This is a genomic window from Glycomyces luteolus (assembly GCF_027622875.1).
Lineage (GTDB): Bacteria > Actinomycetota > Actinomycetes > Mycobacteriales > Micromonosporaceae > Glycomyces > Glycomyces luteolus.
Genome location: NZ_JAPZVP010000016.1, coordinates 56,731 through 110,839 on the forward strand (window position 1 = coordinate 56,731; position 54,109 = coordinate 110,839).

Below are 54,109 nucleotides of genomic sequence, written 5' to 3' on the forward strand. Positions count from 1 at the left end.
CGTCGAGAGTGGCGATGATGCCGTTCAAGTCGGCCCGCAGGTCCTGGAGGTTCGTCCAGGTCTGGCGGTGGAACTCGCGATAGGCCTCGCGCGCGGTCAGCGCGCTGTCGAGGAGCCCGAACCCGGGTTCGACGCCGAGGTCGTTCCCGTTGCGCAGCTGATCGATGAGGGTTTCCAGGTAGTCCAAGCGGCCCTGCGCGATCTCGCGGAACACCGCGAGGGCTTCGGGGTCGACGGAGCGATCGGACACGGGGTCACACTCCAAGAGGGAAGGTTAGGTCCAAAGCGAACTCAATTCTAACCACCGTGAGCAATACCATGGGTACTCAGAGTTGCGGCTTTTGTCCCGATAGGACCTTTCTCGGACCCCATTAGGAATGGTAAGTTTTCCTTATTCGATCGTATTTTTTTATCGAATTCTCGGGACTGCAATTCACTGGTGCACCAGTTGGCGCATGAGCAACTCTGTCAACTTCGGACACAACGAAATGAGCGGGTCCGCATCGCGGACCCGCTCAGGACTTCACTCGCAAAGTGGGAAGAACCCGTATCAGGCGTCGACCCGTGCGGGGGTCGGCTCCGACTCGCGCAGGTTCTCCGGCGGCGGGGCCACGAACTTGTAGCCGACCTGCCGCACCGTGCCGATCATCGACTCGTACTCGCTGCCGAGCTTGGCGCGCAGGCGCCGCACGTGGACGTCGACCGTGCGGGTGCCGCCGAAGTAGTCGTAGCCCCACACCTCCCGCAGCAGCTGCTCGCGGGTGAAGACGCGGCCCGGGTGCTGGGCGAGGAAGCGCAGCAGCTCGAACTCCTTGTACGTGAGGTCGAGCGGCGTGCCCTTGAGCTTGGCGGCATACGTGTCGGGGTCGACCGTGAGGTCCCCGGCGCGGATCACGGCCGGGCCCGCGGCAGTCGCCGCGTTCGGCTTGCCCGTGGCCAGGCGCAGCCGCGCCTCGACCTCGGCCGGGCCGGAGGAGGCGAGCAGGAAGTCGTCGACACCCCAGTCGGCCTGGAGCGCGGCGAGGCCCGCCTCGGTGACGATGGCGTACAGCGGCACGGTCAGGCCGGTGGCCTGGAGGACGCGGCAGGTGGCTCGGGCGTCAGCAAGATCCGACCTGGCATCGACCATCACCGCATCGGGGCTCGGGCCGCTCAGCAGCGCCCGGACGTCCCGGCCGGCGTAGCGCGCGCGGTGGGGCAGGAGTTCCAGCGAGGGCAGGATCGACTCGGGGGACTCCGGAACAGGGTTGGAAGTGAGGATAAGGATTTCCACAGCAGTCCTCCGCTGGTTGATGAGCACACGCGACTATCGCTCTTCCCGGCGTCGGCGGCGGGCGGGCTTACATGCGGTAGGTGGAGTCCTGGACAAGTGTAAACGGTCACCAGTGAAAAGACCAGCGTCACCGCCGTGAAACCTCACCATGCGGGATGCGCCGGCGGTAGGTCGCCGACAAGTCGCGTTCACCGCGCCGACACGAAGCGGTCACGGCCCCGCCCTACAGTGTTGGCCCGCAGCCGGATCCCGACGGCCACCCGAACGGGCCGCCCGGCGCGGCCGACGACAGCCGCGCCCGGAGTCCACATGTCGGGACGACGCGCCGGGTGCGACGATCCGGCACCGCCCCCGGCCCACCGGACCGGGCGTCACCCGACGTACCGCACGACCGTCCGCAAGGGTGACTCATGGCGAAGGTCGCGAGCCCTGATTTCCTGCTGCCGTAGGCTGTGGACGTGTCGTACAGCCGACCCGACGAGACCTGGGGCCACGAGCCACCCGAGGCGCCCGGCAACACCGAGGGCGCCGCCTGGGGCGACGCCTACGCGGGCGCCGCCGACGCCAGCGCCGCCAGCGAACACGGCCCCGGACCGGACGCCCCGTCCGGCGGCACCGAGCGCCGCCGCGCCGCCGCCCGCTCCGGCGAGACCGGCGCGGGGAACACCGGCGCCTACCGGACCACCGGCGCCGACGGCAAAGAGGACCACACCCTCCCTCCGCCCAGCCCCACCCTCCTGCACCGCCTCCCCGCCATCGCGGTCACCATCGTCATCAGCGCCGGACTCGTCCTCGGCGCCCAGATGGAACGCCCCGTCTACGCCGCCGGGATCGCCGTCCTCCAGCTCGCCACCGTGGGCCTCGTGACCTGGGTGCGCAAGATCGACGGCGCCTGGGTCCCCCTCGCCATCGCCTCGGCCCTGGCCGTCGCCGCCGACGCGGCCGCCGTCGCATGGTCGCCCGTGTCGCTCGTGCCGATCACCGTGCTCCTCGCGCTCGCGTTCGGCGCGGCCGTCGCCGCCCAGCTCGTGCGCCGCACCCACACCGGCGTCACCGAGAACCTCGGATTCACGATGATGCTGGGCGTCGCCGTAAGCGGCTATGCCTGCTACATCGCGCTCTCGCGGCTCGGCTCCGCCCCGCCCGCGATGTACTCGGCCGTGGTCGCCGCCGGGACCGCGATCCTCGCCGCTCGGGCCGTCGACCTCGTCATGCCCGACCCGCGCATCAACCGGCAGGTGACGCGCGGCGCGTTCGGGATCGTCATCGGCACCATGTGCGGCACCGCCTCCGCCGCGTACGCCGGGCTCGTCATCGAAGGGCCCGAGCCCTCCCACGCCGCGGTCGGGGGGCTCCTCATCGCGCTCACCGCCGTCCTCGCGGACCTCGCGTGCGGGTACATGTCCGCCTCGCGGCGCATCGACGGATCGGGCACGGCCCCGAACCCGGTGGTCAGCGCCGCCGGGCCGCTCCTCGCGTTCGCCATCACCGGCCCCGTCGTGTACTTGTTGTCCGCCTATTACATGATCGACTGACACGTACAGTCGACCATCCTCGGCGAACCGCGCCGTCCCCAAAGCAGCACAGGAGCCACCCTGGTGAAGATCCTCCGCCGCCTCCTCATCATCCTCGTCATCCTCGTCGCGGTCGTCGCCCTCGGCGACCGGGTCGCGAACGCGCTGGTCGAACGCCGCATCGCGGACGAGGTGGCGACCACCGCCGCCGACCACGGCGCCTACTCCGACCAGGAGCCCGACGTGAAGGTCCACGGCTGGCCGTTCCTCACCCAGGCCTGGACCGGCGACTTCGAGCAGATCGACATCACGCTCAGGGACGTCGGCTCGAACGGGCTCATCTTCCCGACGCTGGAGCTCGTGGCGCACGACGTCGACGCCGACTGGCGCGAGCTCACGAACGGCGGCGACGCCGTCGCGAGCACCCTCGACGTGAGCGGCTCGGTCTCCGTGGACTCGATCGAGGCGATCATGGCCGAGCAGACCGGATACGACCTGCAGATCAACGAGGACGGCACGGCCTCGCTGATCGGTTCCCAGGAGCTCATGGGCGTCGAAGTCGAGATCGAGGCCACCGGCCAGTTCGAGTTCGGCGAGAACGCGCTCACGTTCAGGCCCGACGCGGTCGAATCCCTCACCGAGGGCCTGCCGCCACAGGTGCAGCCGATGGTCGACCAGGCCGCCTCCGAGTTCGAGACCACGGTGGGGCTGCCCGAACTGCCATATGGGATCCAGCTGACCGAAGTCGCGTTCGACGGGGACCTCGTCACGGTCTCAGGCACCGCCCAGGACGTCGTCCTCACCTGATCCACCTGCGTTTTCGGTGCCCGTCCGCTCACCTTGCGGGCGGGCACCCGGCGCCACCGCCAAGTAGCTCTGGGTCTTCGTCACAGTCCGCATCGCGAGAACGGGTATGGATTCGGCCCGGGAAGTCTGCTAGCGTTCCAGCCATGCGCAAGCCGATGCTCACCAAGCGGCGCGCGATCGACTACTGCATGATCGCGACCACGCTCTGTCGAATGCCCTAGGCGACTCGCCCGGCCCGGAGAGGCCCGACGGCGGTCGCCGCATTGCGGCCCAGCGTGCGCGAACTTCAGAGCAAGGCTTGCGACTCACTCAAACCCAACTCCCGCTTGCGAAAAGCGGACCTCCTCGGGTGTGACGTCACATCGGCTTGAATCCAGGACCATCTGTCCAGGACGAACCCTGCTCAGCTGCGAATCGCAGCGTTCCGCCCCCGCTTCGCGACACGGTCTGGGCACGCTCTCGAACTCGGAAACTCGAAACTCAAGTCTCATTTACGTTCAGGAGAGAACAAGCCATGGCTCGTGAAGACGTGCTGGTCACCGCCGATTGGGCGGAAGAGAACCTCGACACCCCCGGAGTCGTGTTCGTCGAGGTCGACGAAGACGCCTCCGCCTACGACTACGGCCACATCAAGGGCGCGGTGAAGATCGACTGGAAGGACGACCTCCAGGACCCGATCCGCCGCGACTTCGTCAACCAGGAGCAGTTCTCGCAGCTCCTGTCCGAGCGCGGGATCTCGAACGACGACACCGTCGTCCTCTACGGCGGCAACAACAACTGGTTCGCCGCCTACGCGTACTGGTACTTCAAGCTGTACGGCCACGAGGACGTCAAGCTCCTCGACGGCGGCCGCAAGAAGTGGGAGCTCGACGCCCGCGACGTGACCGCCGAGATCGTCAAGCGCGAAGCCACCAACTACGTCGCCAAGCCCCTCAACTGGGACCTGCGCGCCAAGCGCGACGAGGTCGAGGCCGCCATCGGCGTCAAGAACCTCATCGACGTGCGCTCCCCCGACGAGTACGCCGGCCGCCTCCTGGCCCCGGCCCACCTCCCGCAGGAGCAGTCGCAGCGCGCCGGCCACATCCCGACCGCGCTCAGCGTGCCGTGGAGCAAGGCCGCCAACGAGGACGGGACCTTCAAGTCCGAGGCCGAACTGCGCGAGCTCTACGTCGGCGAGGCCGGCTTGGACGAAGGCAAGTCGACGATCGCGTACTGCCGCATCGGCGAGCGCTCCAGCCACACCTGGTTCGCGCTCCGCGAGCTCCTCGGCTACGAGGACGTGAAGAACTACGACGGCTCCTGGACCGAGTACGGCTCGCTGGTCGGCGTGCCGATCGCCCTCGGCGACGAGCCCGGCACCAAGTAACCCACCGGCGACGGTACTGAAAGGAACAACCATGTCTGACAGCTGCGCTGCACCCGACCAGGACGCGGCCCTGCCGGCGTCGGTCGACATCGAGAAGGAGACCGTGCTCACGGGCACCGTCGTGAACGACGAGGGCGAACTCGTGCAGGGCGCGTACGTGCGCCTGCTCGACGGCTCCGGCGAGTTCACGGCCGAGGTCGTGACCGGTGAGGGCGGGCAGTTCCGCTTCTTCGCCGCCCCCGGCAAGTGGACGCTCCGCGCGCTCTCGCGCTACGGCGACGCCACCGGCGAGGTCGAGGCCGACCGCGGTCTCAACGAGACCAAGCTCGCCGTGAGCCGCTAGTCGATCACGAACACCGAGACCGACCGGGGCGATTCAGCTCGTAACCCAGTCTGAAGGGCGGGGCCGCTTTCGCGGCCCCGCCTTTTGCCTTGCCGCCGAACGGCAACGGGCCCGGCCGCCCAGGGGGCCGGGGCCGGGGGGGGGGCGGGGGGGGGGAGCGGACCTGGTAGGAGCTGGCCCGGTTGGCCCAGCCGCCGGCGGCGGTGTTGAGGTTGGCGAGGTTGTCGATCCAGGTGGAGGACGTCCCGGTGGCGTCGGCGCTGTCGAAGAGCTTGACGTCGCACGAGCGATAGGTGTGCGCGGAGCTGGCCTTGTTGACGAAGCTCCCCATTCTGGTGATGGTGAACTCGACCGGTGAGTATCCGGCCGAGCAGGTGTAGGAGCCCGGCGCGGTCAGTGTGTGGGTGCCGTTGGCGGTCCCGTAGTTGGTGTCGTTGTACAGCCGCACCAGGACGCTGTCAGCCTGGAGGCCGTCCGAGTTCGCGGCGAGGGCCGCCTCCGGGGAGTCGGCGCAGGTGAGCTCCTCGCTGACGATGTCGTAGGCGCAGTGGTCGCCGGTGGTATCGGCCTGCGCGGTCGAGGGGGCGAGCGCCAGCGAGCCCGCCGCGAACGCCACCGAGAGTGCCACGGCGGCCTTCACGCGCCTGCCGAGCGGGGTGTCTTGCCATGTGCGATCAGCCATGCCCGGAACCGTAGGCGCCGAAGCGGATACAAGAGCCGGTTCAGGTCGCATACGCGGCGTACACGCGGGTCCGGCCGCGAGCGCGGCCGGACCCTGTCGGAATCGGTCAGCTGACTTGGAAGGAGCCGGCTCGGTTGGCCCAGCCGCCGGCGGCGGTGTTGAGGTTGGCGAGGTTGTCGATCCAGGTGGAGGACGTCCCGGTGGCGTCGGAGTTGTCGAAGAGCTTGACGTCGCACGAGTGGTAGGTGTGCGCGGAGCTGGCGCGGTTGCTCCAGCCGGCGGATCCGAGGTTGACGACGGTGAACTCGATCGGCGAGTACGCGGCCGAGCAGGTGTAGGAGCCGTCGACGGTCAGTGTGAAGGTGCCGTTGGAGGTGCCGTAGTTGGCGTCGTCGTAGAGGCGCACCAGGGTGGTGGTCGCCTGGATGCCGGCGTCGGCCGCGAGGGCCGCTTCCTGGGTGTCGGAGCAGGAGAGTTCGTCGCGGGTGAGGTTGTAGACGCAGTGGTCGCCGGTGGTCTCGGCCTGCGCGGTCGCGGGGGCGAGGAGCAGTGTGCCGGCGGCGGCCGCGAAGGAGAGCGCCACGGCGGCCATGGCGCGCTTGCGGTCAGTGTTGGCGAGGTGTTTCATGTTGCGTTTGGCCATATCCGAACCGTATGTGACACAGTGGATATGAAAGCAACTTCAGATCGCATACGCGGCGTATAGGAGGAAGCGACGCCTCGTCGCAAGCGCTTGCGGGCGTATGCCGCCGGTCGAAGGAGTCCCACATGGAGTTCCGGATGCTCGGACCACTCGAGGTGCTGGTCGAAGGGGTTCCCGTCCATCTGGGCGGCAGCCGCCAGCAGACAGTGCTCGGGGTGCTGCTCGCGAACGCGGGCCGTCCGCTGCCGCGGCAGCGGCTGGGCAGTCTGGTGTGGAACGATCCTCCGCCCTCAGCGGGGCCGAATCTGCGTACGTATCTGCGGCGCTTGCGTTCGGCGTTGACCGATCCGTTGTCACTCGAGTCGCGGGTGGAGGTGGACCGGCGGCAGGTGACGTTGCGGACTGAGCCGGGGGAGCTCGATCTGGAGGTCTTCGACGGCTGGTGCCGCACGGCGGACCGGGCGAGGGAGGCGGGCGATGCGGCGAGGGCGGTCGACCTGTACGAGCGGGCGTTGCGGCTGTGGCGCGGGAGTCCGCTGGAGGGCATCGACGTCGACAACCCGCTGTACGCCACCGCCGTCGAGCTCACGGAGCGGCGCTATGCGGTGGAGTCGCGGCGGTGGGAGCTGCTGGTGGAGTCCGGTGATTTCGCGGCGGCGATCGGCGAGTTGCGCGCGGCGGTGGTCGCGAATCCGTTCCGCGAGCGCCTCGCGGAACTGCTGATGCTCGCGCTGTGCAAGGACCACCGTCGGTGGGAGGCGTTGCAGGTCTTCGCGGAGACGCGTGATCGCATGATCGACTCCCTCGGCTTGGAGCCGGGGCCGGAGCTCCAGCGGGCCCACCGGCGCATCTTGGAGGACGACCTGGCGCCGTAGTTTCAGGAGCTTCGGGACTGGTTCCTGCGCCTGTTGCGCTGTTCGGGAAGGCCTTCGGGGGGCTCCCCCTCCCCCACCCACCCCGCCCCCTTCTGTGTGCCTCGGCTCGGCGCGGCCGCGCTCGCCTCGCGGTTCTGGCCTCGCGGCCGCGTTGCAGCGCAGTCAAGTTGTGCCCCAGCCTGGCCATCGCGCACCTCGGCTCGGCACGACCGCGCTCGCCTCGCGGTTCTGGCCTCGCGGCCGCGTTGCATCGCAATCGAGTCGTGCTGCGGCTTGACCATCCCGCGCCGCGGCTCAGTGCGGCCTTGCTCGCCTTGCGGACCGGTTGTTAGTGGCGGACCCGCCGCCGGCTGGGCGGGCCCGCTGTTGCAGCTATTGCTCCAGGTTCTTGTGTCGGGCGGTCTTGGTGACCGGGTCGTAGAAGCCCGCCGGGGAGCGGAGGATGACGTTGATGCGGTTCCAGGCGTTGATCTGGGCGCACATTGCCACCAGGGCCGCGATCTGCTCGTCGTCGTAGTGCTTGCGCACCAGGCTCCAGGTCTCGTCGCTCACCCCGTGCGGGTTGTCCGCGATGCGGGCCGACTCCTCGGCGAGCGCGAGTGCGGCGCGTTCGGGCTCGGTGAAGGCCGGGGCCTCGCGCCAGACGGTGACCAGGTTGAGGCGCTCGGGGTCCTCGCCGGCGTGCACGGCGTCTTTGTAGTGCATGTCGACGCAGTAGCCGCAGCCGTTGATCTGGCTGACGCGCAGTTTGAGCAGTTCCATGGTGGCGTGCGGGACCGGGCCGGTGTGGAAGAGCTTCTCGTTGGCGAGCATGTTCTTGTAGTAGTGCTTGGCGAACTCGGTTTCGGTGAAGGCGAGTCGGGGTTCCATGATGGTTCCTTCCTACTGTTCGGCCTGTGTGATGCGCAGGCCAGCGAACTTCTGCGGATTGCGGAGGTAGTCGACGGTGGTGATGCGGCCGTCTTCGATGCCGAGGGCGATGACGCCGTCGACGATGCCGCCGCCCACGGTGACGAGGGCGGGGCTGCCGTTGATGACGATGGGGCGGTGCGCGCGGTCCTCGTACTTGTGGGAGACGCCGACCAGGAAGCGGGCGACCTTGTCGGCGCCGCGGATCGGGTTGCGGGCGGCCCGGACGAGGCCGCCGCCGTCGGAGGTGAGGACTGCTTCGGGGTGGAGGAGTTCGAGCAGGCCGTCGAGGTCGCCTGAGCGGGTGGCCCGCGAGAAGGCCTCGACGACGGCGCGGTGCGCTTGCGGGTCGACGTCGAAGCGGGGCTTGCGTTCCTCGACGTGTTCGCGGGCGCGGCTGGCGAGTTTGCGGCAGGCGGCGGGGCTGCGGCCGAGGGCGGAGCCGACTTCGTCGAAGGTCAGGCCGAAGACGTCATGGAGGACGAATGCGGCGCGTTCGGCGGGGCTGAGGGTCTCCAGGACCACGAGCATCGCCCAGGACATGGAGTCGGCGAGGCTCACGGAGTCGGCCGGGTCCGGGGCGGTCTCGACCGGTTCGGGGAGCCAGGGTCCGACGTAGGCCTCGCGGCGGGTGCGGGCGGCGCGGAGGACGTCGAGGGCGAGGCGGGAGGTGGTGGTGATGAGCCAGCCGGTGAGGTCCTCGATCGGCTCGGTGTCGGCGCCGTCTTGCTGCTGCTCGGGGGGCGAGAGTTTGCGCTGCAGGCGGATCCACGCGTCTTGGAGGACGTCTTCGGCTTCGGCGACCGAGCCGAGGAGTCCGTAGGCGACGCCGAAGAGGCGCGGGCGGAGTTCCTCGAAGTGCGCGAGCGCGCGGCTCGCGGGAGGCGCCTCGGCGGGTGCCTCGGTGGGGTGCGCTTCCTGTCGGTTCATGCGAGGAGGACGGGACATGGTTCAGAAGTGTGACATCAGCGCGCAGATTGTGACCGTCATCTCGCGGAAGGCGTAGGGCAGACTTGGGTCGTGTTCTCGAACGTCTCGGCGCGGTGGCGCCGTCGCCTGCGTGTCGCCGTCGTCGTGTGGGCGGTGCTGCTGGTCGCGGTCGCTTTCGCCGCGTCGCGCGCGACGGTGCGCGAGCAGGTGGACGCGGCCGGCGCCCGGGAGCTGCTGGACGCGGCGATCGGCGAGGCGGCGGGAGTGTTCACGGGCGCGGCGGTGCTCGCGGTGGGGCCGCTGAGCTGGGAGGCGTGCGACGTGACGCCGGTGCGGGCGGGCCTGTCGCTCGAACGGACGCTCCAGGTCTCGGGTGCGACCGTGGCGAACGTCGAGGCGCTGGCAGAGCGGTTCGCGCTGCGGGTCTTGACGAACGAGCCGGACGGGGCCTCGTGGTCGGGGACGACCGGGGATTTCATCGGCGTGCGGGTCACCGCCCCGGTCGGCGAGCCGCCGGGCGGGCGCTGGTCGGAGCCGGTCGAGGTGCAGGCGGTCAGCGGCTGCAGGCCGTTGGAAGGGCCGATCGGGTCGTTCACGCCCGACCCTCCGGCCGGGGCCACGGCCGACTGGGCGTACGGCTCGGTCGACTGCCCGGGCGGCGAGACCCTGTCGAGCTGGACCGAACCGGTCGAAGCCCAGCCGCTGCGCGTCCACGAGACCACAGGCGGCTGCGCCTGAACACCGTTCCCTCACTGCCGGTAGGGCACGCGATACTGGGACCGTGAACCACCCCCATCGATACGACTTCGCCATCACCTATGCGGACGAAGACCGCGATTTCGCCAAACCCCTGTACGACCGCCTCGATGCCGAGGGCCTCAAGGGCTTCATCGACGTCGACGCCGAGGCGGACCTCCTCGGCAAGCACCGGCCGACCCATCTCGCCGAGTTGTTCGCGAACGACACCGAGTACGTCGTGCTCGCGCTCTCCGGGGCGTACTTCGATCAGGTCTGGCAGCAGGTCGAGCTGCGCGGGGCGATCGCGACCGCGATCAGGACCAAGCGCGACTACATCCTGCCGGTGCGCCTGGACGACGCCGAATGGCCGGTCCTGCTGCAGGACATCGGGTTCGTGGACGCGCGCGAGCGGAGCCCCGAAGCTGTCGCCCGCGTCATCGGCGCGAAGCTCCGCGGCGGCGCCGAGCCCCCGGTGCCGCTCACCGAGGCGCCGCTCGACCCGCCCGTCCTCGGGCTCCACCGCTTCCCGCGCCATGCCAAGCCCGAGTTCGAGGCCGCGGTCGTTCCGTTCAAAGTGGACGAGTCGCTGGTCGACGACCGCTTCCGCGAATGGGCGCGGGGCCGGTGGCGGGCCCGTGAGGACTTCCGCAGACTGGTGAGCGCGGGCGCCCGCCGGGCCGTGTTCGTGCCGTACTGGGTCGGCGAGGCCGACCTGTACGTCGAGTACAAGGGCTCGACGCAGATCCAGCCCTCGGCGGCGGGCACAAGCGCGGTGCAGACCCAGCCGCCCGAACGCGTCTCGGTCAACCGCGAGTTCCTGCACCGGCGCTATCAGTTCGCGCGGCCGGCGTTCATTCCGGACGTCGAGTTCGGTCAGGGCTTCGCGAAGCACCTGGCGGCCGTCCGGCCCGGATGGAGCCTCGACGAGCGGATCGCGGCCACGCCCGAGCGGCTCAGCGGCTTCGATCTGATCGGCAGGTCCGTGTCGGCGCAGGAGGCGGCGAACGACTGGCATCCGTTCTCGGACGACCAGCTCGCGGCCGCGATCAGGGCGGACCTCGGCGGTGCGTATCAGACGATCGGCACGCCCCGCACGCGCGCCGGAGGCGTCGAGGCCGAGATCCGGTTCCTGCCGGTGTGGGTCGTGGACTGGGAGTTCGAGGGCGAGCGCGGCCGGGTCCTGATCAACGGCCAGACCGGTGTCGCGGCGGGCAGCGAGTACCGCAGCGCCTGGAAGACGCTGATGATCGCCGCGGGCTGCGTCGCGGCGGTGATGCTGCTGTTCGCCCTGTTGAACGCCGGGGTCGACGACGCCCAGAGCCCCGGTGAGGGCGCCGGGTCGACCGGAGACGTCACCGAGACCACCCAGGCGGACTGAGACGGCCCGCGGCGGCGCCGCGATACAGTGAGCGGGCCTTCACACCCTCCCTCGAAGGAGCCCTCCCCCATGACGTACCAACCGCCGCAATGGCAACCCGGTCAGCAGCAGTACCAGCAGCAGCCCCCGTACCCGCATCAGCCGCCGCCTCCCTATGCGCCGCAGGCGTACCAGCAGGCCCCGCAGCCTCCGGCCGCGCCGTACGGGCAGCACCCGCACCAGCCGCAGGTCTACACCGGACCGCTGCCCGGCGGCGACCCGAAGGCGCAGGCGTGGAAGAACTACGGCATGCAGTGGCTGCTGGGCCTGGGCTTCCTCGCGGTCATCGGCATCTTCGCGGTGATCTACAACCTCGCCACCGGCGAATGGTGACCCGCGCTCACTTGTCGATGTCGCCGACCACGAAGAACATCGAGCCGAGGATCGCGATCATGTCCGGGATGAGGCAACCGGTCATGAGCGTCGCCAGCGCCTGCACGTTCGCGTAGGACGCGGTGCGCAGCTTCAGCCGCCACGGCGTCTTCTCGCCCCTGCTCACCAGGTAGTAGCCGTTGGCGCCCAGCGGGTTCTCGGTCCACACGTACGTCTCGCCCACGGGCGGTTTGAAGATCTTCGGCTGCTTGACGTTCACCGGCCCGCCGATGAGCGACGCCTGCTCCAGGCACTGCCGTGCGAGGTCGATCGATACCTGCACCTGGTCGAGCAGGCAGATGAATCGCGCGTAGCAGTCGCCTTCGGTGCGCAGCACCACCGGCACGTCCAGCTGGTCGTAGGCGAGGTAGGGCTCGTCGCGGCGCAGGTCGAAGTCGAGGCCGCTGGCGCGGGCGACCGGGCCGGTCACGCCGTACGCGGCGGCCGTCGCGGCGTCGAGCACGCCGACGCCCTTGGTGCGGGCCGCGAAGATCTCGTTGTGCCGCAGGAGCTTGTCGAGGCGGGCCATGCCGTGCTCGACCTCGTCGAGGGCCCGGTGCGAGCGCCCCTCCCAGCCGGAGGGGACGTCCGCTTTGAGGCCGCCGACGCAGTTGTACATGTAGTGGATGCGTCCGCCGCTGGCCTCCTCCATGACCTGCTGCAGCCGTTCGCGTTCGGTGAAGGCGTAGAACATCGGGGTGATCGCCCCGATCTCCAGCGGGTACGAGCCGAGGAACATGAGGTGGTTGAGGACCCGGTTCATCTCGGCGAGCGCCATGCGCAGCCAGACCGCCCGCTCGGGCACCTCGACTCCGGCGAGGCGCTCGGCGGCGAGGGCGACGCCGAGTTCTGAGGAGAACGCGGAGAGCCAGTCGTGCCGGTTGGCGAGGAGCATGATCTGGCGGAAGTCGCGCACCTCGTAGAGCTTTTCGGCGCCGCGGTGCATGTAGCCGATGATCGGCTCGCATTCGGTGACGCGCTCGCCGTCGACGCGCAGCCGCAGGCGCAGCACCCCGTGCGTGGACGGGTGCTGCGGCCCGATGTTGAGCACCATGTCGGTGGCCTCGGTGCCGGCTCCGACGCCGACGATCACTTGCTCCCGCTCGCTCACGGTCCCATCGTCGCAGCTTCGCGGCGTTCGGGGAAGGGTCCGCGGCTCGCGGCCCGCAGGTTTCTCTGGCGTCTGTTGCGGCGTGCTGGCATCCTTGAGGAGCATCCGACTATGGAGGTGTCTCGGAATGGACCGCGATCAGATGCGTGCGTCGGAGTCCGACCGGCAGGTGGTGATGGAGCGGCTGCGGCAGGCGGTCGAGGAGGGCCGCCTCGACGTGCCCGAGTACCAGGATCGGATCGATGCCGCCATGCAGGCGAAGGTCTACTCCGAGCTCGACATCCTGCTGGCGGACCTGCAGCAGCTGCCGCCTCCGGGGTTCACCGAGGCCGGGTTGGAGCCGACTGCGGCCATGCCCGCGACGCCCCTGTCGAAGGTGAATCAGCAGTTGCGCGAGAGTGCGGACGAGGGTTCGCGGAAGTGGAAGATCGCCGGTGTCGCAGTCGCGATCGCGGCGGTGCTGGCGCTGATCCTCTTCGCGATCTCGCCGCAGGTGTTCCTGTACTTCGCGATCGCGGTGCTCGTGATCCTGGTCCTGTTCGTGGTCGCGGCCGTCGCCGGACTCTTCTAGATCCCCCCACTCCCCTGGTAAGGAAGCACTGTGACCGACAGCGACGCGTATCTGAAGGCCTGGGAGCCCGACAACGTCATCCCGTTCCCGCGGGAGGCGTGGATCGGCGAGTTCAAGGCGCCCAAGGCGACCTATCCCGTGGTCGATTTCCTGCCGATCGACATGTCCGTGGTGTACACCGCGTATCTCGAGGACGCGAGGTTCGACCTGTACAGCCGGATCAACCTCGACATGGGGCGGGACGGGACGCTTGAGCTGGCGGTGGTCGGCGCGGTCCCGGACGACAAGGACGACATGCTGTTCTGCCTCGACACCGGCAGCGGCCAGGTCCTGCTCCTGGGCGTGAGCGACGGGACGATGGAGCTGGTGAACTCGACGTTCAAGGCGCTCACCGAGTTCCTGTACCACTTCGCGCTGTTCATCGACGCCGACACGGGCGGCGCGGGCCGCGCCCGGCGGGCCAAGGTCTTGCGCGGCACGTTGAACGGGATCGACCCGCAGGCCCTCGCCGACCGGGAGTCGTGGTGGTCGATCGCCCTCATGCAGCTGGAGGGCGCGAAGGCCTGACCGGCTGGGCTTCCAGGGCCCGTGAACGCGGCCTAGGAAGGCGCCGCTTGCGCGAGGAAGCCGGCGAAGATGTACGAGACCTGGTCCACGAACTCGATCCCGGTCGGCGTGTAGGTGTCGGCGACTTCATCGCCGCAGGCCGCCGCCATGCCGTTCGCGGAACCCGGGAGCTCGGTGGTGGAGATGTTGAGTGCCACCAGGCCGAATACCGCGCAGATCAGTCCGATGCGGGCCCACAGGGGCAGCCGGTGCCGCTTGACCGGCAGCGCCAGGATGAAGGCCGTGGCGGTCAGCAGCGTTCCCGATTGCACTTTGCCGCCGCCGAGCAGTACGACGCCGCACAGTCCGGTGATGACGATGCCCGTCCACATTGCCGTCTTCTTGAAGGTGTCCATCGGGGTGCCGTCCTTTCGCCGCGGCCCGGGGATTCGGCCGTCATGGCCATTCCACTGCACGGCGTGTTGCGCGGGCGTCACCTAGGCGGCAGCGCCGCGGCGGCATCGGCGCGCGGCGCCGATCCCGGCCGGCGGACGGTCCCGGGCTACGCCCCGAGCTGGTCGAAGACCAGGGGCCACCAGGCTCCCGCCGCGAAGGCGTTGGGGTCCAAGCGGATCAGGATCTCGCGGAGGGAGGCGGCGCGCTCGGCGCGGCCCGGTTTGCCGTCGTCGGCGTTGACGAACTGCGCGAAGTGGTACAGGAACTCGATGAAGCAGCGGTAGTTGGAGTTGACGGCCTGGACGTCGCGCGGGTTGGCCTGGTCGAGCTGGAGGATGTCGCCGCTGGCGGGGTCGAGCACGTACAGGAGGTTCTTGTCGTCCTCGACCGCGCCGACCACGATGAGGCGCAGGTCGACCTTGCCGTCCTCGGTGCCGAGGCTGATGGTGTCGTAGAGGCCGGGGCTGCCGGGGAGGTAGGCGGTGTAGACGACCTCGACGTCGAGGGGCACTTCGTCGCCTTCGGGGAGGGCCGCGGCCGGGAAGCCGTCCGCGAGCCAATCCTCGCGCGGGTAGGGGATCAGTTCGTCTTCAGTCCACAGTGCTTGGTACTTCGCTGCCGCGGGCATGCGGGCCTCCTCAGGTCAGGGATGCTTTCGGGTTGCGGGAAGGGGTCAGGCGAAGCCGAGTTCCTCGATGAGGAGGCGCCATTCGTCCTCCTCCTCGTCCTCGGGCGTCGGGTAGCCGCCGACGAGCTCGATGAGCTCCCGGTAGCGCGGGCCGAAGAGGAACGCGTCGGCGAAGGCGACCGGGCTGGGCGCGAGCAGGTTCGTCTCCAGCGATTCGCCCATTTTGACGGCGTCGATGTACAAGTCGCCGTTGAACAGGTGCACCGCCCCCGAGTCGAGGTCGGTGCACAGCGCGTCGCTGTAGCCGATCGTGCCGAACTGCAGCAGGTTCGGGACGGGGTCGTGCAGGTCCCCCGCCCCCTTCTTGGCGAGTTCGGCAAGGGCGCCTTCGGCGTCGAGGAGGTCGATGAACCCCATGCGGGTGCTCAGGCCGTCGAAGATCCGGTAGAGCTCCGCGAGCGCGGGCGGCAGGCCCGCGGGCTCGGCCGGTTCGCCGAGCTCGTAGTCCCATCCGTATCGATCGAGCTCTCCCATGCGGGGTCGGACGAGCGCCACTTTCGCCGCGAGTTCCATCCTGGACGGTCCTTTCAGTATCCGAGGACTCTGATGATGACGGGTGTGCCGTCGGGCACGCCTCTGAGCTGCCCGGCGATCTGGGAGCCGATGGTGCGGTTCGTGTAGGCGTCCATCCAGCGGAGGTTATCAGCGTGGTCGCGCCCGCCGAGCTGCAATTCGTGCACGTGGTCGGGGTCGAGCCCGTCCCCGGCCCGGTTCGCGGACGTGCGGCCGCTGAACTTCTGCGCGATGCGCCGCTGCTCGGCCCGGTTGCCGCGGTGGCGTCCGGCGAGTTTGCGGATGGTCGCGCCGCGGTAGTTGCGGGTGATCTGCGGGTCGCGCTTGACGGGCGTCTTGCGGAGCTTGCCCTCGCGGCTGAGGCGCAGGAGCGAGTCGGCCTTCGTCCGGAAGTCCTTCTTGCTCATCTTGGAGTCGAACCTGATGGTGACGACCTTGGGTTTGACGCCGCGGCCCTTGCCCGCCCGGAAGAAGCGCGGGTTGTCGATGATCGCCGAGATGATCTTGGCGCCCTTGGAGACGGTCGATCGCGCGGCCCGCGTGCGTGCCCTAGCCATTGAGCACCGCCTCGATCGCCATGTTGAGGAGCTGCTCGATGAGCATCGAGGTGATCATCTTGAAGATGGGGATCTCCAGGAGCGAGGCGCCGAAGGTGGCGACGGCGGTGGCGATGGCCTGCGCGATCTGGATGGCGAGCGTGACGAGCTGGACGATCATCTGCAGTTTCAGGGCGAGCACGACGCCCGCGGCGATCATGAGGCCGATGCTGATGATGTTCGAGGGCTCGCCGATGTCGGCGATGTTCCGCACCGCGGACTCGCCGTCCTCCCATTCGGAGCGGAAGGCGTCGATGTCCTTGCTGATGTTGCCGTCGATGACGCCGCGGGCGGCGTCCTCGAGCTGGTCGATCGCTCCGGTGAGCTGATCGGAGAGCTTCGTCCAGTTGTCGCCGAGGTCGAAGAGCTTCGTCTCGTCCGATTCGGGCCAGTCGTAGCCGAGCATGGAGAGCAGGCTCGTGAGTTCTGAGGGCAGTTGCATACCCACTGGGGTCTCCTTCGTAAGGGGAGGAACGCAAAGGGTGATGAAGGAAGGCGCGGTGGCCGGTGCCGGCGGCCGGGGCGGGGTCTACAGGCCGAGTTCGGCGAGGAGCTCGCGGAAGATGCGGGCGGCCTCGCTGTCGGCCGATTCGTGGTTGTCGGCCATCTCGCGGAGGTTGACCGCGTAGTCGAGGAGGTCTTCGACGTTCGACTCGATGCACTCCATGAGGGCCTCCATGCACACCTGGTGCGCGAGGTCGAGGAGCGAGCCGATCATGTCGCCGCCGAAGGAGTCGGCGAGTCCCTCCACGGCGGATTTGAACTCTTCGAACAGGCCTTGGACCACCTCGGTCGCGGCGTCGAGCGCGTCGGCGCCCTCCCGGATCGAGTCGAGGTCGAGCTCCACCACCATGTCAGGACCCTCCCTGGAGTTTCTTCATGACCGCGCTGATCTGGGTGCTCATGGCGCGCATCTGGGCGAGGCCCTGGTCCTGGAGCTTGGCGACGGCCTCGCCGATGGCCTCCAGGTCGGGTGCGGCCGTGTCGGCCGAGAGGGACTCGGCGCGGGCGTCGAGGGCCGCGTTGACGAGGTTGCAGAGCTCCTCCTCGAGGTATTCGGTGCCCTCCTTGAGCACTCGCACCTCCGTGAACTCGAAGCGCTCGACGCGGCCGTTCGCGCCGAGGGTGATCTTGATGCGCCCGTCGGCCGCCTCGGCGGTGACGGGAGGGACCTGGTGGTTCTGCTGGGTTTGCCTGACGACATCCAGTTGCGAGCGGGCTTCCGCCAGTTGCTGGGCGATGGCGTCCTCACCGAACATGCCGCCTCCGGGGGCTCAATGGACTCAATGTGAGTCTCAGCATAGACCGGGAACGCAAATTTCGGGTCCCCCGAAAATGCTTGTCTACCAGGGGTTTTGGCAACCAAGTTTACAGAGTGTCATCATGTCGACTCTGTCCATATTGGTAATGATTCGAGCATGCACTCCGGCCCCACTGAAGCACTCCAGACACAGGGCGGCCGCCCCCGGAAGGTTCGGAGGCGGCCGGTTCGGTCGCGGCGGGGCCTCAGGCGCCGCCGCGGCCGCGGTTCAGGCGCCGCCGCCGCGGAGGGCCGGCGCCTTGGCGGGATCGGGGCGGTAGTCGAACGGCTCGTCGCGCTCGCAGCGCAGCCAGCCGTCGCGCACGTGGAGGCGCGCGACCTGGACGGTCGAGCGGCGCCCGCCGCCAGGATGGGTGAAGTAGTAGAGGAAGCCCTCGTCAGGGCCCTGCGTGAGGGCCATGGCGTGGTGGCCGAGGGCCTCGTCGAAGGCGCGCCTGCCGGGCCCGGCGAGGAGCGGCACGGGCTGGCGGTGCCAGTGCTCGAGGTCGGTCGAGCGGTGCACGAGGAGGCCGGACCAGCCGTCGGTGACCATCCAGTAGACGCCGCCGAGCGGGAAGACGGTGGGGCCCTCCTGGGCCTGGCCGGTGACGGCGGGACCAGTCGGCGTCCAACTGAACAGGTCCGGGGAGTCCGCGGTGTGGATGCGGCTCTCGCGGGACTCGTCCTTGAACCACATGCGCCACTTGCCGTTCGGCAGCTCGTGGACGGTGGCGTCGATGGCGCGCGCCGAGTCGAGGTCGAGCGTGGACCGGAAGATCCAGTCCTCGAGGTCCGCGGAGGTGTAGTGGCGGATCTCGGCGGGGCCGGTCCAGTCCTCCCGCACGCCTTCGAGATAGGTGACGTACATGTGCCACTGGCCGTCGTGGCGCACGAGCTCGGGGGCCCACCAGGTGTCGCCGGGGGCGGTGCCGGGAAGGGAGACGGTGCCCCGATAGGTCCATTCACGACCGTCGGGGCTCGTGGCGCGGCCGATCTCGGTGCCGTGCACCCAGGCGACGCCCGCGTCGGCGGTGTTGGCGCGGCGCTGGGTGTAGAAGAGGTGCCAGAGGGCGCTCTCGGGATCGAAGACGACGGTGGGGTCGGTGGGGCCGTCGAAGACCGGGTCGGCGAACAGCGGGGCGGGGGCGCGGTGGTCCTCGGCGGCGGCGGCCTGCGGGGTCGGTGAAGTCGGACCTGTCGTCATGGATCCTCCAAGAAGTCGGCGGCCGGGAGGCGGCACCGGTGGGGTGCTTGAAACTTAGCGAAAGAAAACGCTTGCCGCAAGTCGCGGGTCCGGTGTCGTGAGCGGATCGTCCGCCGCCGGTTCGCGATTCGCAGACCGCCGACCCGCCATCCACAAGCCCCCACCCGCCACGAGAGGGGAAGATACTGCCCAGCGTCGCGCGGGGGTCCGACAAGAACCGGGCCCGGCGGCGACCGTGTCACCCGAACGTGTCCGGAAGTGGCCGCTGCCTCACCCGAACGGGTGGATCGGGGGTGGGGTTTCTCCCCCCGTTCCCGAAGCGCCCGAATCCCTCGCGCTCCGGTACCGTTTAAGCATGGACCTCAACGCGGACCTGGGGGAGGGTTTCGGTCGCTGGGTGCTCACCGATGATGACGCGCTGCTGCGCATCGTCACGAGCGCGAATGTCGCGTGCGGCTTCCACGCCGGAGACCCGGCCACGCTGCAGCGCGTCACCGCCCTCGCCGCCTCCCGCGGCGTGCGCATCGGCGCCCAGGTCTCCTACCGGGACCTCGCCGGGTTCGGCCGGCGCGAGATCGACGTTCCCCCAGACGAACTGGCCGCCGAAGTGGCGTACCAGATCGGCGCGCTCCGGGTCTTCGCCGAAGCAGTCGGCGCGACGGTCGCGTACGTGAAACCGCATGGGGCGCTTTACCATCGGGCCGGGCGAGACCCGGGGCAGGCGGCGGCCGTGGTCGAGGGCGCGAAGCTCGCGGGCGTTCCCGCGCTGCTCACACAGCGCGGGAACGCGCTCGACCTCGTTGCGGCCGAGGCCGGGCTCACCGTCGTGGGCGAGGCCTTCGCCGACCGCGGGTATCTGCCCGACGGGCGCCTCGTACCGCGGGGGCTGCCCGGCGCGCTGCTGACGCCCGCCGAGGCGGTCGCACAGGCCGTGTCACTCGCTGAGGAAGGGGTTGTTACCGCCATCGACGGCACTCGCACTCGCGTTGCGGCCGAAACGATCTGCGTACACGGCGATGGTCCTGACACAGTGGAGGTCGCCACCTCCATCAGAGCCGCATTGATACAGCGAGGCATCGACGTGGAGGCTTTCTCGTGAGCACCAGACCCACTACCCACCCTCTCAGGCCGCTCCCGGCCGGGCCGCGCGGCATCCTGATCGACTGCGGCACCACCGCGGTCGCGCGCGCCTGCTACCGATCGCTCCAGGCCCGGCGCATGTCCGGCCTCCTGGAGGCCGCCGACCTTGTCCCGGGTGCGACAACCGTGCTCGTCGACGGCATCGACGAGCCCGAACTGCTCGCCGCCGAACTCCCCGGCTGGCCGATCTCGGTCGAGCCGGAAGTGGCAGGCGAGACCGTCGAGATCCCCGTCTGCTACGACGGACCCGACCTCGAAACCGTCGCGAAGGCTTGGGGTGTGAGCGCCGAGGAAGTGGCCGACATCCACTCCAGTGTGGAGTACGAGGCGGCGTTCTGCGGGTTCTCGCCCGGGTTCGCCTACCTGGAAGGCCTGCCCGAGGAGTTCCACGTCCCGCGCCGCGACGAGCCGCGCACCTCGGTTCCGGCGGGTTCCGTGGCCATCGCCGGGCCCTACACCGGCGTCTATCCCCGCTCGAGCCCCGGAGGTTGGCAGCTCATCGCGACGATGACCAACCCGGGCCGACTGTGGAACGAGCACCGTGAACCCGCGGCGCTCCTCGTCCCCGGCACTAAGGTGCGGTTCGCGGCGGTGCGGGTATGAGCCACATCGAGATCCTGCGCGCGGGCGTCCTCACGACCTGCCAAGACGCCGGACGTCCCGGCTGGGGGCATCTCGCGGTGCCGCCCTCGGGGGCGGCCGACCAGCCGTCGTGGCGGCTCGCGAACCAGTTGGCGGGCAACCCGACCGGGGCATGCGCGCTCGAGACGACCCTGAACGGCTGCACCGTGAGGGCCCACCGGAACGTCACCGTGGTCGTGGGCGGCGCGCCGTGTCCGGTCACCGTGGACGGCCGCCCGGAGGCCTGGGGACAGCCGGTGAAACTCAAGGCCGGTTCGGTGCTCGACGCCGGACCCGCCGAGGTCGGGGTGCGCTCCTACCTCGCGTTCTCCGGTGGGCTGCACCCGAAGTCGAGCCTCGGATCGCACTCGACCTGTCTCCTCTCCGGCCTCGGCCCGGCGCCGCTGCAGGACGGCGATACCATCCCGCTCGGCCCCAGCCCCGCGCACCCGCCGCTGCCGACGCAGTGGCCCGCGCCGTGGGCCGGGATCAGCGAGGAGATCGTCATGAAACTCCACTTGGGACCGCGACTGGAGTGGTTCCGGCCTGAGGCAGTCGCCGAGCTCACGCGCGGCGTGTGGACGGTCTCGGAGCACTCCAACCGGATCGGGCTGCGCCTCGACGGACACATGCTGCGGCGCAGCGACACCGCGGAGCTGCCGAGCGAGGGTATCGTCGCGGGCGCGCTCCAGGTGCCGCCGAACGGGCAGCTGATCCTCTTCGGCGCCGACCACCCGACCACTGTCGGCTATCCCGTGGTCGGAGTCGTCGGAGCCGAAGCCCTGGCCGCCGCCGCCCAGGCGAGGCCCGGAACGAGGATCAGATTCGCACCGGTCCCCATGCCGCACTGGAGCAAACGCGCCTGACACGACGAGCGCCCGGTCCGTTCGTTCACCTGCATGCGGTCCGGGCGGCGGCGTTCTGCGGCGATGCCCGCCGGGCCCGCCGCCCGCGCCATCCACCGACGCGGTCGTCCGAAGCCCGGGCGAACGCCGCCATGGGGTCCTCGGCCCCTGGCGCACGGGCGGTGCGCCCGGCGGCCCCAGCGCACTCCATGCGTCTCGAATGTCTCAGTCGCCCAGCGCCCTCCCGAAGTCCGCGATGAGGTCCTCGGCCGCTTCGATGCCGGTCGAGAACCGGATGAGGTCGTCGCCGATGCCCGCGGCCGCCCGCTCCTCGGCGGTCAGCTTCGCGTGGCTGCTGATCGCCGGGCGCGTCACAAGCGACTCGACGCCGCCGAGACTCGCTGCCGAGTAAGGGATCTGCAGTGACTTCAGCAGCCGCTCGGCCGCCTCCAGCCCCCCGGCGGGACGGAACGCCAGCATCGAACCGAACCCGCCGAACAACTCCGCGGCGCGCGCGTGGTCGGGATGCGACTCCAGGCCCGGGTAGTGCACCTCGGCGATCGCCTCGTGCGCCTCCAGGAACCGCGCCAGCGCGAGCGCGTTCTCGCCCTGCGCCCGGACCCGGATCGCGAGGGTCTTGAGGCCCCTCGAGAGCAGGAACGCGGCGTGCGGGTCGAGGCTGCCGCCGTGCAGCATCAGGAAGTGGCGCACCCGCTCGATCCGTTCGGCCGAGCCGGTGACGACTCCCGCGACGAGGTCCGAATGCCCGTTGAGGCCCTTGGTGGCCGAGTGGCACACCAGGTCGTAGCCGAGGCGGTGCGGCCGGAACAGGACCGGGGTGGTGAAGGTGTTGTCGATGATCGAGGTCAGGCCGTGCTCGCGGCTGAAGCGTGCGAGTCCGGCGAGGTCGCCGACCCTGATGAGCGGGTTGGTGATCGACTCGACGTAGACCGCTCTGGTCGCAGGAGTGAGGGCGGCCGCCCAGGAGGCGGGGTCGTCGGCGTCCACGAAGTCGACGCCCCAGCCGATGCGGCGGGACTCCTCGGCGAGGAGGGCGTGGGTGCCGCCGTAGATGTTCCCGGCGACGATGATGCGGTCGCCAGCGGCGAGGACGCTGGCCAGCGCGGTGCTGATCGCGGCCATGCCGGAGGCGGTGGCGACGGCGGCCTCGGCCCCTTCGAGGGCGGCGAGCTTGTCCTGCAGGTAGGTCTGGGTGGGTGTGTTGGAGTAGCGCAGGTAGTCGACGCCGCCTCCGGGTTCGATCTCGTAGACCGTGCCCTGGTAGATGGGGAAGACGACCGAGCGGCCGTGTGCGGGTCGGGGTTCGGCGGCGTGGACGGCGAGTGTCTCGAATCGGACGTTGTCTGCGGTCATCGGCCAACCCTACGGTCGGGCCGGGTGCGCGTGCATCTGTCTAACGACCGGTTTGCACCGTGAAGAAAGTCAGGTCGTTCAGCGGCGTTCCTGGTCGAGGCTGGCGAGGTAGGCGTTGTAGACCTCGTGCGGGTCGTCTTCGGGGCGGCCTGAGGCGGCGGCGCGTTCGGCCATGCGGTCGAGGCGGCGGCCTTCGCGCTCTTCGGAGCGGGTCCACTGCGCGATGAGGACGACGATGATGATGAGGCTGGGGATCTCGCCGAACGCCCAGGCGATGCCGCCTCCGGCGCGCTGGTCGGCGAGGAGGTCGCCCGCCCACGGGAGGGCGATCTGGGTGTACCAGTCGGCGGCGATCAGGCTGGTGCCCATCATGAGTGTGAGTCCGAAGATCGCGTGGAAGACGATCGACACGAAGTACAGCAGGACCTTCGCCGGGTAGGAGAGCGGGCGCGGTTTCGGGTCGGGGCCGATGACGACCCAGAAGAAGAGGCTTCCGGCGGCGAGGAAGTGCGTCGTCATGAACAGGTGCCCGAAGTGCGAGCGCATCGCCCACTCGAACATGCCCGTGAAGTACATGAGGTAGAGGCTGGTCAGGTAGATGAGGAGGGCCACGAGCGGGCGCGAGACGAGGCGCGACCAGCGGCTGTGGATCGCGGCGAGCAGCCATTCTCGGGGGCCGCCGGCGCGGTCGGGTTTGAGGGCGCGCAGCGCGAGCGTGACCGGGGCGGCGAGCACGAGGAGGATCGGCGCGAGCATGTTCAATGCCATGTGCTGCACCATGTGCGCGCTGAACAGGACCATGCCGTACTTGCTGAGCCCGGAGGAGGTGGTGATGACGACGACGGCCCATCCGGCGATCCACAGGGCGGTGCGGTACCAGGGCCAGGCGTCGCCGCGGCGGCGCAGGCGGACCACGCCGGCGACGTACGCGCCCACGAGTGCCAGTGCGGCCGTGCAGAACAGCACGGACGGGTACCAGTCGAGCGCGATGGCGGAGGCGGAGAGCGGGCCGGGGGTGGGGAAGCCGAGGAGGGCGGTGTTCGGGTCGGGCAGCTCCTCTGACGGCGGCGGCGTCACCGACAGGGACGAGGCGAGGCCGAACGCGATCGCCATGAGCCCCAGTTCGACCGCGGCGAGCCGCGTGAAACCGCCGCGGTCTCCCGCGGCGACGCGCGGCAGTGTGCGGCGGCGGTGCGCCCAGCCGAAGACGCCGCCGGCGGCGAGGACCGCGAGTTTGGCGAGCGCGATGCGCCCGTAGTCCGATTCCCACAGGTCGGTGAGGTTCACGTTGGCGCAGAACACGATCAGGCCCGAGAAGCCGATCGCGGCGTACGCGAACACGGCCGCGCGGGAGTACCGGCGGGCGGCGACGGCGGGGTCGCGGCGGGCGATGAACAGCGCGAACAGGCCGCCCGCCCAGAACGCGGCGGCGGCGACGTGGATGAGGAGCCCGTCGACGGCGATCTGGTGGTTGCCGTTCGACGCCGAGTGCCCGGTGAAGACCGGCGGGACCGCTGCCGCGACCGCGAGCGCGGCCGCGCACACCGCGCCGGGGATCGTGAACGCCCGGGCCGCGACCACGGCCGCGGCGGTCGCGAGCAGTGCGGTCAGGGCGAGCGCCTGCCCCTGCTCGTACTGGCCCACGTACGACCAGAGGCCGAGGGCGGTGACCCCGCCGAGCGGCCGGGCGAAGGTGTTCGCGAAGTCGATCGGCAGGCTGACCAGTGCGACGGCCGCCCAGATGCCGGAGGCGGCGGCGCCGACGCGCAGCCACCGCCACGACTGGCCGGTGAGCCGGGCGCGGTCGCCCTGGCGCCCGGGCAGGAAGCACGCGGCCGCGATCATGCAGCCGACCGCGGCGAGCATCGCCAGGTCGTACCCGTATTTGAGGAGGCCCGCGGCCCATGTCACGGCGGGGTCGGCGGTCGACAGGCCCGGCAGCGCCGCCACGTCCACGGCCCCGCCGAGATCGAGCGCGATCACGGCGGCGGCGAGGCCCGCGAGCACGGCCGCGATGACGGCCGGTACGCGCATCCCGGGCCGCGGGGCCCGCTGCTGCCCGCCTCGGGACCGCGCGCCGCCGCCAGGTATGGTGGCGGCGGTGTTTTTGCTGGTCTCGGTCGATGCGGTCACGTAACCCAGCATGGCTGATTGTTCCAGCTCACGGCCCACCGGGTGGGGCTCAGTTATCTCCGGTAACTCCACGGCGAGCCCTGCGGGCGCATGTCTGCCGTGCGGGGGTTGCACGACACACAGTCATAAGGCACGCAGCGCGGCAGGCTTTGCCGTGCGATGGCAGTCACGGCGGCGGAGGCGTCGCCGTAGTTTTCTATGGTGGATCGCGATGGGAATCATCGAAAGACGCGGTGAGATCATGAACCTGCTTCAGGGGGGCGGCGGCGTGCTCGGCAACATGCACTTCACGCTCGACGGCTCGGACGATCCGTCGAACGTGCTGAACCTCATGGCCCTGGACGCGTATGTCTCCGGCGCCCAGCCCCACGCGGTGGTGCGGGCGCTCGACTTGGTCGCCGACGACGTGGACCTCATACCGGAAGGCGGTTCACTCGTCCGGTCGATTTCCGGAGCCTCGTTTCTGCAACTGGTGACCGGCGACGGCTGGACGCTGCGGACGCAGCGGTGGCGGGACGGCTCGGGCCAGGCGGTCGTGACGGCGGTGACGCGCGAGCGCGCCGAGGAGATCGCCGCGTACCTCACCGACCGCACCGGTTCGGTCGAGGAGGTCGGCGAGGACAAGGTCGACATGGGGTTCTGGTACCGGTCGGCGCGCGGCCCGTTCCGGTCCACGCGGTCGATCAGCGCGCCGCGCTGGCCGGAGATCGAGCGGAACTACTCCTCGAACGCCGGGTCGGCGCTGGGCAAGCTCATGTCGACGCAGGCTTCGGACGTGGCGGGGCGGCTCGTGCTGTTCCACGGCCCGCCCGGGACGGGCAAGACGACGGCGCTGCGGGCGCTCGCGCGCGAATGGGCGCCGTGGTGCCAGGTCGACACCGTGCTCGACCCGGAGGCGTTCTTCGCGGATCCGTCTTACCTGATGGAGGTCATCATCGGGTCGGAGATGGATCTGGTGCTGGACGCGGACCTGAATGCGGACGAGCCGCGGCGCGGGCACTGGCGGCTCATGGTCCTGGAGGACTGCGACGAGCTGATCCGCGGCGAAGCGAAGGAGGCGTCGGGGCAGTCGCTCGCGCGGCTGCTGAACCTCACGGACGGCCTGCTCGGGCAGGGCCGCGAGATCATGGTCGCGATCACCACGAACGAGCGGCTCGACCGCCTGCACCCGGCCGTGGTCCGGCCGGGCCGGTGCCTGGCGCAGATCGAGGTCGGGGCGCTCTCGGCCATCGAATCGAGCGACTGGCTCGGCGACACCGTGCGCGACCCGATGACCCTCGCCGAGCTGTACGCGCGGCGCAGCGGCACCGACCCGACGACGACGGAGCCGCAGATCCCGCAGCAGCACGTGGGCCAGTACCTGTAGGTCTCAACGGCCCTATAGCGCCGCCGGCACTGGTCTTCAAATCGGATGCAGCGCAGATCTACGGCTCCCGAGCGTCGCCGAGCTTGAGGCCCCTGATGCAATGCCGCCTTGGTTCGACAACCGCTGGGGCGCAACGCTATCGCGCTGCGCCCCAGCGGTGTTTCGTGAGCGGGTTGCCCGAGTCAGCGTTCGGCGTCGCGGGCGGCGAATACCTCCCGTGCTGCCTCGACGGCGTTGATGGCCGCCGGGAACCCCGCGTAGACGGCGATCTGGATGAGCGCCTCGATCACCTCGGTGCGGGTGCACCCGGCGTTGAGGGCGCCGTTGATGTGGAAACGCAGCTGCGGGGCGGCGTTGCCTAGCGCTGCCAGCGCGCCGATCGTGACGAGCTCGCGGTCGCGCAGGTCGAGCTCGGGTCGGGTGAGGACGTCCCCGTAGGCGAATTCGGCGATGAACCGGCCTAGGTCGGGAGCGATATCGGCCAGTGAGGCGACGACCGTCGGTTCGGCCTCGCCCGAGAGGTGCCGCAGGGTCTTGAGCCCGCGTTCGCGACGTTCACCGGGTTGCTCCATTTGGAATCCTCCTTGGTCATGTGGGGCCGGATTCGCTTGCCCCACAATGCTGATCCTTCAGTAACCGGTCTCTTGCCGCAAGCCTCGCCAGTGCTCGGCGTCGGTCGGGAGTGGACCGAGCATCCGGGCGTTTCACTCCACATGACCGGTACCGGCGTTGTTAGGCTCATCCGCGACTCCTCCCACCAGCAGTCGACCACCGTCCACTCCAGGGGGAGCGCTATGCCGAAGTCGCCGTCGAATCCCAGGTACCGCCTCCGGGCGGGCCGTCTCGCCGTCCTCGGGGCCGCCGGGATCGTTACTGCGGCGGTTCTCGCCACAGCGGGCACGGTTCCAGTCGCGCAGGCCGCGCCAGTCACAGTGGACCCGCTCGCGCCGGCGCTCGGGTTCAACGCTTTCGTCGAGGACGAGACGGTCCTCGTCTCGACCGAGTCCGAGGGCGGGATCGCGACGGGCGGGAACCTCGTCGTCTCGGGGTCCTACAACGTCAACATCCATGACGCGAGCACGTTCACCGCGCCGGGTGACTCGGTGCCGAGCGCCCTGGTCGTGGGCGGCCAGGTCGACTTCACGCAGGACCCCGCGGCGTCGGTCGTGCAGGTCCACGACTACGTGAAGGTCGGGGACCTGGCCGGCGCGGACGTGCTGAACACGGACTCCAACAACGCCTCGGTCAACACCCGCCTGGTCGTGGACGCCGCGGACTACAACTCGACGCCGAGGATCGAGCTGAACCTGCAGCAGCCGATCGACTCGGTCGGCCCGGCCTCCCCGATCGACTTCGACGCGGCCTTCGCCGAACTCCGCCTGAACGCGGCCGACCTGTGGGCGTGCGACGCGAACGAGATCGCGATGCAGGACAGCCAGGGCGGGACCGTGCCGAAGGGCGAGGTCCAGCAGAACCAGCAGATCCGGATCACGCTGCCGGACGACGGCGATCCCGCCACCACCAACATCCTCAACGTGACCGGCGAGGACCTGAACGCCATGTCCGACCTCACCTTCGTCAACGAGCCCACCGAGGGTCAGCCGCTGCTGATCAACGTGGACACCTCGGGGACCGGCGGCGAGCTCGACTGGAGGGTTGCCTCCCAAGCCGGTATCAGCGGCCTCCAGGCGCCATACATCTTGTGGAACTTCAATGACGCCACCCGGCTCCGCATCACCAGCGGCGACACGGTCGAGGGCTCGATCCTCGCGCCCGACGCCGACTACTCCGACATCGACCCCTCCAACGTCGAGGGCCAGATCATCGCGAAGAACGCGAGCCTGGGCGAGGTCGGCGAGAACGGCGGCGAGATCCACCAGTTCCCGTTCGCGGCCACGTTCGCCTGCGAGACCGATGTGAGCCCGACCGAGTCGCCTTCGGACGACAACGGCACCGGGAGCCAGGAACCGGACGGCGATGACGACACCACCGACGCAGACGAATCAGGCGAGCCCGACGAGCCCTGCCCGCACGAGTCCGACGAACCCGATCCATCAGACCAGCCCGGCTCGGAGGAGCCCGACGGACCCGACGGATCAAACGAGCCCGGATCAGACGAGCCCGGATCCGAGGAGCCCGACGGACCCGACGGATCAGACCGGACCGATGGACCCGACGGCACAGACGAGTCCGACCCAGACAGCGACTCGGTCTCGGGCGCTCGCTGCGCCCTGGCCGCCACGGGCGGCGAAATCGCAGCGTTCGCGGCAGTCTCAGCCGTGCTGGTAGCCGGTGGCGCGGTGGCGCTGATCGCCTCGCGCAGCAGGCGAACGGACGAGTCGGAGTAGCGGCCTGGAGCCCCGCGCCCACCAGGTCGGACCCGAGCACCGAGGCCGGCGGCGGGTCGGACCGGGAGCGGCCCGTGCCGGCGTTAGCCTGGGCCGCATGTGGCACCGCCTCGATCCGTCCTCCCCCGCACGGCCGCAGCGCTACGGCGCCGCCCGGTGAGACTGCCCGTCCCGACCTATGCGCACGCCTGGACCGCGCTCGTGCTCACCGCGATCGCCGGTGCGGTCGACGGCGCCGGGTTCCTCAGCCTGAGCCAGCAGTTCGTCGCGAACCAGACCGGCAACGCGGTGCTGCTCGCGGTCGCCGTCTCGGGCGAGCTGACCGGACGCGACGACGGTCTCTCCCCTGTCGGCCCCCTGTGGTCGCTGCTCGGGTTCTCGCTCGGCGCGGTGCTGGCCTCACTGGCGACGCGCCGCCACGTGCTCACGAGCTTCGGCGTCCCGCTGCTCCTCCTGGTCGAGGTGGTGATGCTCGGTCTGGCGGGGCTCGCGCAGGGATTCGAGCTGGCGATCGCGCTGGCGGCGTTCGCGATGGGCGTGCAGAGCATTCATGCGGCGCGGATCGGGCTGTCGGGCGTGTCGACCACAGTGCTGACCGGCACGCTCATCGCGCTGTTCGTCAACCTCTCGGGCGGGCGCCGCGGGCTGCGGTCGGCGCGGCTGCAGGCCGGGGTGTGGGCGGTGTACCTGGTCGCGGCGGCGCTCGGTTCGGCTCTGGCGCACGCGGTGTCGTTCGGCGCGGTGTGCTGGACCGCCGCGGCGGTCGCCGCCGCGATGGCGGTGGCGGCGTTCGCCGAAGCGCACCGGCACACGACCGCCTGATGCGCCCGAGACGCGATCCTTCGATGCGGAGCCGCCGGTTCACGCCGCTGAACAGCAGAAACGGCCGATGTCGGACCCGTGTGGGAGAGTCGTCTCATTTCTTCGGTTGGTCGGAGGCGGATGCGGGTGGGAAGGGGCATGCCCTATGCGCCGCCGCCCGTTCCCGCGCCTCTGCGGTACCGGTGGCTCAGCTGCCGGTCAGGGCCCGGACGGCCTTGAGCCCCGGGCGCTTCAAGAGCGGCCACTTCCGGTCGGCGGCCGTACGCCTCGCCAGGTCGTCGGCTGCGGCTTCCCATGCGGGATAGGAGAATTCGAAGCCGGCGTCCTCGAGACGACCGGGGATGACACGGCGGCTCTTGAGCAGCAGCTCGGTGTCGCTGCGGAGCGCGAACGCGCCGAGCTCGGCCATCCACTTCGTGGCGGGGAGCCCGAAGTGGCCGCCCCAGGCGCGCCGGAGGGTCCGCATGAGGTCCTTCTGCCGCAACGGATGCGGGGCCGCGAGGTTGACCGGGCCGGCGAGCTCCTCGTGGCCGATGAGGAACTGCACGGCCCGGGTGAAGTCGGCTTCGTGGATCCACGACACGAACTGGCGCCCGCCGCCGACGGCCCCGCCGAGCCCGAGCAGGGTCATGCGGGAGAGGACGTCGAAGACCGCGCCGCGATCGGTGCTCATCACCATCGCCGAGCGGAGCGCGACCTTGCGGGTGTGCGGGGTGTCGGCCTCGTCGAGCGTGCGCTCCCAGGCCCGCGCGATGTCAATGCTCTTGGCCCAGTAAGCGGGCACGTCGGGTTCGCTGCCGCCGATGACGCCGGTGGCCTCGTCGTTCGCGCGGTCGAAGGTGTGGGCGTAGATCGTGGCGGTGCTCATCTGGAGCCATACCGACGGGGGCTGCTCGGCGGCGGCGATGGCCTCGCCGATGACGCGGGTGGAGTCGACGCGGGAGTCCATCATCGCGGTGAGGTTCTCGCGGGTGTAGCGGCAGCTGACGCTGCGTCCGGCGAGGTTGATCACGATGTCGGCGCCGTCGATCGCCTCGGTCCAGGGGCCGAGGGTGCGGCCGTCCCAGTGAATGTGGTGCGGGCGGGAGGGACTGCGGGTGAGCACGATGAGGCGGTGGCCTGCGGCCAGGAGGCCGCGTTCGAGAACGGCGCCGACACTGCCGGTGCCGCCTGGGATGACGATCTTCATGGGTTCCTCCTTCGCGCCCAAGCCTACTCTAGTTCTTGAACACGTTCAAATAGTTTGCTTGCGAGACGAGCCGCACACCGGTGCGAATCCGGTGAGGCCGCCTCCTCCTCCGGAGTCGACGCGGGCCTTGAAGCAGCGGCCGACAAGCCGTTCCGCGCATTGCTCGACCTGCGGCCGTGGGCCTGAGGGCCTCCAAGACCGGGTGCGGGCGACGGCCGCCACTTCTTGCTCGATCGCGGGCAGGGAATTGTCGGCCGGGTCGCGTAGCCTGCCGAGGTCCACGTTGACCTTGGAGGCTCGGTGAAGTTCAGGAAGATCGACGACAAGCGGTCCATGCGCAAGCCGCTGTGGGAAGCCGAGCGGCTGCGGCCCTTCGACCAGGACGCCGAAGGGGAGCCCGAACCGGACTTCGAGCTGAGCGAGCGCCTCATCGACGGCCTGCGGTGGACCGGCGCGCAGGGCGACGGCAGCCTGGACCAGTCATTGCTGCGCAGCGTCGACCTCTCGGGGACGGTGTTGTCGCCCTTCGAGATCGTGGACGTGACGGTCGAGCGATCGGTGCTGGCGAACGGCCGCTGGGAGCGGACGACCGCGCGGCGGCTGGAGATCACCGACAGCCAGCTGGTGGGCTGGCAGGCGCAGTTCGCACTGGCCCAGGACGTCTACATCGCCGACTGCCGAGCCGATTTCGCGGGCATCTCGATCGGGACGGCCAAGGGCCCGGTGGTCTTCGAACGGTGCCGGTTCATGAACGCGACGTTCCTCGGCGACCTCTCGAAGACCGTGTTCATCGACTGCGTCTTCCCCGGGGCGGACTTCTCGCGAGTCGGGAATGCGAAGGGCTGCGACTTCCGGCGAGCGGAGTTGTCGGGCATCACCGGGCTCTTGAGTCTGCGCGGTGCGCTCATCACTGCGGATCAGGCGGTCGAGATCGCCGGGGAGCTGGCGACCGCCGCGGGGTTCAAGCTGGCCTGAGTCGCAGCGCGAGCGTTGCGGCGTTGCGGCGTTGCGGCGTTGCGGCGTTGCGGCGTTGCGGCGTTGCGGCGTTGCGGCGTTGCGGCGTTGCGGCGTTGCGGCGTTGCGGCGTTGCGGCGACCGATTCTGACCATTGCGCGCCATCGCCTACGACTGCCATCGTCCGCTCACTTGGCTACCGCGACCGATTTCGATCGTCGTTATTTCACCTCCTCGAACGTCCCGGAGTGCACCTCGCCGATCCGTCCGCCGTTGGCGTCCATCGATCGGAACGCGGTGATCTTCTTGGTCCTGAAATCCATCACGTGCGCCACGGCCGCTCCCGAGACCTCGTTCCAGCCCACCAGATACATCCGCGGCGCGACCTCGGCGACGAACAGTTCCACCTCCTCTGAAGCGCCCTCCACGACGCCGTCGATCTGCTCGTACACCATCCGATTGCCTTCGACCGCATAGGTGTTGTGGAACAGCACTCCGTTGTCCAAGCGGATGTCGAAGCCCTTTCCCGCGAACTCGAAATCGCTCATGACCGTCTCCTTCGTCGACTGCGCCCATGGTCCGCGCCGGCGCGGACCGCGTTGGCCGCCTTCCAACCTAGGAGATCAGCGACCAAGGCACTGGCGATTCGCCGAGCCTGGCATGGTCGAAACCGGTCAATGCCGATGCCGTCGAAGATCGACTCGCCAGGGCCGCCATAGCCGGTCTTAGCCGGCCCGACCGCCACTCACTCGCAGCCGCGGCCTTATTCCTTGTCGCGTGGCGCGCCTCCCTCCGCCTCGATGGCCGCGCTGACTGCCTCCACCCGGGCGCGGAAGTCCACGTCCTCGGTCTCGGCCAGCGCTTCGAGCGTCGTCCGCCGTCGCCGCAGCGACCGTTCCAGCCAGGCCTGCCATTCCGGCGTGGCCTCGACCGATGCGACGGTCGCGGGCCGCCAGACCGGCATCGGTGCTCCGATGGCGGCGAATCGCGGGTTCGGTTTGAGCCCTTCAGGTTCGGGAAGGAAGTCGCGAACCGCCGAGTCGGTCCAGCCACGCGAGCGGAGGATCGGTTTGGTCACCCAGACGGTGCCGTCGCGCTGCCGTACGAACTGCGGTCTCGGAGGGGCGGGCGGTCCCTGCCACTCCAGTGGCAGCGGCTCGTATCCGGGCCGATCGTCAGGTGGGGCCGGTTCAGGCGCGGCAGGGGCCGCGGAGGGATTCGGTGGTGCCGCCGTGTTCGGCGCTACCGCTGTCGCGGCTTCAGAGGCGCCCCGCGGTGGCGCTGTCTGCGGTGCGGCTTCGACCGTGGTCGCCGGAGACGCGCCTTCTGGAGCAACCGCGAGTGGCGGTGTTTCGGGTTCGAGGCTCGGGAACGGTCCGAGCCGATCCGCGGTCGCCAGGGAGTTGAGCAGCCATTGAGCGAAATGCGCTCGCAGCGGTTCATTGGGAATGGTTTCGAACGGCAGGGCTCGGGTGATCGCGTCGAGGCCCGCCTGGTTCCGTGAACTGTCTGATGGTTGCACTGCCATCGCACCGTCCGATCGGTTCTCGCGCCCGCCCGTTGGGGCGGTGCGCGCGCTATTCAGTTGCCTCCGCAACCGTAGAAGGGGGGTACGACAATTCCGCCTCTCCGCGCACCGGCCTGTGAGGACGTTCACTTCAAGCTGGTTCCGACGGCTCGTCAGCAGCGCGTCAGTGCGCTGTCAGCGCCCCCGGCGATGGTTCTCCTCGACACCGCAACCCGGGAGTACCCGGAACCGCATCCGCGAAGGGAACCACCATGACCGCCAACGAGCTCCAGCAGGTCGTCGCCCAGTCCGCCGCCGAGTACGCGGTGCCCGGCATCTCGGTCGGCATCTGGCACCAGGGCCGCGAGATCTATGCCTCCCACGGCGTCACCAGCGTCGCGAACCCGCACCCGGTCGACGAGGACACCATCTTCACCCTCGGCTCCACCACCAAGGGCTTCACCGCGACCGCGCTCGTGATCCTCGCCGAGCAGGGCAAGGTCGACTTCGACGCCCCGGTGCGCCGCTACCTTCCCGAGCTCAAGCTCGCCGACGAGCGCACCGCCGCCACGATCACCGTGGGCAACCTGCTCAACCACACTGCGGGCCTGGACACCTGGATGCTGCGGGACACCGGCGACGGCGACGACGCTCTCAGAACCTATGTGGACCAACTCGATGAACTGACGCTCATCGCCGAGCCCGGCGAGCGGGCGTCCTACAGCCAGGCCGGCTTCAACCTCCTCGGCCGCGTCATCGAGGTCGTCACCGGGAAGACCTACGAGCAGGCGATCGCGCATCTCCTGTTCGAGCCGGTCGGGCTCGAGAACTCCACGTTCTTCGCCGCCGAGGCCATGACCCGCAAGTTCTCGCTCGGCCACAGCGTCACCGACGACGGCACCGCCGTCTCCTCCACCTGGAAGGTCCACCGCGCCCAGAACCCCGGCGGGGGCGGCGCGTCCACCGCGCGCGACCTCGTCCGCTGGGCCCGCTTCCACCTCGGGGACGGCCGCGCCGACTCGGGCGAGCGGATCGTCGCCGCCGAAGCGCTACAGGCGATGCGGCGCCAGACCGTCGAGCTGCGCGGCAGCTCCCTCGGCGACGGCTTCGGCATCTGCTGGTTCCTGCGCGAGATCGACGGCGCGGCCACGTTCGCCCACGGCGGCTCGTCGGTCGGCCAGTTCGCGGACTTCATCGCCGTGCCCGAGCACGACTTCGCGATCGTCGTCCTCACCAACGCCGAACCCGGCGGCACACCCTGCAACCTGGCGGTCATCCGCTGGGCGCTCGAGCACTACCTGGGCCTGATCGACCGCGACCCCGAGCCGGTCGCCTTCGACGTGACGCGCGCCGCCGAGGTCGTCGGCGATTACGAGGTGGACATGATGACCGTGAGCGTCGTCGACGAAGGCGACCACCTGAGCCTCGCGGCCCGTATCCGGCCCGAACTGCGCGCGGCCTCCCAGGCGGACATGCCCGCCGACTGCGAACCAGCGCATATGGGTTTCGTTGCGGTGGAGGGCGACGACTACATCGTCACCGAGGGCCAGCTTCAGGGACAGCGCGGCTACTTCGCCCGGGACGAGGACGGCGAGGTCACCGGGATCGATCTGGCCGGACGCCAGTTCCGCAGGGTCCGCGAGCACGCCTGAGCAAAGCATTCGCCCGAACGCCGCCGCACCCGAGTGTGCGGCGGCATCAGCGCGAGGCGGGACTGCATGACTGCTGGCCCGTAACGCGAGCTGGTTTGCCTCCACGACCGGGACGCTGGACGCGAAATACCGTCGTCTCGTACGTCGTCCTAATCCCCGGCCCCGCAATAGCCGTGGACTCGATCTCGTGGCCCAAGCTGATCCAGGCTTCTTCTTCGATCCAATCCATCCTGACATCGCCCCTCAGGTAGAAGCCGATGCTACTCATCGAGTACGACCCGCCTGATCGTCAAGCGCGCCGGGCGCGGCCGCCTCAGCCGCCGCGATCGCCCTCCAATGCCTCCGCCGCCCCCTTCCCAGGCACACTTACTCCCATGCACGTACTCCTCCTCGGCCCCTTCGAGATCCGCGACGCCGACGACCGGCAAGTCGACCTGGCCGGGGCGCGCCTGCGCGCGCTCATGGCCCGCCTCGCGCTCGAACCGGGCCGCGAGGTCACCGCCGACGGGCTCCTCGACGCGATCTGGGAGGACGACGCCCCCTCCGCGAACGCCTTGCAGGCCTTGGTGTCCCGGGTCCGGCGCGCGATCGGCGCGGATCGGCTCACCCGCGGCGCCGCCGGATACCGCCTCGCGGTCGAGCCCGCCGACGTGGACGTGACGCGCTTCGAGCGCCTCTCGGAGTCCGGCCGCAGAAACGGCGACCTCGCCGCGCTCCGCGAAGCCGAATCCCTCTGGCGCGGACCGGCCTTTGCCGACCTGCGTCACCTCCGGTTCGCCGACAACGAAGCGATCCGCCTGGAGCGCTTGCGCAACGAGACCACCCGCGAACGCCTCGCCCTCGAGATCGCCACGGGCACTGACGTACTCGCCGAACTCGAACCCCTCGCCGACGCCCACCCGCTCGACGAGCGCTGGCAGGCGCTCCTCATGCGCGCCCTGTACGCGACCGGCCGACCGGCCGAAGCCCTCGACGCGTTCGAGCGGGCCCGGGAGCGCCTCGCCGACGAGCTCGGCGCCGACCCCTCCCCCGAACTCGCCGAGCTCCACCTGCAGATCCTCCGGCAGAGCGCGGCCCCGGCCGCGCGCGTCGAGAAGCGCAGCAACCTGAAAGCCCAGCTCACCAGTTTCGTCGGCCGCGAAACCGAGCTGGACGCGCTCGCCGCGGCGGTAACGGCCTCCCGCCTGGTCACGGTCACCGGTCCCGGCGGCGCGGGCAAGACGCGCTTGGCGGTCGAGGCCGCGACGGGCCTGTCAAGCGTTGCGCCCCAAGGAGTGTGGCTGGTCGAGCTGGCGGCGGTCGGCGACGACGCCGACGTCGCCCCCGCGGTCCTGCGCGCCATCGGCGCCCGCGAATCCGGCCTGCTCGAGCCCTCCGCGCACGACGCCGCGTCCCGCCTGGAGGAGTATTTCGCCGACCAGGACGCGCTGGTCGTCCTCGACAACTGCGAGCACCGAATCGACGCCGCCGCGCGGCTCGCCGCCCGCCTCCTCGGCGCCTGCCCGGGCCTGCGCCTCCTGGCCACCAGCCGCGAACCCCTCGGGATCGGCGGCGAGCACTTGTTCCCCATCCCGCCACTGCCGATCTCAATAGACAGTCCGGAATCGAGTCCCGCAGTGCGGCTGTTCCGCGAGCGGGCCGCAGCCGTACGCCCCGATTTCAGGCTCGACGCGTCCAATACCGAAGCGGTCGTGGAGATCTGCCGCCGCCTGGACGGGTTGCCGCTCGCGGTCGAACTCGCCGCCGCGCGCATGCGTGCGCTCGACGCGGCCCAGATCGCCGCCCGCCTGGACGACCGGTTCGCACTCCTCGCGGGTGCCGACCGCACCGCGCCCGAGCGGCACCGCACCCTCGAGGCCGTGATCGCCTGGAGCTGGGACCTCCTCTCGGAAGCCGAACGGGCCCTGGCCATGCGCATGTCCGTCTACCCCGGCGGCGTCGGCTTCGACCGGGTCGGCGACCTCGACGCGCTCACCGGGCTCGTCGACAAGTCCCTAGTGGAACGTGTGGGCGACCGGTACCGGATGCTCGAGACCATCCGCTCCTACGCCGCGGCGCGGCTCGAACCAGCCGCAGCCGAGGCCGAGCACGACGCGATGGCCCGGTACTGCCTCGACCTGGTCGAACGCGCCGACGACGAGATCCGGACCGCGACTCAGCTCGAAGCGATGGCGCGACTCGACGCCGAGCACGACAACCTCCTCGCCGTCCTCGGCCGCTCGGTCGCCAACGGCGACAAGGAAACCGGCTTGCGCATGATCGCCGCCCTGTTCTGGTACTGGCACCTGCGCGGCTTCCGCAGCCAACTCCAGCACTGGTTCCCGGCCCTCCTGGCCCTGCCCGGCGAGATCTCCGCGTCCCTCGCCCCAGCAGTCCTCCTGGTCACCGGCATGGCGCAGACCGAACTCGGGGACATCGCCGCCGGGGCACGATCGATCACCGAAGGCATCGCCCTGGGACGCAAGGCGGACGGACCGATCGCCGGTCGCTGGCTCCTCTCCATCGCCCCCGCGTTCCTCTCCGACCCGACCGTCGCCGCCGACCCCGATTCGGCCGAAGGCTGGGAACTGGGCATCATCCTGCTCACCGCGGCCGCCGTCGACGAGGGTTCCAACGGACTCGTCAGCCTCGCGCAGATCGACCGCGCCGATGCCGAGTTCGCCAAGCTCGGGGACCGCTTCGGCCGCGCGTCTGCCCTGCGGATGCGCGCCGAATTCTGGGCACGCCAAGGCGATCACACCGCTGCCGAGGACGCGCTCGCACAGGCGGCCGCGCTCTTCGACGAGCTCGGCACCGCCGGCGATGCCGCCGAGACCTACGCCGAGCTCGCGCTGGTCAGCGCGATGCACGGTGTCGTCCGAAGCGCGCAGAGCGGCGCTGTCGGCGAGCGCAAAGACGACCAGCCCTGGACGTTCATCAACCGCGGCATCGAACTGGCCGACGCCGACCGCGATCCGCACACCACCGCGTATGTGCGCTGGTGCCGTGCCCAGATCCTGCTCTACACCGGCGATCACGAAGCGGCGTTCCGCGAACTCGACGCCACGGAACCGGTCTTCACGGGCTCCGCCATGCATGCGCGCGTGCACGTCTGCGGCGCTGCGCTGCGGGCCCTGGCCGCGCTCGCCGAGGGAGACCCGGCCCTCGCGCGCCGCCGCCTCGATGCGCTCACACCCGATCTGGTCGACGGCGCCGCGGGCCCCTACCCCGCCATGGCCGCCCGGATCAGGGCCGCGATCGCCCTCCAGGAAGGGGACGCGGTCAGGGCGGCGACCTTGCTGGGTGCCGCTGCCGCACTCCTCGGCACCGATGACCGGCGCGGCTACGACGCGGCCCTGCGCACGCCCGAACTCGTCAGGAAGGCGCTGGGGGCCAACGCGTTCAAGCAGGGATACGACCTCGGCGCGGCAATGGACCGGGACGCGGCCAGCGCGCTGCTCTTCGCGGATCAGGCCTGACCCGGCCCGCCACCGACGCACCGCGACGACCGCGCTCGTCGCGGGTCAAGACACGCGAAGCGGCCCCGCGCCTGGCGCGGGGCCCGCTCGTTGAGCTGCGGTCATGCCCTGCGGAAGTAGGCGCGGGCGGGGCGCAGGGCCAGGAGCACCACGCCGAGGATGCAGCCGCCGATGACCACCGCGAAGCGGACGCCTTCGAGGGCGGGGAGCCAGCTCGGGTAGGCGGTGAATGCGGCGTCCAGGATCGCGGCCGCGTCGAGGGAGCGGACTGCCGCGTCGTCCGAGGCGTCGAAGAGCGCCTGGACCTTAGCGGCGGCGGTCGCGTTGCTGGCCATGATGAGCGCGTTCCCGGCGAGCACGAGCGGCAGCGCGATGAACGCAAGGATGCGGCCGATCCGCTTGCCCGCCAGCACGATGAAGCCGAGCAGCGCGATCGCGGCGGCGATGCCGAACGGCGCCCAGATCGCGACGCCGTGCTCGTCGAAGGCGAGTCCGCTGGCGGCCAGCAGGTCCGGGGACTGGCCCTGGCGGGCGACCTCGGCTTCGGCGGCGGCTTGGACGTCGCCGCCGTAGACGAGGCCGATGATCGGGATCGACGCGAAGGCGAGGGCGATCGCGAAGTGGAGGATGGCGGCGATGGTGACGGTGGTGGGGCGGATCTGCTTGGCGGACATTGGAGTCTCCTTCGTTCGAGGTGTCGTGCGGGCCGTTCGCCGCTAGGCGTCCGGGTTCATGCCGATACCTTCGCCGTCGGCGCTGACGCACGGCTGACAACGCACTGACGGGCACGGAACCCGCAGCGCCGCACCGCTTCAGGAGACGCCGACGCCCGCGGCCGGAGACCGGCTGCGGGCGTCGGGAGGGGATTGTCAGTCGGCGTAGCGGACGGTGAGATCCCCGACGCTGCTGTTGACCGAAATGACGTAGTCGGCGTTGCTGGAGGGGTCGGTCGCGATGTCGATGTGCTGCTCGCCGACGCCGCTCTCGAACACCACCTCGAAGGTGGTGCCGTCATCGGGCACGAGGATCTCGACGCTGCCGGTGCTGGCGATGACGTTGATGTCGCCGCGCACCTCCGCGTACTCCAAGTGGATCGAGCCGACGCCGGATTCGACGCGGGTCTCGGTGGCGTACAGGTTCTCGCCGTGGATGTCGCCGACGCTGGTCTCGACGTCGATCGCGCCGTCGAGGCCGTCCATCCGGATGTCGCCGACCGAGCTTTCGGCTTCGGCCGCGGCGCCGCTGGGCATGGCGAGCGTGTAGTGGTACTCGCATTCGTCGCCGCTGATGACGAAGAAGCGGTCGTCGCATTCGCTGACCGCGGTGAAGGTGTCGCCGTGCCAGGATTCGCTCGGTTCGGGTTGCTCACCGCGCCAGCGGGTCTCGCGGTCGACGACGAGGGTGCCGTCGGTGGAGGCGTTGAGGTCGATGCGGCCGATGTCGATGGTGACGTCGACGCCGGCGACATGCTGCGCGTACGTCTCGCTGTGGGTGTCGGTCTCCTCGGGCGAGGCGACCGACCAGATCCAGGCGCCGCTGACGGCGAGGGCGAACAGGAGCACGACTGCGGTGCAGGCGGCGCCGACGATCCACCAGACCGTGCGGGCGGTGCGGTGCTCTTCGGGTTTCGTGGCGGTGGTCGGCTTCTCGGGGGTGTCGATCATGACCGGTCCTTCGTGTTGCCTTGCAGGAACTTGAGAATGGCGAGCACGCGGCGGTTGCCGCTGTCGGTGGGCGGTAGCCCCAGTTTCGTGAAGATCGAGTTGATGTGCTTGCTGACCGCGCCTTCGCTGAGGACGAGGGCCTCGGCGATGCCGGCGTTCGAGCGGCCTTCGGCCATGTGCGACAGCACTTCCCGCTCTCGCGGGGTGAGGCGGTCCAGCTCGCTGCCGTTGCTGCGCACCAGGAGTTGGGAGACCACTTCGGGGTCGAGCGCGGTGCCGCCGTCGGCGACGCGGCGCAGCGAGTGGAGGAACTCGGTCACGTCGGCTACGCGGTCCTTGAGGAGGTAGCCGATGCCGCGCATCTGCCCGGTGAGGAGTTCGACGGCGTAGCGCTCCTCGACGTACTGGGAGAGCATGAGGATCGCGAGGTCCGGGTACTGGCGGCGCAGCACCAGCGCGGCCCGCACGCCCTCGTCGCTCTGGTCGGGCGGCATCCGCACGTCGGCCACGACGAGGTCGGGGCAGTCGCGCTCGACCGAGCGCAGCAGCGCTTCGGCATCGCCGACGGTGTCGATGACTTCGACGCCGCCGACCTCCATGAGCCGGGCGAGGCCCTCCCGCAGCAGGACCGAGTCTTCGGCGATCACGACGCGCATGGCAGCTCCGCTTCGATGGTGGTGGGCCCGCCGAGGGGGCTGGTGATGCGGAAGGCGCCGTCGACGGATCGGACGCGGTCGGCGAGTCCTTGGAGTCCGGTGCCGCCCTGGGGGTCGGCGCCGCCGCGTCCGTCGTCGGCGATGCGCAGCCGCAGTTGTCGCTCCGCAAGGGCGACTTCGACCGCGGCGTGCTCGGCGCCCGAGTGTCTGGCCACATTGGTGAGTGCTTCGGAGACGACGAAGTAGGCGACGGCCTCGACGTCGCGGGCGACGCGGCGGTCCATGTCGACCTTGAGCCGCACGGGGATCGGCGACCGGGCGGCGACCGCGGAGAGCGCGGCGTCGAGGCCGCGGTCTTCGAGCACGGCCGGGTGGAGGCCGCGTACGAGGTCGCGCAGGTCGGTGAGGACCTGCTTGGCCTCCTCGTGGGCTTCGGCGATGGCGCGGGCGCCGTCTTCGGGGAGGTCGTTGAGGGTGGCGCGGGCGATGCCGAGGTTCATGGCGAGGGAGGTGAGTCGCTGCTGCGCGCCGTCGTGGAGGTCCCGTTCGATGCGGCGGCGCTCCGCGTCCGCGGCGTCTACAGTAGAGTTCCTGCTGGCGGCGAGGTCGGTCACCCGCATCTCCAGCGCCTCGGTTCGGCTGGTGCCCAGCAGGATTCGGGCCAGGAGCCCGTCGAGTGCGGCCAATCCGCGAGTGATCCATGGCGCCGCGATCGTCACGGCTACGCCTGTGCTGAAGAGGATCCAGTTGGCCCGCAGCTCCGAGTCGCGTCCGATGAGCGGCGCGAGGATCATCGCGGGACCGGTGGTCCATGCGGTGACTGCGAACGCGGCCGCGAAGAACCCGTAGATCCCGGCGATCACGTGATACGAGAACTGCCGCCACGTCCGCGGGTTCTTCACCAGGGCCAGCAGCGCCCGTGGTGCGAACGTGACCGGCTGGGTGAACGGCCCTTCGGGCCACTCGGCGCCGAGGAACGCGGTGTGGCGGCTGCGCTGCATCGCGGTGAGCAGGCCGTTCACGACCAGCAGCGTCCCGCCCGTGATGATCGGGATCACGATCGTGATGAGCCCGCCGATACCGGTGGCCACTAGCGCGAAGATCGCGACGCCGCCGAGCGTGCCGAGCACGCCCCCCGTGACGAGATGCATGAGGGAGCGCCAGGTCGATCCGGCCCAGTACGCCCGCACCACTGCTCGCGGGGCTCTGCGCCATGGGATCGCCGGCGCCGCTGAGATATCCATGCTTAGAACACTAAGATCGTCCGCGCCCGCGCACATTGCCGCTGACGCCCGACTTCAGGGTGAAGTTTTCTCCACCCCCGACCCGCGGTCCCGGGCATGGCCAGGCCAGAGGCGGTGCTCTCTGGCCTGGAGCTTCGGGTCGGCCTCGGCCGGCGAAGCCACCGCCGCTACGCGGAGCGGCCTTCGCCTGCCGCTCAGTCGATTACGGCCTCGGCCTCGACCTCGACGAGCACGTCCGGCTCGAACAGGTAGTCGACGCCGATGAGCGACACCGGCGGCAGCGGCTGCGGCATCCCGAGCTCCGCGACCGCGCGTTCGACGCCGGCCATGAAGTCGCCGATCATCTCCCGCTCCCAGCGCACGACGTAGAACCGGAGGCGGACGACGTCGCCGAAGCCCGCCCCGGCTCCGGCGAGCCCGCGCGCGGTGTTGCGCAGCGCGTGCACGACCTGCCCGGCGAGGTCGCCGGTGGCGAGCCGGTTCCCCTCGGCGTCGCGGGCGATCTGCCCGGCGACGTGGACGTGGCGGGTGCCGGTGGCGACCGAGACGTGGTGGTACGGAACGGGCTGGAACATGCCCTCGGGGTTCAGCAGTTTGACGGACATGGCGGTTTCCTCTCCTTCAGAGAACTAGTGGTTTCTCTTGTATACCTAGTTCCTGAAGGGAACTTCAACTAGACTAGGTTTCATGGGCGAAACCACCGAGAACCAGCAGCTGACTCCCGAGCACCGCGAACTGCTCGATCAGATCCTCGACAAGTGGTCCTTGCAGGTGCTCGACCAGCTGTGCGGCCAATCGCTGCGGTTCAACGAGCTCCGCCGGGCGATCCCGCTTGTGACGCAGAAGTCGCTCACGACGACGCTGCGCAGGCTCGAACGCAACGGCATGATCGAGCGCGTCATCGTGGGCACCCGCCCGGTCGCCGTCGAATACCGCATCTCCCCGATCGGCAATACGCTCCAGGAGCTCATCGACGCGCTCCTCGACTGGTCTTCCGAGCGGCTGCCGGACATTCAGCAGGCCCGCGCCCGCTTCGACGCCGAACACGGGTGAACCCGCGCGGGCACGCAAAAGGGGGCCTCGCGGCCCCCTTGGCCTAGGTCGTCCGACTACTCAACTCACCTGAGCGCCCAGTTCTGGTTGGCGCCGCCGTTGCAGGTCCAGAGGACGACCTTGGTGCCGTTGGCGGTCCGGTTCCCCGTCGCATCGAGGCACAGTCCTGATTGGGCGTTGGTGATGGTGCCGTTGGCGTTGACGTTCCACTTCTGGTTCGCGCCGCCGTGGCAGTCCCAGATGATCGCCCGTGTACCGGGAGCGGTCGCTCCGCCTTCGGCGTCGAGGCATTTGCCGCCGTAGACGCGCAGCTCACCGGTGGCAGTCTTGGTCCACTGCTGGTTGGCTGCGCCATTGCAGTCCCACAGCTGCACATCGGCGCCGTTGGACTGGGACTGGCCGGTGACGTCGAGGCAGCGGGAGGACTGGGCGCCGACGATCGCGCCGTCATCGCCGCCGCCCGGGTCGCCGGACCCGAACTGGGAGAAGAAGTTCCAGGTGACTCCGGAGGTCCAGGTCTGCCAACCGTCCTCATAGGTACCGTCGATCGGGCCGGGGGTGTGGCCGCCGTCGAACGCCGCCCACTGGACCGGATAGCCCGCCCTGCAACCGGAGTAGCTGGTGACGATGTGCGTCCGGCTGCCCGAGGCGGGCTCGGGGGCATTCTGCGGGGTGCACCCGTTGTTGGCGACGAACCTGTCGCGCAGCGAACGCCCCGCCGAGATGTTGAGGACGTTGTCGGAGATGCCGTGGATGCCGAGGTAGGCGACGGGCTGAGTGCCGCCGCTGCACCCGCTGAGCTGACCCCCGGAATAGACCGCGACCGCTCGGAAGACCGTCGGCCGCGAGCAGGCGAGGGAGTAGCTCATGCCGCCGCCGTAGCTGAAGCCGAGGGCGAAGCGCTGCGCGGTGTCGACGCAGAGACCGGATTCCAGCCGCGCGTTCATGGCGTCGACGAAGGCGACGTCCTGGCCCCCGGAATTGGCCCAGCCGTTGTTGATGCCTTGCGGCGCAACGAAGATTGCGCTGTTGTTCGACAGGCGCTGCAGCCCGTAGTAGGACCAGTTCGCGCCGTCGGTGCCGCCGCCGGAGACGTCGCCGGCCGTGCCGCCGTTCCAGTGGAACGCGAAGATCAGCGGGTAGGCGCGGCTGCTGTCGTAGTTGTCGGGGACCCGCAGGATGAACGAGCGGTTCGTGCCGCCGACCTGGATGCTATGCGTGCCGCTCGAAATAGTCGGAGCGCTCCCACATCCGGCACTCGAGGCGAGTGTGGTGACGTCTGATGCCGGATCGGCGGCAGGCGCCGCATTGGCCGCGGCGCCGAACGAGCCGACGGCGACGGCCACGGCGCCGATCAACGCCAGCAGCGGACGGGGGACGCGCCTGCGCGTTCGCGCAGACCGGTCCCGACTCAAGAGCTGTCTCAAAGCCGTTTCTCCTTGCGTGCCATGAAGGCCAGCGCCTTCAATCGAAGCTCATCAATACGAGATCCAATCGTACGTACATATGACGTATCACGTCAAGAGAGCCGCGCAATCGCGGATAAAATGCACTACGAGGCAGAGAAGGAACCCATCCTGTAGCACAATCATCAGATTTTTGGGCCGGCTGCAAGTCCCTGAAGCCCTGACCAGCAGGCTGCCCAGCGTCGCGGCGGACGCGGTTTCCTTCGGACAGCCCAGCGGGATCCTCGTACCCCAACTCCGGATCCTGCCGGTAAACCGCCGGTCGACCGCCTTTACTTCGGCCGTCCCCCGCCCTACCTTGAAGGCGCCCCTCCAACGGACGGTCCGCTCCGCCCTCGTCCACCGCCCCATACAACTTCAAGGGATGAAGCGATGCCCGGACTCGAAGTCGACCCCGACGATCTGATCGACGTAGGGGAGATAACGCTGCCGTACGCGGCCGACTTCTACGACGAGATGGCCAACCGGCTCGCCGCCATCGGCAACAGCGCAGGGCGCGGGCTCATTCCGACGCTGAGCAGTTCGCCGGCGGGCAACGCCCTCGGCGAAGCCATCATGCGCTGCCAGCGCTTCCTGTACGCGGTCACCGAGGAGACGGCCGACAGCCACCGCGCCGTCGGCGTGAGCGTGGCCGAAGCCGGATACGAGTACCGGCAGGCCGACAACGCCGGCGCGCGCGACTTCGAAATGACCGGCGAGGGCCTGACCGGTTCCGTCGCAAGCGAGTTCACCAAAGTCGACGAGGGCGAATACGACTACGACAGCGGCTACCGGTTCAACAACTTCGACACGGCCGAGAAGGGCTCCGGGTACGAGGACGCGCTTTCGGGCGACCCGCGGCAGCCGGTCGACCACCAGGACTACGAGATCGAACCTGAACCGTTGTTCGGACGACCGCCCGGACTGACCGACCGTGGCGGCGACCGGCCGCCCCTCGACGAACGCAGAGGGCGCTGACCATGCCGAAGTTCGCCACGTTCCAGAGCATGAAGGACGACCCGCCGCCGAGCAAGGACGAGCTCAAGGAGATGGTCGCGAAGTTCAACGAGCCGCTCCAGATGCTGTACGTCCGGTCGCGCTACGACGCGTTCTTCAAGGAGCGGTACCCCACCGGGAGCACGATCCAGAGCCCGCGCGAGAACTGGACGTTCGACTTCGAGACGCACATGACCCGGGCGGAGGAGGAAGAACTGCGCAGCCTGTGCTGGCCGCTCGCAACGAACTTCGTCATCGACATGCTCGTCGGCATCGACAACCTCGTGGACAAGGACGAAGGCGACCTCGATGCGCTGGTGGAGGATCTCCTGCAACTGGGCACGTCGTATGACGGCGCGATGACCGACGCCAAACTCGCGCTCGTGCAGGACCGGTTCGAGAGCTGGAACGGCGACGCCGGCGCCGCGATCCGGGAACGCTACTCCGATCACCTCACCAGGTCGACGCAGACCCACAGTGCGATGGCGCACGCGCTGGCCAATGCGGCACAGCTCGATTCCCTCATCATGATGAAGGTCCGCCATCACCTCGACGGCCTGGTGAGGACGGCCGGAACCGCCATCGACAACGGCCCGGCGGGTTCCAATCTCGATTTCGAGCCGATCATCGGCTGGCTGACGGCCCTCGGCGTCGTCGTGAGCGCTCCCGGCAGCCTGCCCGTGATGGGCGCCGTCGGTTGGGTGGGGAGCACCATTCAGACGATCCTCTCGGAACTGCCTCTCGAACCGACCGACGAGCCGAGGATGGACTCCTCGGATCCGGACGAGTTGAGGGAACAGGTGCTCGCGGCTTTCGACCAGGTCGCCGAGGTCGTCAAGGCGGACAGGGAGCGACTCGCCGAGGAACTCCTCGCGGCTTTCGAGGGGCTGGTGGCGCTGATCGGCAGCGGCGACGCGGCGGAGTCCAGTCGCGTGATCCCGAACCCGAACGGCGTCAACAGCATCACTCTCTGACCGCAGAGGGCCGGGCACTCACTCAGCGCCCGGGTCCAGCGAGAACTGCTGGCGTACCTCGCCATCTCCGCACTCAATGAGGTGGTGGGAGTTGAGCACTCAGCGTCTAGCATGGGTCCGATCTTCCGGCACCGAGGAGTCTCCATCACCGAACCGCCCCGGCCTCAGACCAAACCCGAAGTCGTCACCGTGGCCCAAACGCTGCTGTGGGTCCTCTTCGCCAACGGGTTCGCCGTCACGGCATACGAGTTCATCCGAACGCAGTTCTATCTGAATGGCGCGAGGGACTACTTCAGCATCGCGCTGATCGCAGCCGTCACTGCAGCTTTTGGAGTCCTTTCGGCCCTGCTCAGTCGGCGCGGCCTGCTCACCTGGTGTTCAGCCATGCTGCTCTGCGTCTCGGTCGCGGTGCTCATCGCAGCCCTTCTGCTCCCGGAGATGTCCGAACCGGAAGGGTACGAGCGCAAGAGCAGGCCCGAACTGATGCTCTGGGTTCTGACGTACGTCGCGATGCCGCTTGCCGCCGTCGCCTGCCTGGCGACCCGCGGTGCCCGGAAGTGGTGCTTCAACCGCGGCGAGGCAACCACCAACGATTGAAGCCGGTGGTTTCCGGTCGTCGGGAGCGCTGGAGGCATACCCGGGTCTGACTCGTTCGGGCTGTGGAATCAGGTCTCGCAGGCGACCCCATCACCGTCGCGGTCAAGGTGCTCGTCGTAGCCCGGGTCCCCCTCGTACAGCGGAGCGGCACCGTCCGCCATGGCCTCATCGCAATTCTCGTAGTGGGCGTCTGAGTCGCCGTTGCCGCCGTCATCGTTGCCGCCACCCGGGTCGTCGCCGAAATAGGGTTCGCAAGCAACGCCATCGCCGTCAGCGTCGAGGTGGGGCGCGTAGCCGGGCTCCCCTTCGTACAGCGGAGCGGCGCCGTCCGCCCTGGCCTCATCACAATTCTCGTAGTAGACGGACTCGTCCTCCTCGTTCTCCGGCACGGCCGGCGACGGAGATGGCGAGGGTGACGGAGTCGGTGACGCGGACGGAACGGGTGACGGAGAGGGTGACGGAGACGGAGACGGAGACGGAGAGGGCGCGGGCCGAGTAGTCGTGCTTTCGGGCGCGGAAGGAGTCGGCGGCGAGGACGTCTCGGTCTCCGTCACGGAGTCGCTGGGATACAAGGGCCCGATACCGGGATCGTCGCAAGACACCAAAACGACTGCGGCGCTGACGATCACGATCGCCTTCCAGACCAAGGCAAGTTCAGACCAGCGCTTCGCGAGGCGCTGGTGCGGACCATCTGCGACAGGTTGACTGGGCATGGGCACTCCTACGGGCGAAAGGAGATGCACCAGGGGGAATGGTGCGGGCCATGCCGGTCGTAAGCCCAAGGGAATGTGCCGTGGGGCCGACCGACTACCCGCCGGAAGACCGCCCTGCTCGGGCGGCTGGCCAAAAAACAGCTCAAGCCAAGAGTAAACTCCTGGCTTGAGCAATGGTCGGGTTGACAGGATTTGAACCTGCGACCCCCTCGTCCCGAACGAGGTGCGCTACCAAGCTGCGCCACAACCCGATGTTCTGTTTTCCCGCGCACGCTGGGCGTTCGCGTCGATTGGAAATGCTACCTGAACGTGCCGCACCCCGGCGAACGGGGTGGGGGCGCTCCGGGCCCGGTCACATTCTGGCCCGGAGCGCGCCTCGAGTGCAAGCGGTTAGAACGCCTTCGGCACGAACGTCAGGAGGCTGGCCTCCGGCGCGCACGCGAACCGCACCGGCGCGTACGGGCTCGTGCCCAGACCCGCCGAGACGTGCAGCCAGGTGTCCTCCCACGGGTGGAGGCCCTTCACCCGCGCGCGGTCGATCCCGCAGTTGGTGACGAGCGCCCCGTACCCGGGCACGCAGACCTGCCCGCCATGCGTGTGCCCGGCGGCCACGAAGTCGTAGCCGTCGCGCGCGAACTCGTCGAGCACGCGCGGCTCCGGCGAGTGTGTCAGCCCGATCGAGAGGTCCGCGCTCGCCGGGACGGGCCCGGCGACGAGCTCGTAGTCGTCGAGGTCGAAATGCGGGTCGTCGACGCCCGCGAAGTGGACGTTGAGGCCGGACACGACCTTGTCGGCGGCGGCGTTGTTCAGGTCGAGCCAGCCCCCGCCGACGAGGACCTTCCGCAGCTCCTCGGTGGGCAGCGGCTCCCCGTACTTGTGCTCGTGGTTCGGGTTGAAGTACTGCAGCGGGTTCTTGAACACCGGCGCGTAGTAGTCGTTCGAGCCGAACACGAACGCGCCCGGCGCCCGGAACAGCGGCAGGAGCGTCTTGGTGACGAGATCGATCGCGCCCGGGTGGGCGAGGTTGTCGCCGGTGAGCAGCACCAGGTCAGGGTCGAGCGCGGAGAGCGACGCGACCCAGTGTGCCTTGCGCACCTGACCGGGCGTCATGTGCAGGTCGGAGATGTGCAGGACCCGAATCGGCTCGGCGCCTTCAGGCAGTGCGGGCACCGCGAAATGGCGGAGCGTGTACTGGACGCGCTCATAGAGAGAGGCGTAGGCGAGCGCCAGCGCCCCGGCGCCGACCCCGATCCCGGCTGCTGCGGCTAGTCCACGGCTGATCTTCATACCCCAACGGTAGATTGTCGAGATATGAGTGAGCTAAAGACCCAGTTGGAAACCGATATGCGATCTGCCCTCAAGTCTCAGGACAAGGTGACGCTAGGCACCCTGCGGATGGTGCTCACGGCCATCAGGAACGAGGAGCTCGCGGGTAAGGAACCGCGTGAACTCGAGGACGCGGACGTCGTGAAAGTCCTGGTCAAGCAGGCCAAGCAGCGTCGCGAGGCGGCCGAGGGATTCCGTGCCGGAGGACGCGAGGAGTCGGCGGAACAGGAGCTCGCGGAGGAGGCCGTGATCAAGCGGTACCTGCCGAGCGAGCTCACTGAGGCCGAAGTCACGCAATTGGTGCGCGACGTGATCGCCGAGGGCGGTTTCGCCGGTCCGAGGGACATGGGCAAGGTCATGAAGGCGATCGGCCCTAAGACCGCGGGCCGGGCCGACGGGAAGCTCGTCGCCTCGATCGTGAAGGCGGAGCTCGCGGGGTAGCGCAGCCGGGCCGTGTCGCTCTTCACGGCTACTCTTGAACGTCGGGCCCGCTCCATTACACCTTGAGGAATCCATGTCCAGCCACATCGCGGCCGAGGCCGCGCGCCGCCGCACCTTCGCGGTGATCTCGCACCCCGACGCCGGCAAGTCGACCATCACCGAGGCCCTCGCCCTGTACGGCCGGGCGATCTCCTCGGCCGGCGCCGTGCACGGCAAGGGCGACCGCAAGGGCGTGGTCTCCGACTGGATGTCCATGGAGCAGGACCGCGGCATCTCCATCACCTCCGCGGCCCTCCAGTTCGAGTACCGCGGCTGCGTCGTCAACCTCCTCGACACGCCCGGCCACGCCGACTTCTCCGAGGACACCTACCGGGTCCTCACGGCCGTCGACGCGGCCGTCATGCTCCTCGACGCCGCGAAGGGCCTCGAGCCGCAGACCCTCAAGCTCTTCGAGGTGTGCCGGGCCCGGCGCATCCCCGTGATCACCTTCATCAACAAGTGGGACCGGCCCGCGAAGGACGCCCTCGAGCTGATCGAGGAGATCGAGACCCGCATCGGCATCAAGCCCACGCCCGTGACGTGGCCGGTGGGCGTCGGCGGCGAGTTCCGCGGCGTCATCGAGCGCGTCGGTTTCGGGGAAGAATCGAACGGCCGCCGCACGACCGGCCCCCAGGTCCCGGGCATGGTCCGCTACGAGCGCTCCCCCGGCGGCCAGCAGCTCGCCACCGCGGAGTTCTTGGACGAGGACGCCGCGCTGGCCCAGTTCGGCCCCGATTACGAACGCGCCCAGGAAGAGTCCGAGCTCCTCTCCGAGGTCGAGGCCGATTTCGACCCGAAGACCTTCGAGTCGGGCCAGACCACGCCGACCCTGTTCGGCGCGGCCCTCGTCCACTTCGGCGTCGGCCAGCTCCTCGACCTGCTCGTCGACATCGCGCCGTCGCCGTTCTCCCGCGAGGACGCCAAGGGCCAGCCGCGCGACATCGAGGACGGCTTCTCAGGTTTCGTCTTCAAGTCGCAGGCGAACATGAACGCCTCGCACCGCGACCAGCTCGCGTTCATCCGCGTCTGCTCCGGCCGCTTCGAGCGCGGCATGCAGGTCACGCAGGCGCAGGGCAAGCGCACCATGTCCACCAAGTACGCCCAGACCCTGTTCGGCTCGGCCCGCGACACCGTGGACGAGGCCTGGCCGGGCGACATCGTGGGCCTGGTCAACGCCACCGGCCTCTCGGTGGGCGACACGATCTACACGGGCAAGGCCGTCGAGTACCCGCCGCTCCCGGCGTTCGCGCCCGAGCATTTCGGGGCGCTCCAGATGCACGACACGTCGAAAGCGAAGCGTTTCCGTCGCGGCATCGCGCAGCTCGACGCCGAAGGCGTCGTCCAGGTCCTCTACTCCGAGCGCCGCGGCGAGGCCACGCCCGTCCTGGCCGCCGTCGGCCCGCTCCAGTTCGAGGTCACCGTGGCGCGCTTGCAGGCCGAGTTCGACGTCCCCGCGACGATCGACCACCTGCCGTTCAAGCTCGCCCGCCTCACCGATGCCGAGGGCGCCCAGCGCCTGCGCACCGCGCCCGGCGTCGAGATCTTCACCCGTCCGAGGGACGGCGCGCACCTGGTGGCGCTGCCGAACAAGTACCGCATCCAGACGATCGTGAACGACTACCCGGGACTCGTCCTCGAACCCCTGCTCGCCGGGGGCCAGGGCTGATGGCGCGCCTGCTGACCTCGGGCGACATCCGTTCGCTCTCGCGCGGCCTGCAGATCACGCCGACGAAGAAGTGGGGCCAGAACTTCGTCGTCGACGCGAACACCGTGCGCCGCATCGCGAACGTCGCCAAGCTCGACGCCGACGACGTCGTGATGGAGGTCGGCCCCGGTCTCGGCTCGCTCACCTTGGCGCTCATCGAGATCGCAAAGCGCGTCATCGCCGTCGAGATCGACCCGAAACTCGCCCTCGCCCTGCCCACCACGGTGGAGCACCGCGCCCCCGAAGAGCACGAGCGGCTCACCGTCGTCGAGACCGACGCCGCCCGCATCAAGCCCGACCAGATGCCCGAGCCGCCCACCGCGCTCGTCGCGAACCTGCCCTACAACGTGGCCGTGCCGGTGGTCCTGCACGCTCTGGAGACCTTCCCGAGTCTCCAGAAGGGCCTCGTGATGGTCCAGGCCGAGGTCGGCGACCGCCTCACCGCCGGTCCGGGCTCGAAGATCTACGGCGCCCCGAGCGTCAAGATGGCCTGGTACGCGAAGGCTCGTCGCGCCGGTTCGGTGTCGCCCAACGTGTTCTGGCCGGTCCCGAACGTCGCGAGCGGCCTCGTCGCGTTCGAGCGCATCGAGAGCCCCGACGCGAACCGCGCCGAGGTCTTCGGCGCCGTGGACGCGGCGTTCGGGCAGCGCCGCAAGATGCTGCGCCAGTCGCTCAAGGCCTGGGCGGGCGCCGACGTGGACGCCGTATTGGATCGCGCGGGAATCGAACCCACCAGGCGGGGTGAATCGTTGGACATTACGGAGTTCATCGCCCTCGCCGACGCCAAGGAGGCTCTGGGCGCGACCACACCGTCTCAGGAGGCCTCATGACCGGACAGACCGCGCCAGCCCAGCCCGGCGCCCAGATCAGTGTCGAAGTGCCAGCGAAGATCAATCCGCACCTCGGCGTGGGGGACGCCCGGGCCGACGGCTTCCATGCACTGTCCACCGTGTACCAGGCGATCAGCCTGCACGACACCGTGACCGCCGAGCGGCGCAGCGAAGACGGCGGCGAACCGGGCATCGAGATCACCATCTCCGGCGAGGGCGCGGGCACGCTGCCGACCGACGAGGCGAACCTCGCTCACAAGGCCGCCAAGCTCATCGCCCTGTACGCCGGGATCGAACCCGACGTCAAGCTGCACTTGAACAAGCGCATCCCCGTCGCCGGCGGCCTCGCCGGCGGGTCGGCCGACGCCGCCGGGACGCTCATCGCCTGCGCGCGGCTCTGGGAGGTCGAGATCGGCGACGCGGAACTCCACCGGCTCGCGGCGGGCCTCGGCTCCGACGTCCCGTTCTGCCTCAAGGGCGGGACCGCGATCGGCAGGGGCCGCGGCGAGGAACTGACCCCTGTGAAGGCCAAGGGCACCTGGCACTGGGTCGTCGCCACCACGGACACCCAGATCTCCACCCCCGACTGCTACAAAGAGGTCGACCGCCTCCGCGAGGACGGCATCGGCCGGTACTCGTCCGATGTGGATCCCATCGTGAAGGCCTTCGAACGGGGCGCGACCGCCGACGACATGGCCCGGCTCCTCATCAACGACATGGAGGCCGCCGCCGTGAGCCTCCGCCCGCAGCTCGCCTCGCTCATGCACGGCGGCCTCGAGGAAGGCGCCCTCGCCGCGCACGTCTCCGGATCGGGCCCGACGGTCCTGTTCCTGGCCACCGACGTCAAGCACGCGGTCGCCCTGGCCCGCCGCATCCGTATGAGGGGCGGCGCGAAGAGCGTCCACCTCGCCCACGGCCCGGTCGACGGCCCCGCCGCTTAGACCGGGCTCGAACTCCTGGTTCGACCGCGTTCACCGCCTTGTCGGGGCCTGCTACAGACCTGCCAGGGAGAGGATCCGGTCCATCTGCGCCACAGGCAGGTTCGGGTTGCCCGCCGCCGTCTTCGCGACCCACGCGGACGGGTCGTCGAGCAGCCCCACCAGCACGTCCGTCGGCAGCCGCCCATGGGTCGCGGTCACGGCCCGGACCGCTTCGTTGGGATCGGCCGCGAGCCGGCGAAGCAGGTCCTCCGGCAGGTCGGGGTCCCGTGGTGCGAGTTCCCGCATCCGGGGTTCCGGGTCGGCGGCAAGGCGGCGCAGTGCCTCCGGCGGGAGTGGGAAGTCGTCCGCCGGACGCCAGTCGGTGCGTTTGCCCGGTCGGTAGCCGCGGTCGATGCGTTCGGCGGTGGCCGGGTCGATCCTGTCGCGGGCATGCTGCGCCATCATGGTGCGGACGCTGCTCTCCGCGTCGTTCAGGAGACGGGTGACGGCCGCTTCCGGAAGGTCGTCGCCCATTGCCGCCGAGGCACGGAAGCAGGCATAGGGCGAGTCCACATGAGGCAGAGGATCGGCGGTCACCCACGGCAGGCGCATCGACCAGAACTCGATCCGGGCCATCTCGTCCGAGATCCGCCGTTCGAATGCCGCATCGTCGCCTTCGTCCAGGTCCTCGAACCGGGCCGCCGAGAGCGGTTCGGACGGGATCCGCGCATGGATCTCGGCGCGCAGCGCCTCCGGGGTGTCCTTTCTGGCGAAGATGCCAAGCGCCACAGTCGTATCGGGATCCGCGGCGAGCACGGCGCGCAGTCGCGCCGGGAGGTCCGGATGGTCGGCGAGCTGCCTGCGCACCTGCTCGTCCGGGTCCGCTGCCAGCCGGTCGGCCGTGTCGGCGTCGAGCGCGCAGTGCCGGATCGCTCCGGCCCGGGTGGCGGGGTCGGACAGCAATGCCGGAAGCAGGTCGGCGGGAGGCACCGGGTGGGGCGTCCTCGCGTAATAGGTCGAGCAGGCCGCCTGGCGCACCCGCTCGTCCGGATCGGTCAGGAGACGTTGGCGAACCGGTTCCGGCGCCTGCGTGAACCACTGGGCGAGCTTCGCCCGGACGGCCGGGTGCGGGTCCTCCGCCAGGCGGGCGAGCAGATCCTCCGGGACGTGCTCATTGCCCGCCAGGTATTCGCGGACTTTCGGGTCCTCGTCCCCCGCCAGCCGCTCGTACAGCGCGCGAGGG

Annotated in this window: 57 protein-coding genes and 1 tRNA gene (2 of these 58 running past the window's edge); 27 read left to right on the forward strand and 31 right to left on the reverse strand. The window is 69.6% G+C overall.

The annotated features are described in order from the left end of the window. Window positions 1-250, reverse strand: partial view of a hypothetical protein gene (locus O1R50_RS19035; protein ID WP_270111758.1) — the 5' portion only. The gene continues 68 nt to the left of window position 1, outside the view; only the first 250 of its 318 coding nucleotides appear in the window; it begins with the start codon at window positions 248-250; the stop codon falls past the left edge of the window. 300 nt (window positions 251-550) lie between these two features. Next, a complete protein-coding gene (locus tag O1R50_RS19040) occupies window positions 551-1,273 on the reverse strand; it encodes a winged helix-turn-helix transcriptional regulator (protein ID WP_270111759.1) in 723 nt (240 codons plus the stop codon). A 458-nt stretch (window positions 1,274-1,731) separates the two neighbouring features. Between O1R50_RS19040 and O1R50_RS19045 the strand changes: the two genes are divergently transcribed. The 4 genes from O1R50_RS19045 to O1R50_RS19060 all read left to right on the forward strand — a co-directional run bounded on the left by O1R50_RS19045 (window position 1,732) and on the right by O1R50_RS19060 (window position 5,303). Continuing rightward, window positions 1,732-2,808 carry a hypothetical protein gene (locus O1R50_RS19045; protein ID WP_270111761.1) on the forward strand — a complete coding sequence of 359 codons (1,077 nt, stop codon included), beginning with the start codon at window positions 1,732-1,734 and terminating at the stop codon, window positions 2,806-2,808. A 63-nt stretch (window positions 2,809-2,871) separates the two neighbouring features. Next, the gene (locus O1R50_RS19050; RefSeq protein ID WP_270111762.1) at window positions 2,872-3,594 is read left to right on the forward strand and encodes an LmeA family phospholipid-binding protein; all 723 of its coding nucleotides are present in this window, start codon (window positions 2,872-2,874) and stop codon (window positions 3,592-3,594) included. 514 nt (window positions 3,595-4,108) lie between these two features. After that, entirely contained in the window at window positions 4,109-4,960 is an 852-nt protein-coding gene (locus O1R50_RS19055) for a sulfurtransferase (RefSeq protein ID WP_270111764.1), read from the forward strand. A 31-nt stretch (window positions 4,961-4,991) separates the two neighbouring features. After that, window positions 4,992-5,303 (forward strand): DUF1416 domain-containing protein, encoded by a 312-nt coding sequence (locus O1R50_RS19060; protein ID WP_205326659.1) that lies wholly within the window; start codon window positions 4,992-4,994, stop codon window positions 5,301-5,303. 4 nt (window positions 5,304-5,307) lie between these two features. Here O1R50_RS19060 and O1R50_RS19065 read toward each other — a convergent pair whose 3' ends face one another. Together O1R50_RS19065 and O1R50_RS19070 are read right to left on the reverse strand one after the other, a co-directional pair. After that, window positions 5,308-5,985, reverse strand: a complete 678-nt coding sequence (locus tag O1R50_RS19065) for a hypothetical protein (RefSeq protein WP_270111766.1) — start codon at window positions 5,983-5,985, stop codon at window positions 5,308-5,310. Between the two features lie 106 nt (window positions 5,986-6,091). After that, window positions 6,092-6,628 carry a hypothetical protein gene (locus tag O1R50_RS19070; protein ID WP_270111767.1) on the reverse strand — a complete coding sequence of 179 codons (537 nt, stop codon included), beginning with the start codon at window positions 6,626-6,628 and terminating at the stop codon, window positions 6,092-6,094. Window positions 6,629-6,753: 125 nt separating this feature from the next. Between O1R50_RS19070 and O1R50_RS19075 the strand changes: the two genes are divergently transcribed. Continuing rightward, complete coding sequence (locus tag O1R50_RS19075; RefSeq protein WP_270111768.1) at window positions 6,754-7,503, forward strand: AfsR/SARP family transcriptional regulator; 750 nt, start codon at window positions 6,754-6,756, stop codon at window positions 7,501-7,503. A gap of 372 nt (window positions 7,504-7,875) precedes the next feature. On the opposite strand, the gene O1R50_RS19080 is transcribed toward O1R50_RS19075, so the two are convergent. Next, on the reverse strand, window positions 7,876-8,316 hold the full coding sequence (locus O1R50_RS19080) for a carboxymuconolactone decarboxylase family protein (RefSeq protein WP_408612750.1): 441 nt from the start codon (window positions 8,314-8,316) through the stop codon (window positions 7,876-7,878). Between the two features lie 69 nt (window positions 8,317-8,385). Next, a complete protein-coding gene (gene sigJ, locus O1R50_RS19085) occupies window positions 8,386-9,342 on the reverse strand; it encodes an RNA polymerase sigma factor SigJ (protein ID WP_270111771.1) in 957 nt (318 codons plus the stop codon). A 90-nt stretch (window positions 9,343-9,432) separates the two neighbouring features. Here sigJ and O1R50_RS19090 point away from each other — a divergent pair, with 90 nt between their 5' ends. The 3 genes from O1R50_RS19090 (at window position 9,433) to O1R50_RS19100 (ending at window position 11,830) form a co-directional block, all read left to right on the forward strand. Next, window positions 9,433-10,080 carry a hypothetical protein gene (locus O1R50_RS19090; RefSeq protein WP_270111772.1) on the forward strand — a complete coding sequence of 216 codons (648 nt, stop codon included), beginning with the start codon at window positions 9,433-9,435 and terminating at the stop codon, window positions 10,078-10,080. Between the two features lie 43 nt (window positions 10,081-10,123). Further along, on the forward strand, window positions 10,124-11,458 hold the full coding sequence (locus O1R50_RS19095; RefSeq protein ID WP_270111773.1) for a toll/interleukin-1 receptor domain-containing protein: 1,335 nt from the start codon (window positions 10,124-10,126) through the stop codon (window positions 11,456-11,458). A 69-nt stretch (window positions 11,459-11,527) separates the two neighbouring features. Next, window positions 11,528-11,830, forward strand: a complete 303-nt coding sequence (locus O1R50_RS19100) for a hypothetical protein (RefSeq protein ID WP_270111774.1) — start codon at window positions 11,528-11,530, stop codon at window positions 11,828-11,830. 7 nt (window positions 11,831-11,837) lie between these two features. On the opposite strand, the gene O1R50_RS19105 is transcribed toward O1R50_RS19100, so the two are convergent. Further along, complete coding sequence (locus tag O1R50_RS19105; RefSeq protein ID WP_408612751.1) at window positions 11,838-12,923, reverse strand: NADH-quinone oxidoreductase subunit D; 1,086 nt, start codon at window positions 12,921-12,923, stop codon at window positions 11,838-11,840. Between the two features lie 184 nt (window positions 12,924-13,107). On the opposite strand from O1R50_RS19105, the gene O1R50_RS19110 reads away from it, so the two are divergent. Next, window positions 13,108-13,551, forward strand: a complete 444-nt coding sequence (locus O1R50_RS19110) for a DUF1707 SHOCT-like domain-containing protein (protein WP_270111776.1) — start codon at window positions 13,108-13,110, stop codon at window positions 13,549-13,551. A 30-nt stretch (window positions 13,552-13,581) separates the two neighbouring features. Further along, window positions 13,582-14,118 carry an SUKH-4 family immunity protein gene (locus O1R50_RS19115; protein ID WP_270111777.1) on the forward strand — a complete coding sequence of 179 codons (537 nt, stop codon included), beginning with the start codon at window positions 13,582-13,584 and terminating at the stop codon, window positions 14,116-14,118. A 32-nt stretch (window positions 14,119-14,150) separates the two neighbouring features. On the opposite strand, the gene O1R50_RS19120 is transcribed toward O1R50_RS19115, so the two are convergent. The 8 genes from O1R50_RS19120 to O1R50_RS19155 all read right to left on the reverse strand — a co-directional run bounded on the left by O1R50_RS19120 (window position 14,151) and on the right by O1R50_RS19155 (window position 18,854). Further along, window positions 14,151-14,513: a hypothetical protein gene (locus O1R50_RS19120; protein ID WP_270111778.1), complete on the reverse strand. Its 363-nt coding sequence runs from the start codon at window positions 14,511-14,513 to the stop codon at window positions 14,151-14,153. 146 nt (window positions 14,514-14,659) lie between these two features. Further along, window positions 14,660-15,181 carry an SUKH-4 family immunity protein gene (locus tag O1R50_RS19125; protein WP_270111779.1) on the reverse strand — a complete coding sequence of 174 codons (522 nt, stop codon included), beginning with the start codon at window positions 15,179-15,181 and terminating at the stop codon, window positions 14,660-14,662. A 45-nt stretch (window positions 15,182-15,226) separates the two neighbouring features. After that, window positions 15,227-15,754, reverse strand: coding sequence for a hypothetical protein (locus O1R50_RS19130; RefSeq protein WP_270111780.1), 528 nt, complete (start codon window positions 15,752-15,754; stop codon window positions 15,227-15,229). A gap of 14 nt (window positions 15,755-15,768) precedes the next feature. Continuing rightward, window positions 15,769-16,311: a hypothetical protein gene (locus tag O1R50_RS19135; protein WP_270111781.1), complete on the reverse strand. Its 543-nt coding sequence runs from the start codon at window positions 16,309-16,311 to the stop codon at window positions 15,769-15,771. After that, a complete protein-coding gene (locus tag O1R50_RS19140; RefSeq protein WP_408612748.1) occupies window positions 16,304-16,798 on the reverse strand; it encodes a WXG100-like domain-containing protein in 495 nt (164 codons plus the stop codon). The genes O1R50_RS19135 and O1R50_RS19140 overlap by 8 nt, the downstream gene beginning before the upstream one ends. 81 nt (window positions 16,799-16,879) lie before the next feature. After that, complete coding sequence (locus O1R50_RS19145) at window positions 16,880-17,203, reverse strand: WXG100 family type VII secretion target (RefSeq protein ID WP_270111783.1); 324 nt, start codon at window positions 17,201-17,203, stop codon at window positions 16,880-16,882. 1 nt (window position 17,204) lies between these two features. Beyond that, window positions 17,205-17,609, reverse strand: coding sequence for a YbaB/EbfC family nucleoid-associated protein (locus tag O1R50_RS19150; RefSeq protein ID WP_270111784.1), 405 nt, complete (start codon window positions 17,607-17,609; stop codon window positions 17,205-17,207). Window positions 17,610-17,879: 270 nt separating this feature from the next. Beyond that, window positions 17,880-18,854 carry a family 43 glycosylhydrolase gene (locus O1R50_RS19155; RefSeq protein ID WP_270111785.1) on the reverse strand — a complete coding sequence of 325 codons (975 nt, stop codon included), beginning with the start codon at window positions 18,852-18,854 and terminating at the stop codon, window positions 17,880-17,882. A 355-nt stretch (window positions 18,855-19,209) separates the two neighbouring features. Here O1R50_RS19155 and O1R50_RS19160 point away from each other — a divergent pair, with 355 nt between their 5' ends. Genes O1R50_RS19160 through O1R50_RS19170 form a run of 3 tightly spaced genes read left to right on the forward strand, consistent with a single transcriptional unit; the run spans window position 19,210 to window position 21,481 of the window. Beyond that, window positions 19,210-19,953 carry a LamB/YcsF family protein gene (locus O1R50_RS19160; RefSeq protein ID WP_270111786.1) on the forward strand — a complete coding sequence of 248 codons (744 nt, stop codon included), beginning with the start codon at window positions 19,210-19,212 and terminating at the stop codon, window positions 19,951-19,953. After that, complete coding sequence (gene pxpB / locus O1R50_RS19165; RefSeq protein WP_270111787.1) at window positions 19,950-20,597, forward strand: 5-oxoprolinase subunit PxpB; 648 nt, start codon at window positions 19,950-19,952, stop codon at window positions 20,595-20,597. Before O1R50_RS19160 ends, pxpB begins: the two co-directional genes overlap by 4 nt. After that, window positions 20,594-21,481, forward strand: a complete 888-nt coding sequence (locus tag O1R50_RS19170) for a 5-oxoprolinase subunit C family protein (protein WP_270111788.1) — start codon at window positions 20,594-20,596, stop codon at window positions 21,479-21,481. Before pxpB ends, O1R50_RS19170 begins: the two co-directional genes overlap by 4 nt. A 204-nt stretch (window positions 21,482-21,685) precedes the next feature. On the opposite strand, the gene O1R50_RS19175 is transcribed toward O1R50_RS19170, so the two are convergent. Both O1R50_RS19175 and O1R50_RS19180 read right to left on the reverse strand, forming a co-directional pair. Further along, window positions 21,686-22,834, reverse strand: a complete 1,149-nt coding sequence (locus O1R50_RS19175) for a trans-sulfuration enzyme family protein (RefSeq protein ID WP_270111789.1) — start codon at window positions 22,832-22,834, stop codon at window positions 21,686-21,688. A gap of 78 nt (window positions 22,835-22,912) precedes the next feature. Continuing rightward, entirely contained in the window at window positions 22,913-24,967 is a 2,055-nt protein-coding gene (locus O1R50_RS19180) for a cytochrome c oxidase assembly protein (RefSeq protein WP_270111790.1), read from the reverse strand. Window positions 24,968-25,208: 241 nt separating this feature from the next. Here O1R50_RS19180 and O1R50_RS19185 point away from each other — a divergent pair, with 241 nt between their 5' ends. Next, a complete protein-coding gene (locus O1R50_RS19185) occupies window positions 25,209-26,333 on the forward strand; it encodes a DUF5925 domain-containing protein (RefSeq protein ID WP_270111791.1) in 1,125 nt (374 codons plus the stop codon). Window positions 26,334-26,515: 182 nt separating this feature from the next. Here O1R50_RS19185 and O1R50_RS19190 read toward each other — a convergent pair whose 3' ends face one another. Next, window positions 26,516-26,905 (reverse strand): carboxymuconolactone decarboxylase family protein, encoded by a 390-nt coding sequence (locus tag O1R50_RS19190; protein WP_270111792.1) that lies wholly within the window; start codon window positions 26,903-26,905, stop codon window positions 26,516-26,518. A 222-nt stretch (window positions 26,906-27,127) separates the two neighbouring features. Between O1R50_RS19190 and O1R50_RS19195 the strand changes: the two genes are divergently transcribed. Beyond that, window positions 27,128-28,681 (forward strand): collagen-binding domain-containing protein, encoded by a 1,554-nt coding sequence (locus O1R50_RS19195; protein ID WP_270111793.1) that lies wholly within the window; start codon window positions 27,128-27,130, stop codon window positions 28,679-28,681. Between the two features lie 156 nt (window positions 28,682-28,837). Beyond that, window positions 28,838-29,503, forward strand: coding sequence for a DUF1275 family protein (locus tag O1R50_RS19200; protein WP_270111794.1), 666 nt, complete (start codon window positions 28,838-28,840; stop codon window positions 29,501-29,503). Window positions 29,504-29,690: 187 nt separating this feature from the next. Here O1R50_RS19200 and O1R50_RS19205 read toward each other — a convergent pair whose 3' ends face one another. Further along, entirely contained in the window at window positions 29,691-30,692 is a 1,002-nt protein-coding gene (locus O1R50_RS19205) for a TIGR01777 family oxidoreductase (RefSeq protein WP_270111795.1), read from the reverse strand. 300 nt (window positions 30,693-30,992) lie between these two features. Between O1R50_RS19205 and O1R50_RS19210 the strand changes: the two genes are divergently transcribed. Beyond that, window positions 30,993-31,667 carry a pentapeptide repeat-containing protein gene (locus tag O1R50_RS19210; RefSeq protein WP_270111796.1) on the forward strand — a complete coding sequence of 225 codons (675 nt, stop codon included), beginning with the start codon at window positions 30,993-30,995 and terminating at the stop codon, window positions 31,665-31,667. Window positions 31,668-31,867: 200 nt separating this feature from the next. Here O1R50_RS19210 and O1R50_RS19215 read toward each other — a convergent pair whose 3' ends face one another. Next, a complete protein-coding gene (locus tag O1R50_RS19215; protein ID WP_270111797.1) occupies window positions 31,868-32,194 on the reverse strand; it encodes a MoaF-related domain-containing protein in 327 nt (108 codons plus the stop codon). Window positions 32,195-32,409: 215 nt separating this feature from the next. Further along, on the reverse strand, window positions 32,410-32,724 hold the full coding sequence (locus tag O1R50_RS19220) for a hypothetical protein (protein ID WP_270111798.1): 315 nt from the start codon (window positions 32,722-32,724) through the stop codon (window positions 32,410-32,412). Window positions 32,725-33,425: 701 nt separating this feature from the next. Here O1R50_RS19220 and O1R50_RS19225 point away from each other — a divergent pair. Together O1R50_RS19225 and O1R50_RS19230 are read left to right on the forward strand one after the other, a co-directional pair. Then, complete coding sequence (locus O1R50_RS19225) at window positions 33,426-34,805, forward strand: serine hydrolase domain-containing protein (RefSeq protein ID WP_270111799.1); 1,380 nt, start codon at window positions 33,426-33,428, stop codon at window positions 34,803-34,805. A 374-nt stretch (window positions 34,806-35,179) separates the two neighbouring features. Beyond that, window positions 35,180-38,263, forward strand: coding sequence for a BTAD domain-containing putative transcriptional regulator (locus O1R50_RS19230; RefSeq protein WP_270111800.1), 3,084 nt, complete (start codon window positions 35,180-35,182; stop codon window positions 38,261-38,263). Between the two features lie 101 nt (window positions 38,264-38,364). On the opposite strand, the gene O1R50_RS19235 is transcribed toward O1R50_RS19230, so the two are convergent. The 5 genes from O1R50_RS19235 to O1R50_RS19255 all read right to left on the reverse strand — a co-directional run bounded on the left by O1R50_RS19235 (window position 38,365) and on the right by O1R50_RS19255 (window position 42,432). Then, a complete protein-coding gene (locus O1R50_RS19235; protein WP_270111801.1) occupies window positions 38,365-38,937 on the reverse strand; it encodes a hypothetical protein in 573 nt (190 codons plus the stop codon). A gap of 195 nt (window positions 38,938-39,132) precedes the next feature. After that, the gene (locus O1R50_RS19240; protein WP_270111802.1) at window positions 39,133-39,927 is read right to left on the reverse strand and encodes a DUF4097 family beta strand repeat-containing protein; all 795 of its coding nucleotides are present in this window, start codon (window positions 39,925-39,927) and stop codon (window positions 39,133-39,135) included. Beyond that, window positions 39,924-40,583, reverse strand: a complete 660-nt coding sequence (locus O1R50_RS19245; RefSeq protein WP_270111803.1) for a response regulator transcription factor — start codon at window positions 40,581-40,583, stop codon at window positions 39,924-39,926. The genes O1R50_RS19240 and O1R50_RS19245 overlap by 4 nt, the downstream gene beginning before the upstream one ends. Beyond that, window positions 40,571-41,827: a sensor histidine kinase gene (locus tag O1R50_RS19250; protein ID WP_270111804.1), complete on the reverse strand. Its 1,257-nt coding sequence runs from the start codon at window positions 41,825-41,827 to the stop codon at window positions 40,571-40,573. Before O1R50_RS19250 ends, O1R50_RS19245 begins: the two co-directional genes overlap by 13 nt. Before the next feature lie 194 nt (window positions 41,828-42,021). Next, entirely contained in the window at window positions 42,022-42,432 is a 411-nt protein-coding gene (locus O1R50_RS19255; protein WP_270111805.1) for a RidA family protein, read from the reverse strand. A gap of 82 nt (window positions 42,433-42,514) precedes the next feature. Here O1R50_RS19255 and O1R50_RS19260 point away from each other — a divergent pair, with 82 nt between their 5' ends. Next, window positions 42,515-42,880 carry a winged helix-turn-helix transcriptional regulator gene (locus O1R50_RS19260; protein WP_270111806.1) on the forward strand — a complete coding sequence of 122 codons (366 nt, stop codon included), beginning with the start codon at window positions 42,515-42,517 and terminating at the stop codon, window positions 42,878-42,880. 65 nt (window positions 42,881-42,945) lie between these two features. On the opposite strand, the gene O1R50_RS19265 is transcribed toward O1R50_RS19260, so the two are convergent. Beyond that, entirely contained in the window at window positions 42,946-44,244 is a 1,299-nt protein-coding gene (locus O1R50_RS19265; RefSeq protein WP_408612752.1) for a lectin, read from the reverse strand. A gap of 474 nt (window positions 44,245-44,718) precedes the next feature. On the opposite strand from O1R50_RS19265, the gene O1R50_RS19270 reads away from it, so the two are divergent. From O1R50_RS19270 to O1R50_RS19280, 3 genes are all read left to right on the forward strand, one after another. Then, window positions 44,719-45,303: a hypothetical protein gene (locus O1R50_RS19270; RefSeq protein ID WP_270111808.1), complete on the forward strand. Its 585-nt coding sequence runs from the start codon at window positions 44,719-44,721 to the stop codon at window positions 45,301-45,303. Window positions 45,304-45,305: 2 nt separating this feature from the next. Beyond that, on the forward strand, window positions 45,306-46,295 hold the full coding sequence (locus O1R50_RS19275) for a hypothetical protein (protein ID WP_270111809.1): 990 nt from the start codon (window positions 45,306-45,308) through the stop codon (window positions 46,293-46,295). 111 nt (window positions 46,296-46,406) lie between these two features. Beyond that, window positions 46,407-46,892 (forward strand): hypothetical protein, encoded by a 486-nt coding sequence (locus tag O1R50_RS19280; protein WP_270111810.1) that lies wholly within the window; start codon window positions 46,407-46,409, stop codon window positions 46,890-46,892. A 68-nt stretch (window positions 46,893-46,960) separates the two neighbouring features. On the opposite strand, the gene O1R50_RS19285 is transcribed toward O1R50_RS19280, so the two are convergent. The 3 genes from O1R50_RS19285 to O1R50_RS19295 all read right to left on the reverse strand — a co-directional run bounded on the left by O1R50_RS19285 (window position 46,961) and on the right by O1R50_RS19295 (window position 48,892). Further along, complete coding sequence (locus tag O1R50_RS19285; protein WP_270111811.1) at window positions 46,961-47,281, reverse strand: excalibur calcium-binding domain-containing protein; 321 nt, start codon at window positions 47,279-47,281, stop codon at window positions 46,961-46,963. Between the two features lie 498 nt (window positions 47,282-47,779). Continuing rightward, window positions 47,780-47,856: transfer RNA gene (locus tag O1R50_RS19290), tRNA-Pro, on the reverse strand. Window positions 47,857-47,995: 139 nt separating this feature from the next. Next, window positions 47,996-48,892, reverse strand: coding sequence for a metallophosphoesterase (locus O1R50_RS19295; RefSeq protein ID WP_270111812.1), 897 nt, complete (start codon window positions 48,890-48,892; stop codon window positions 47,996-47,998). A 24-nt stretch (window positions 48,893-48,916) separates the two neighbouring features. Here O1R50_RS19295 and O1R50_RS19300 point away from each other — a divergent pair, with 24 nt between their 5' ends. From O1R50_RS19300 to O1R50_RS19315, 4 genes are all read left to right on the forward strand, one after another. Beyond that, entirely contained in the window at window positions 48,917-49,372 is a 456-nt protein-coding gene (locus O1R50_RS19300) for a GatB/YqeY domain-containing protein (RefSeq protein ID WP_270111813.1), read from the forward strand. Between the two features lie 73 nt (window positions 49,373-49,445). Continuing rightward, on the forward strand, window positions 49,446-51,077 hold the full coding sequence (locus O1R50_RS19305) for a peptide chain release factor 3 (protein WP_270111814.1): 1,632 nt from the start codon (window positions 49,446-49,448) through the stop codon (window positions 51,075-51,077). Beyond that, a complete protein-coding gene (gene rsmA, locus O1R50_RS19310) occupies window positions 51,077-51,946 on the forward strand; it encodes a 16S rRNA (adenine(1518)-N(6)/adenine(1519)-N(6))-dimethyltransferase RsmA (protein WP_270111815.1) in 870 nt (289 codons plus the stop codon). Before O1R50_RS19305 ends, rsmA begins: the two co-directional genes overlap by 1 nt. After that, the gene (locus O1R50_RS19315; RefSeq protein WP_270111816.1) at window positions 51,943-52,887 is read left to right on the forward strand and encodes a 4-(cytidine 5'-diphospho)-2-C-methyl-D-erythritol kinase; all 945 of its coding nucleotides are present in this window, start codon (window positions 51,943-51,945) and stop codon (window positions 52,885-52,887) included. Before rsmA ends, O1R50_RS19315 begins: the two co-directional genes overlap by 4 nt. A gap of 51 nt (window positions 52,888-52,938) precedes the next feature. On the opposite strand, the gene O1R50_RS19320 is transcribed toward O1R50_RS19315, so the two are convergent. Continuing rightward, window positions 52,939-54,109, reverse strand: the 3' portion of a protein-coding gene (locus O1R50_RS19320; RefSeq protein ID WP_270111817.1) for a hypothetical protein. The gene runs 302 nt beyond the window's last position; 1,171 of the gene's 1,473 nt are visible here — the last part of the coding sequence; its start codon lies off the right edge, out of view; its stop codon occupies window positions 52,939-52,941.

Bases quoted from the DNA above. Each gene is read 5' to 3' on its own strand.
- O1R50_RS19135 (WP_270111781.1), bottom strand. From the start codon at position 16,311: ATGGCTAGGGCACGCACGCGGGCCGCGCGATCGACCGTCTCCAAGGGC.
- O1R50_RS19300 (WP_270111813.1), top strand. From the start codon at position 48,917: ATGAGTGAGCTAAAGACCCAGTTGGAAACCGATATGCGATCTGCCCTC.
- O1R50_RS19170 (WP_270111788.1), top strand. From the start codon at position 20,594: ATGAGCCACATCGAGATCCTGCGCGCGGGCGTCCTCACGACCTGCCAA.
- O1R50_RS19055 (WP_270111764.1), top strand. From the start codon at position 4,109: ATGGCTCGTGAAGACGTGCTGGTCACCGCCGATTGGGCGGAAGAGAAC.
- O1R50_RS19245 (WP_270111803.1), bottom strand. From the start codon at position 40,583: ATGCGCGTCGTGATCGCCGAAGACTCGGTCCTGCTGCGGGAGGGCCTC.
- O1R50_RS19160 (WP_270111786.1), top strand. From the start codon at position 19,210: ATGGACCTCAACGCGGACCTGGGGGAGGGTTTCGGTCGCTGGGTGCTC.
- O1R50_RS19150 (WP_270111784.1), bottom strand. From the start codon at position 17,609: ATGTTCGGTGAGGACGCCATCGCCCAGCAACTGGCGGAAGCCCGCTCG.
- O1R50_RS19105 (WP_408612751.1), bottom strand. From the start codon at position 12,923: ATGGTGCTCAACATCGGGCCGCAGCACCCGTCCACGCACGGGGTGCTG.
- O1R50_RS19110 (WP_270111776.1), top strand. From the start codon at position 13,108: ATGGACCGCGATCAGATGCGTGCGTCGGAGTCCGACCGGCAGGTGGTG.
- O1R50_RS19250 (WP_270111804.1), bottom strand. From the start codon at position 41,827: ATGGATATCTCAGCGGCGCCGGCGATCCCATGGCGCAGAGCCCCGCGA.
- O1R50_RS19155 (WP_270111785.1), bottom strand. From the start codon at position 18,854: ATGACGACAGGTCCGACTTCACCGACCCCGCAGGCCGCCGCCGCCGAG.
- O1R50_RS19100 (WP_270111774.1), top strand. From the start codon at position 11,528: ATGACGTACCAACCGCCGCAATGGCAACCCGGTCAGCAGCAGTACCAG.
- O1R50_RS19185 (WP_270111791.1), top strand. From the start codon at position 25,209: ATGAACCTGCTTCAGGGGGGCGGCGGCGTGCTCGGCAACATGCACTTC.
- sigJ (WP_270111771.1), bottom strand. From the start codon at position 9,342: ATGAACCGACAGGAAGCGCACCCCACCGAGGCACCCGCCGAGGCGCCT.
- O1R50_RS19125 (WP_270111779.1), bottom strand. From the start codon at position 15,181: ATGCCCGCGGCAGCGAAGTACCAAGCACTGTGGACTGAAGACGAACTG.
- O1R50_RS19230 (WP_270111800.1), top strand. From the start codon at position 35,180: ATGCACGTACTCCTCCTCGGCCCCTTCGAGATCCGCGACGCCGACGAC.
- O1R50_RS19195 (WP_270111793.1), top strand. From the start codon at position 27,128: ATGCCGAAGTCGCCGTCGAATCCCAGGTACCGCCTCCGGGCGGGCCGT.
- O1R50_RS19080 (WP_408612750.1), bottom strand. From the start codon at position 8,316: ATGCTCGCCAACGAGAAGCTCTTCCACACCGGCCCGGTCCCGCACGCC.
- O1R50_RS19275 (WP_270111809.1), top strand. From the start codon at position 45,306: ATGCCGAAGTTCGCCACGTTCCAGAGCATGAAGGACGACCCGCCGCCG.
- rsmA (WP_270111815.1), top strand. From the start codon at position 51,077: ATGGCGCGCCTGCTGACCTCGGGCGACATCCGTTCGCTCTCGCGCGGC.
- O1R50_RS19260 (WP_270111806.1), top strand. From the start codon at position 42,515: ATGGGCGAAACCACCGAGAACCAGCAGCTGACTCCCGAGCACCGCGAA.
- O1R50_RS19270 (WP_270111808.1), top strand. From the start codon at position 44,719: ATGCCCGGACTCGAAGTCGACCCCGACGATCTGATCGACGTAGGGGAG.
- O1R50_RS19145 (WP_270111783.1), bottom strand. From the start codon at position 17,203: ATGGTGGTGGAGCTCGACCTCGACTCGATCCGGGAGGGCGCCGACGCG.
- O1R50_RS19065 (WP_270111766.1), bottom strand. From the start codon at position 5,985: ATGGCTGATCGCACATGGCAAGACACCCCGCTCGGCAGGCGCGTGAAG.
- O1R50_RS19295 (WP_270111812.1), bottom strand. From the start codon at position 48,892: ATGAAGATCAGCCGTGGACTAGCCGCAGCAGCCGGGATCGGGGTCGGC.
- O1R50_RS19060 (WP_205326659.1), top strand. From the start codon at position 4,992: ATGTCTGACAGCTGCGCTGCACCCGACCAGGACGCGGCCCTGCCGGCG.
- O1R50_RS19120 (WP_270111778.1), bottom strand. From the start codon at position 14,513: ATGGACACCTTCAAGAAGACGGCAATGTGGACGGGCATCGTCATCACC.
- O1R50_RS19215 (WP_270111797.1), bottom strand. From the start codon at position 32,194: ATGAGCGATTTCGAGTTCGCGGGAAAGGGCTTCGACATCCGCTTGGAC.
- O1R50_RS19305 (WP_270111814.1), top strand. From the start codon at position 49,446: ATGTCCAGCCACATCGCGGCCGAGGCCGCGCGCCGCCGCACCTTCGCG.
- O1R50_RS19240 (WP_270111802.1), bottom strand. From the start codon at position 39,927: ATGATCGACACCCCCGAGAAGCCGACCACCGCCACGAAACCCGAAGAG.
- O1R50_RS19175 (WP_270111789.1), bottom strand. From the start codon at position 22,834: ATGACCGCAGACAACGTCCGATTCGAGACACTCGCCGTCCACGCCGCC.
- O1R50_RS19225 (WP_270111799.1), top strand. From the start codon at position 33,426: ATGACCGCCAACGAGCTCCAGCAGGTCGTCGCCCAGTCCGCCGCCGAG.
- O1R50_RS19315 (WP_270111816.1), top strand. From the start codon at position 51,943: ATGACCGGACAGACCGCGCCAGCCCAGCCCGGCGCCCAGATCAGTGTC.
- O1R50_RS19235 (WP_270111801.1), bottom strand. From the start codon at position 38,937: ATGTCCGCCAAGCAGATCCGCCCCACCACCGTCACCATCGCCGCCATC.
- O1R50_RS19075 (WP_270111768.1), top strand. From the start codon at position 6,754: ATGGAGTTCCGGATGCTCGGACCACTCGAGGTGCTGGTCGAAGGGGTT.
- O1R50_RS19190 (WP_270111792.1), bottom strand. From the start codon at position 26,905: ATGGAGCAACCCGGTGAACGTCGCGAACGCGGGCTCAAGACCCTGCGG.
- O1R50_RS19205 (WP_270111795.1), bottom strand. From the start codon at position 30,692: ATGAAGATCGTCATCCCAGGCGGCACCGGCAGTGTCGGCGCCGTTCTC.
- O1R50_RS19070 (WP_270111767.1), bottom strand. From the start codon at position 6,628: ATGGCCAAACGCAACATGAAACACCTCGCCAACACTGACCGCAAGCGC.
- O1R50_RS19130 (WP_270111780.1), bottom strand. From the start codon at position 15,754: ATGGAACTCGCGGCGAAAGTGGCGCTCGTCCGACCCCGCATGGGAGAG.
- O1R50_RS19255 (WP_270111805.1), bottom strand. From the start codon at position 42,432: ATGTCCGTCAAACTGCTGAACCCCGAGGGCATGTTCCAGCCCGTTCCG.
- O1R50_RS19280 (WP_270111810.1), top strand. From the start codon at position 46,407: ATGGGTCCGATCTTCCGGCACCGAGGAGTCTCCATCACCGAACCGCCC.